57 protein-coding genes and 2 riboswitches (2 of these 59 running past the window's edge) are annotated in these 57671 nt (G+C 49.1%); of the genes, 17 read left to right on the forward strand and 40 right to left on the reverse strand.

The features are described 5' to 3' along the window. Positions 1 to 508, forward strand: the 3' portion of a protein-coding gene (locus tag E4K71_RS14390; RefSeq protein WP_135080768.1) for a hypothetical protein. Its footprint begins 503 nt before the window's first position; the window shows 508 of its 1011 coding nt (coding positions 504-1011); its start codon lies off the left edge, out of view; it ends in the stop codon at positions 506 to 508. A gap of 411 nt (positions 509 to 919) precedes the next feature. On the opposite strand, the gene ccmI is transcribed toward E4K71_RS14390, so the two are convergent. The 23 genes from ccmI to tsaE all read right to left on the reverse strand — a co-directional run bounded on the left by ccmI (position 920) and on the right by tsaE (position 23617). Beyond that, the gene (gene ccmI / locus E4K71_RS14395) at positions 920 to 2104 is read right to left on the reverse strand and encodes a c-type cytochrome biogenesis protein CcmI (protein ID WP_135080770.1); all 1185 of its coding nucleotides are present in this window, start codon (positions 2102 to 2104) and stop codon (positions 920 to 922) included. Beyond that, entirely contained in the window at positions 2101 to 2583 is a 483-nt protein-coding gene (locus E4K71_RS14400; RefSeq protein ID WP_135080773.1) for a cytochrome c-type biogenesis protein, read from the reverse strand. The genes ccmI and E4K71_RS14400 overlap by 4 nt, the downstream gene beginning before the upstream one ends. After that, positions 2580 to 3122: a DsbE family thiol:disulfide interchange protein gene (locus tag E4K71_RS14405; protein ID WP_135080775.1), complete on the reverse strand. Its 543-nt coding sequence runs from the start codon at positions 3120 to 3122 to the stop codon at positions 2580 to 2582. Before E4K71_RS14405 ends, E4K71_RS14400 begins: the two co-directional genes overlap by 4 nt. Further along, entirely contained in the window at positions 3119 to 5107 is a 1989-nt protein-coding gene (locus E4K71_RS14410) for a heme lyase CcmF/NrfE family subunit (RefSeq protein WP_135080777.1), read from the reverse strand. Before E4K71_RS14410 ends, E4K71_RS14405 begins: the two co-directional genes overlap by 4 nt. A 3-nt stretch (positions 5108 to 5110) precedes the next feature. Then, a complete protein-coding gene (gene ccmE, locus E4K71_RS14415; protein ID WP_135080779.1) occupies positions 5111 to 5605 on the reverse strand; it encodes a cytochrome c maturation protein CcmE in 495 nt (164 codons plus the stop codon). 3 nt (positions 5606 to 5608) lie between these two features. Next, entirely contained in the window at positions 5609 to 5770 is a 162-nt protein-coding gene (gene ccmD, locus E4K71_RS14420) for a heme exporter protein CcmD (protein ID WP_135080781.1), read from the reverse strand. 12 nt (positions 5771 to 5782) lie between these two features. Continuing rightward, entirely contained in the window at positions 5783 to 6514 is a 732-nt protein-coding gene (locus tag E4K71_RS14425; protein WP_135080783.1) for a heme ABC transporter permease, read from the reverse strand. 237 nt (positions 6515 to 6751) lie between these two features. After that, positions 6752 to 8962, reverse strand: a complete 2211-nt coding sequence (gene pnp / locus E4K71_RS14430; protein ID WP_135080785.1) for a polyribonucleotide nucleotidyltransferase — start codon at positions 8960 to 8962, stop codon at positions 6752 to 6754. A gap of 188 nt (positions 8963 to 9150) precedes the next feature. Further along, positions 9151 to 9420: a 30S ribosomal protein S15 gene (rpsO, locus tag E4K71_RS14435; protein WP_135080787.1), complete on the reverse strand. Its 270-nt coding sequence runs from the start codon at positions 9418 to 9420 to the stop codon at positions 9151 to 9153. A 21-nt stretch (positions 9421 to 9441) separates the two neighbouring features. Continuing rightward, entirely contained in the window at positions 9442 to 10338 is an 897-nt protein-coding gene (gene truB / locus E4K71_RS14440; protein WP_135080789.1) for a tRNA pseudouridine(55) synthase TruB, read from the reverse strand. A 79-nt stretch (positions 10339 to 10417) separates the two neighbouring features. Next, on the reverse strand, positions 10418 to 10819 hold the full coding sequence (rbfA, locus tag E4K71_RS14445; protein ID WP_135080791.1) for a 30S ribosome-binding factor RbfA: 402 nt from the start codon (positions 10817 to 10819) through the stop codon (positions 10418 to 10420). A 95-nt stretch (positions 10820 to 10914) separates the two neighbouring features. Continuing rightward, a complete protein-coding gene (infB, locus tag E4K71_RS14450; RefSeq protein ID WP_135080793.1) occupies positions 10915 to 13461 on the reverse strand; it encodes a translation initiation factor IF-2 in 2547 nt (848 codons plus the stop codon). A gap of 55 nt (positions 13462 to 13516) precedes the next feature. Further along, complete coding sequence (locus E4K71_RS14455; protein ID WP_135080795.1) at positions 13517 to 14113, reverse strand: RNA-binding protein; 597 nt, start codon at positions 14111 to 14113, stop codon at positions 13517 to 13519. Further along, positions 14100 to 15614, reverse strand: a complete 1515-nt coding sequence (gene nusA / locus E4K71_RS14460) for a transcription termination factor NusA (RefSeq protein WP_135080797.1) — start codon at positions 15612 to 15614, stop codon at positions 14100 to 14102. The genes E4K71_RS14455 and nusA overlap by 14 nt, the downstream gene beginning before the upstream one ends. 6 nt (positions 15615 to 15620) lie before the next feature. After that, entirely contained in the window at positions 15621 to 16115 is a 495-nt protein-coding gene (rimP, locus tag E4K71_RS14465) for a ribosome maturation factor RimP (RefSeq protein ID WP_240796820.1), read from the reverse strand. A 154-nt stretch (positions 16116 to 16269) separates the two neighbouring features. Next, the gene (locus E4K71_RS14470) at positions 16270 to 17061 is read right to left on the reverse strand and encodes a hypothetical protein (protein WP_135080799.1); all 792 of its coding nucleotides are present in this window, start codon (positions 17059 to 17061) and stop codon (positions 16270 to 16272) included. A 66-nt stretch (positions 17062 to 17127) separates the two neighbouring features. After that, positions 17128 to 17832, reverse strand: a complete 705-nt coding sequence (locus E4K71_RS14475; protein WP_135080801.1) for a tRNA (guanine(46)-N(7))-methyltransferase TrmB — start codon at positions 17830 to 17832, stop codon at positions 17128 to 17130. A 91-nt stretch (positions 17833 to 17923) separates the two neighbouring features. Further along, positions 17924 to 19096, reverse strand: a complete 1173-nt coding sequence (metK, locus tag E4K71_RS14480; RefSeq protein ID WP_135080803.1) for a methionine adenosyltransferase — start codon at positions 19094 to 19096, stop codon at positions 17924 to 17926. A 190-nt stretch (positions 19097 to 19286) separates the two neighbouring features. Next, positions 19287 to 19748, reverse strand: coding sequence for a helix-turn-helix transcriptional regulator (locus E4K71_RS14485; RefSeq protein ID WP_135080805.1), 462 nt, complete (start codon positions 19746 to 19748; stop codon positions 19287 to 19289). 132 nt (positions 19749 to 19880) lie between these two features. After that, complete coding sequence (lnt, locus tag E4K71_RS14490) at positions 19881 to 21443, reverse strand: apolipoprotein N-acyltransferase (protein WP_240796920.1); 1563 nt, start codon at positions 21441 to 21443, stop codon at positions 19881 to 19883. Beyond that, entirely contained in the window at positions 21436 to 22149 is a 714-nt protein-coding gene (locus tag E4K71_RS14495) for a nucleotidyltransferase family protein (RefSeq protein ID WP_135080809.1), read from the reverse strand. The genes lnt and E4K71_RS14495 overlap by 8 nt, the downstream gene beginning before the upstream one ends. Next, positions 22134 to 23162 carry a phosphotransferase gene (locus E4K71_RS14500; protein WP_135080811.1) on the reverse strand — a complete coding sequence of 343 codons (1029 nt, stop codon included), beginning with the start codon at positions 23160 to 23162 and terminating at the stop codon, positions 22134 to 22136. Before E4K71_RS14500 ends, E4K71_RS14495 begins: the two co-directional genes overlap by 16 nt. After that, on the reverse strand, positions 23159 to 23617 hold the full coding sequence (tsaE, locus tag E4K71_RS14505) for a tRNA (adenosine(37)-N6)-threonylcarbamoyltransferase complex ATPase subunit type 1 TsaE (RefSeq protein WP_135080813.1): 459 nt from the start codon (positions 23615 to 23617) through the stop codon (positions 23159 to 23161). Before tsaE ends, E4K71_RS14500 begins: the two co-directional genes overlap by 4 nt. Positions 23618 to 23699: 82 nt before the next feature. Here tsaE and E4K71_RS14510 point away from each other — a divergent pair, with 82 nt between their 5' ends. Beyond that, entirely contained in the window at positions 23700 to 24716 is a 1017-nt protein-coding gene (locus tag E4K71_RS14510; protein ID WP_135080815.1) for an NAD(P)/FAD-dependent oxidoreductase, read from the forward strand. A gap of 129 nt (positions 24717 to 24845) precedes the next feature. On the opposite strand, the gene cobW is transcribed toward E4K71_RS14510, so the two are convergent. The 3 genes from cobW to pdxY form a co-directional block, all read right to left on the reverse strand. Next, entirely contained in the window at positions 24846 to 25919 is a 1074-nt protein-coding gene (gene cobW / locus E4K71_RS14515) for a cobalamin biosynthesis protein CobW (protein ID WP_135080817.1), read from the reverse strand. A gap of 3 nt (positions 25920 to 25922) precedes the next feature. After that, positions 25923 to 26423, reverse strand: a complete 501-nt coding sequence (gene cobU / locus E4K71_RS14520) for a bifunctional adenosylcobinamide kinase/adenosylcobinamide-phosphate guanylyltransferase (protein ID WP_206201914.1) — start codon at positions 26421 to 26423, stop codon at positions 25923 to 25925. Between the two features lie 87 nt (positions 26424 to 26510). Beyond that, on the reverse strand, positions 26511 to 27362 hold the full coding sequence (gene pdxY, locus E4K71_RS14525) for a pyridoxal kinase PdxY (RefSeq protein ID WP_135080821.1): 852 nt from the start codon (positions 27360 to 27362) through the stop codon (positions 26511 to 26513). A gap of 131 nt (positions 27363 to 27493) precedes the next feature. Here pdxY and E4K71_RS14530 point away from each other — a divergent pair, with 131 nt between their 5' ends. Beyond that, the gene (locus E4K71_RS14530) at positions 27494 to 28375 is read left to right on the forward strand and encodes a CoA ester lyase (RefSeq protein WP_135080823.1); all 882 of its coding nucleotides are present in this window, start codon (positions 27494 to 27496) and stop codon (positions 28373 to 28375) included. A gap of 94 nt (positions 28376 to 28469) precedes the next feature. Further along, entirely contained in the window at positions 28470 to 30026 is a 1557-nt protein-coding gene (locus E4K71_RS14535; RefSeq protein WP_135080825.1) for a tetratricopeptide repeat-containing glycosyltransferase family protein, read from the forward strand. A gap of 8 nt (positions 30027 to 30034) precedes the next feature. Here E4K71_RS14535 and E4K71_RS14540 read toward each other — a convergent pair whose 3' ends face one another. Both E4K71_RS14540 and E4K71_RS14545 read right to left on the reverse strand, forming a co-directional pair. After that, positions 30035 to 31636 carry a CHAD domain-containing protein gene (locus E4K71_RS14540; protein ID WP_135080827.1) on the reverse strand — a complete coding sequence of 534 codons (1602 nt, stop codon included), beginning with the start codon at positions 31634 to 31636 and terminating at the stop codon, positions 30035 to 30037. A gap of 92 nt (positions 31637 to 31728) precedes the next feature. Further along, positions 31729 to 33564 carry an extracellular solute-binding protein gene (locus E4K71_RS14545; RefSeq protein WP_167730598.1) on the reverse strand — a complete coding sequence of 612 codons (1836 nt, stop codon included), beginning with the start codon at positions 33562 to 33564 and terminating at the stop codon, positions 31729 to 31731. Positions 33565 to 33707: 143 nt separating this feature from the next. On the opposite strand from E4K71_RS14545, the gene E4K71_RS14550 reads away from it, so the two are divergent. Continuing rightward, the gene (locus tag E4K71_RS14550) at positions 33708 to 34319 is read left to right on the forward strand and encodes a tetratricopeptide repeat protein (RefSeq protein WP_167730600.1); all 612 of its coding nucleotides are present in this window, start codon (positions 33708 to 33710) and stop codon (positions 34317 to 34319) included. Between the two features lies 1 nt (position 34320). On the opposite strand, the gene E4K71_RS14555 is transcribed toward E4K71_RS14550, so the two are convergent. Further along, positions 34321 to 34896, reverse strand: a complete 576-nt coding sequence (locus E4K71_RS14555; protein ID WP_135080837.1) for a YqgE/AlgH family protein — start codon at positions 34894 to 34896, stop codon at positions 34321 to 34323. A gap of 94 nt (positions 34897 to 34990) precedes the next feature. Between E4K71_RS14555 and E4K71_RS14560 the strand changes: the two genes are divergently transcribed. After that, a complete protein-coding gene (locus tag E4K71_RS14560; protein WP_135080839.1) occupies positions 34991 to 37105 on the forward strand; it encodes a protein-disulfide reductase DsbD domain-containing protein in 2115 nt (704 codons plus the stop codon). Between the two features lie 149 nt (positions 37106 to 37254). Here E4K71_RS14560 and rnhA read toward each other — a convergent pair whose 3' ends face one another. The 3 genes from rnhA to ispH are packed head-to-tail and all read right to left on the reverse strand — an operon-like array spanning position 37255 to position 39632. Beyond that, entirely contained in the window at positions 37255 to 37710 is a 456-nt protein-coding gene (rnhA, locus tag E4K71_RS14565; protein WP_135080841.1) for a ribonuclease HI, read from the reverse strand. Continuing rightward, on the reverse strand, positions 37710 to 38672 hold the full coding sequence (locus tag E4K71_RS14570) for a homoserine kinase (protein ID WP_135080843.1): 963 nt from the start codon (positions 38670 to 38672) through the stop codon (positions 37710 to 37712). The genes rnhA and E4K71_RS14570 overlap by 1 nt, the downstream gene beginning before the upstream one ends. 18 nt (positions 38673 to 38690) lie before the next feature. Next, positions 38691 to 39632, reverse strand: a complete 942-nt coding sequence (gene ispH, locus E4K71_RS14575; protein ID WP_135080845.1) for a 4-hydroxy-3-methylbut-2-enyl diphosphate reductase — start codon at positions 39630 to 39632, stop codon at positions 38691 to 38693. 67 nt (positions 39633 to 39699) lie between these two features. Here ispH and E4K71_RS14580 point away from each other — a divergent pair, with 67 nt between their 5' ends. Together E4K71_RS14580 and E4K71_RS14585 are read left to right on the forward strand one after the other, a co-directional pair. Next, complete coding sequence (locus E4K71_RS14580; RefSeq protein WP_135080846.1) at positions 39700 to 41382, forward strand: peptidoglycan-binding protein; 1683 nt, start codon at positions 39700 to 39702, stop codon at positions 41380 to 41382. 164 nt (positions 41383 to 41546) lie between these two features. Next, positions 41547 to 42113 carry a hypothetical protein gene (locus E4K71_RS14585; protein ID WP_135080849.1) on the forward strand — a complete coding sequence of 189 codons (567 nt, stop codon included), beginning with the start codon at positions 41547 to 41549 and terminating at the stop codon, positions 42111 to 42113. An 8-nt stretch (positions 42114 to 42121) separates the two neighbouring features. Here E4K71_RS14585 and E4K71_RS14590 read toward each other — a convergent pair whose 3' ends face one another. Continuing rightward, on the reverse strand, positions 42122 to 44110 hold the full coding sequence (locus E4K71_RS14590) for a methyl-accepting chemotaxis protein (protein WP_135080851.1): 1989 nt from the start codon (positions 44108 to 44110) through the stop codon (positions 42122 to 42124). A gap of 332 nt (positions 44111 to 44442) precedes the next feature. Continuing rightward, a riboswitch (glycine riboswitch) is annotated at positions 44443 to 44538 on the forward strand. Between the two features lie 3 nt (positions 44539 to 44541). Then, a riboswitch (glycine riboswitch) is annotated at positions 44542 to 44645 on the forward strand. 66 nt (positions 44646 to 44711) lie between these two features. On the opposite strand from E4K71_RS14590, the gene gcvT reads away from it, so the two are divergent. The 4 genes from gcvT to gcvPB are packed head-to-tail and all read left to right on the forward strand — an operon-like array spanning position 44712 to position 49039. After that, positions 44712 to 45812 (forward strand): glycine cleavage system aminomethyltransferase GcvT, encoded by a 1101-nt coding sequence (gcvT, locus tag E4K71_RS14595; RefSeq protein WP_135080853.1) that lies wholly within the window; start codon positions 44712 to 44714, stop codon positions 45810 to 45812. A gap of 4 nt (positions 45813 to 45816) precedes the next feature. Continuing rightward, on the forward strand, positions 45817 to 46191 hold the full coding sequence (gene gcvH / locus E4K71_RS14600; protein WP_135080855.1) for a glycine cleavage system protein GcvH: 375 nt from the start codon (positions 45817 to 45819) through the stop codon (positions 46189 to 46191). Further along, positions 46191 to 47540: an aminomethyl-transferring glycine dehydrogenase subunit GcvPA gene (gene gcvPA, locus E4K71_RS14605; protein ID WP_135080857.1), complete on the forward strand. Its 1350-nt coding sequence runs from the start codon at positions 46191 to 46193 to the stop codon at positions 47538 to 47540. The genes gcvH and gcvPA overlap by 1 nt, the downstream gene beginning before the upstream one ends. Further along, on the forward strand, positions 47537 to 49039 hold the full coding sequence (gcvPB, locus tag E4K71_RS14610; protein WP_135080859.1) for an aminomethyl-transferring glycine dehydrogenase subunit GcvPB: 1503 nt from the start codon (positions 47537 to 47539) through the stop codon (positions 49037 to 49039). The genes gcvPA and gcvPB overlap by 4 nt, the downstream gene beginning before the upstream one ends. Before the next feature lie 131 nt (positions 49040 to 49170). On the opposite strand, the gene E4K71_RS14615 is transcribed toward gcvPB, so the two are convergent. Then, entirely contained in the window at positions 49171 to 49674 is a 504-nt protein-coding gene (locus tag E4K71_RS14615) for a YbjN domain-containing protein (protein ID WP_135080861.1), read from the reverse strand. A gap of 174 nt (positions 49675 to 49848) precedes the next feature. Then, a complete protein-coding gene (locus tag E4K71_RS14620) occupies positions 49849 to 50106 on the reverse strand; it encodes an accessory factor UbiK family protein (protein ID WP_135080863.1) in 258 nt (85 codons plus the stop codon). A 139-nt stretch (positions 50107 to 50245) separates the two neighbouring features. Here E4K71_RS14620 and rfaD point away from each other — a divergent pair, with 139 nt between their 5' ends. The 4 genes from rfaD to pgeF are packed head-to-tail and all read left to right on the forward strand — an operon-like array spanning position 50246 to position 53915. Then, a complete protein-coding gene (rfaD, locus tag E4K71_RS14625; protein WP_135080865.1) occupies positions 50246 to 51235 on the forward strand; it encodes an ADP-glyceromanno-heptose 6-epimerase in 990 nt (329 codons plus the stop codon). Positions 51236 to 51252: 17 nt separating this feature from the next. Continuing rightward, positions 51253 to 52062 carry a prolipoprotein diacylglyceryl transferase gene (gene lgt, locus E4K71_RS14630; protein ID WP_135080867.1) on the forward strand — a complete coding sequence of 270 codons (810 nt, stop codon included), beginning with the start codon at positions 51253 to 51255 and terminating at the stop codon, positions 52060 to 52062. Continuing rightward, complete coding sequence (locus E4K71_RS14635) at positions 52059 to 53138, forward strand: SAM-dependent methyltransferase (RefSeq protein WP_135080869.1); 1080 nt, start codon at positions 52059 to 52061, stop codon at positions 53136 to 53138. Before lgt ends, E4K71_RS14635 begins: the two co-directional genes overlap by 4 nt. Before the next feature lie 9 nt (positions 53139 to 53147). Continuing rightward, on the forward strand, positions 53148 to 53915 hold the full coding sequence (gene pgeF, locus E4K71_RS14640) for a peptidoglycan editing factor PgeF (protein ID WP_135080871.1): 768 nt from the start codon (positions 53148 to 53150) through the stop codon (positions 53913 to 53915). Here the strand turns inward: pgeF and E4K71_RS14645 are convergent. Both E4K71_RS14645 and E4K71_RS14650 read right to left on the reverse strand, forming a co-directional pair. Further along, complete coding sequence (locus E4K71_RS14645) at positions 53902 to 54528, reverse strand: trimeric intracellular cation channel family protein (protein WP_167730603.1); 627 nt, start codon at positions 54526 to 54528, stop codon at positions 53902 to 53904. The two genes, pgeF and E4K71_RS14645, sit on opposite strands and share 14 nt — an antisense overlap. Continuing rightward, the gene (locus tag E4K71_RS14650) at positions 54521 to 55381 is read right to left on the reverse strand and encodes an SDR family oxidoreductase (RefSeq protein ID WP_135080875.1); all 861 of its coding nucleotides are present in this window, start codon (positions 55379 to 55381) and stop codon (positions 54521 to 54523) included. The genes E4K71_RS14645 and E4K71_RS14650 overlap by 8 nt, the downstream gene beginning before the upstream one ends. Positions 55382 to 55437: 56 nt before the next feature. Between E4K71_RS14650 and E4K71_RS14655 the strand changes: the two genes are divergently transcribed. After that, positions 55438 to 56193 (forward strand): tetratricopeptide repeat protein, encoded by a 756-nt coding sequence (locus E4K71_RS14655; protein WP_135080877.1) that lies wholly within the window; start codon positions 55438 to 55440, stop codon positions 56191 to 56193. A gap of 2 nt (positions 56194 to 56195) precedes the next feature. On the opposite strand, the gene E4K71_RS14660 is transcribed toward E4K71_RS14655, so the two are convergent. The 3 genes from E4K71_RS14660 to E4K71_RS14670 all read right to left on the reverse strand — a co-directional run. Then, positions 56196 to 57005 carry a transporter substrate-binding domain-containing protein gene (locus E4K71_RS14660; protein ID WP_135080879.1) on the reverse strand — a complete coding sequence of 270 codons (810 nt, stop codon included), beginning with the start codon at positions 57003 to 57005 and terminating at the stop codon, positions 56196 to 56198. A 92-nt stretch (positions 57006 to 57097) separates the two neighbouring features. Further along, positions 57098 to 57517 carry an iron response transcriptional regulator IrrA gene (irrA, locus tag E4K71_RS14665; RefSeq protein ID WP_135080881.1) on the reverse strand — a complete coding sequence of 140 codons (420 nt, stop codon included), beginning with the start codon at positions 57515 to 57517 and terminating at the stop codon, positions 57098 to 57100. A 149-nt stretch (positions 57518 to 57666) separates the two neighbouring features. Then, a protein-coding gene (locus E4K71_RS14670) for a nitronate monooxygenase (protein ID WP_135080883.1) crosses the window boundary here: on the reverse strand, positions 57667 to 57671 show its final stretch. 1402 nt of this gene lie beyond the right edge of the window; 5 of the gene's 1407 nt are visible here — the last part of the coding sequence; the start codon falls outside the window, past its right edge; the stop codon is at positions 57667 to 57669.

The following is a 57671-nucleotide window of genomic DNA, read 5'->3' on the forward strand; positions in this document are numbered from 1 at the left end:
AGAACTCGATAAACTGCGCACAGCCACTTCGCCCCAACAACAATTTGAAATGGCGTCCAGTGTTTTGAACATTCCAACAGCAGAAGTGATGAACCGAATGTTCAAATATGCGGTCGCGATCCACAATATAGATCGGATCAAGGCCAAGGCCATTCAGATTAAAAAAGCTCAGGAAAAGTTTGAACTGCTCTTGCGCAAGCTAGCCAACAGTGACAGCGGGCCATCGGCCACAACGCGGGTCAAAGAAATTTTCCTCGGCTTTAAAAAAGAACTGGCTCTGATGGATAAACAAGTTGCCTACCTTGGTGGACAGTGCCTGCAACCGATCATCACCAAGATGCATCGCGACAGTTTTGATGAACAGTTCCTTGAACTGCACCGCCATGGGGCACGTCTGGATGCCATGGCATCTCGTTGGGTTATTATTTTTAACGAAGCCAACAATCAAGACAATATCCGCAATACCGTTGAGCGAATCAAAGGCATGCATAAAGTCTTCACAAACTGATAATACCTTCAACCTGCGTTATACATTTATCAGGGCCTTTTATCCTTTCATCCGCTCACCAGATGGTTGTGTTATCTATGGCGATAAGAAAAAAGCATAACCCCCTAAGGAATGATACGTAACATTTTTTTATAGAAAAATCAGTGGGTTCGGTTATTATACTAGACATCTATTCCGCCGATCTCATCGGTTCTAAAATTGAAATCTTAGATTGAAATTTTGAGCCGATACCTTTTTCGGGCTTTGCCCGAATCAGAGCGCCTAGAAGCTAGAGATAGCTTCTAACTAACTTTCAAGCCGATCCTTGTGATCGGCTTCTTTTTTGCCTATTTCCAAAAAACAAAGGCCCCTCCCAATAATATAAGAGGAGCCTTCTTGCTCAGAACAGTTAAAGGGGAATCAGCCCTTCATTTATTGGCCTTCCAGCTTTTTCACCATATTGCGTGCTTCAATGGCTTTGTCTTTCTCGCCCAGCACCATATAGACCTGTGCCAGACGCTTCCACCCAGCCAAATCATCTGGATTATCCTTTAAACGATTGGCAAGACGTTCCACCATAGAGCGGATCATGGCTGTACGTTCTTCCTGTGTCATCTCCTGTGCGGCATCAACCTGTTCCTGGGTTGGCCCTGTGGCTTGGCTTGGCTGTGCTGAGGCAGGCTTTTCCGCTTCCCATTCCAGGGCAAACTGTTTCGCCATCACACGGGCTTGCGCACTGGGTTTGAAATCTGCTGCATTTAAACCACTGGCGTCTGCGGCCATGGAAATTTGCTGACGGACTTGCCCCAACCATTCGGCTTGCGGCGGAGCCATAGCCATCAAGTCTGTCCAGGTCTGGATCGCTTCTTTAAAGGCTTCTTGCTTGGCCTGTGTATAACCAAGATAAAAACGCGCCTTAAGCTGCATCGGGTCTGACTGAATGGCCTCTTTCAAAACCTTGAGCGTTTCCTCATCCACACCCCCTTGATTGGCATAAATGCGGGCTTCGGCATAATCTGCCAGCACACTGGGGTGACGTTCAGACTCTTTTACCGCCCCTTTAAAGGCGTCAACAGATTCCCCCATACGGCCCACGGTACGCAGGCTATGGGCCAAGAGCATCCAGGCATCAATATCTTTAGGGTCAGCCGCAATGCGTTTTTTCAAGTTGGCGATTTCAGCACTCATGTCTTTGCCGCCATTGCTCGCCATTTGCTGTTCGCGTTCAATATCACGCGCAGCATAAGGCACATCCTGATAGCCAGGCATCCCCAGCTGTAAATACAGCCCAAGCGACCCTGCAAACACAGCCAGACCGATGAAGGAACTCAAAACCAACGTGCGCTTACTCAGCCCTGTTGCTTTCTGTGTCCCTTTCGTGCGTTGTTCATCCGCAGCCAAAAGACGGCGTTGGATTTCAATGCGTGCCGTTTCAGCTTCGTCTTCACTGATCAAGCCGCGCTCAAGATCTTTGTCCAATTCCTTGAGCTGATCTTTAAAGACACTCAAATCATACTCGGCGCGTTCTGCTCCCTCTTCAGATTTACGCCAAACCGGTGCGGCCAAAAGAAAAAGGGTAATGGCGCTCAGAACAACAACCGCAATCCAAAAAATCATGAGTTTGTTCCTTCTTCTTTTAACAAAGCCTCAAGACGGGCTTTTTCTTTTGCACTTAAGGGTGCAGCCCCGGTTGTAGAGGCTGTTTGTTTGGCACGACGGCGATAATAAAACATAATCCCGATCAAGCCGATCGCCACCATAATGGCCGGCCCAAACCACAAAACCATGGTCTTGGCTTTGACAGGGGGTTTGAGCAACACAAAATCACCATAACGCGAAACCAGGTAATCCTTAACTTCCTGATTGCTGTCCCCCTTGGCAATTCGGTCACGTACCAAAACACGCATCTTTTTGGCAATGCCAGAGTTAGAGTCATCAATGGACTGGTTCTGACAAACAACGCAGCGCAAATCTTTGGATACTTCACGCGCACGCGCTTCCAAGGCCGGGTCTTTCATAATTTCGTCAGGTTCAACCGCATCAGCAACAAAGGGCAGAACCATAAGTGCTGCTAAAATAACCAGAAGCTTTTTCATTGTTTGCGCAGCTCCTGAATCAAGGGCCAGAGGATATTATCCCACGAACGTTGGCTAATCGGCCCCAAGTGCTTATAACGGATGATCCCTTGTTTATCGACCACAAAGGTTTCCGGTGCACCCGTAATGCCCCAATCAATGATGGTCTCGCCCGTGGTATCCACCCCGATCTTGGTATAAGGGTCGCCATGACGTGCCAACCAGCGCACCACGTCTTGCGGGTTCTTTTCATCCCAATCCACGCCATAAACCGGGATCACATTATTGGCGCGCAGTTTCAGCAAAAAGGGATGCTCCTGCAAACAGGCCACACACCAGGACCCAAAGAAATTCACCAGCGAGACTTGGCCTTTGACATCATCAATGCTCAAACCTTCGCTACGCCCAGCCACCGGGATGAGGTTGAAGTTCCCCATGGGTTGATTGGTCAACACATCGGTATCAAGCTTGGAGGGGTCTTTGGTCAGGCCAATGGCAAAATAGATCGCCAGCACCACAAAAACCGCCAGTGGAATCATAAAGAAGAGACGTGAATTCATGCTTGGGCTCCCACGGCTTGGGCTGAAGGTTTGGCTTTGGAACGTTTCGGTGCGCCAACACGGTGACGACGATCAGACAGGCTAACCAACCCGCCAAGGGTGAGCAAGGCACTGCCGCCCCACAACCATGCCACCAATGGGTTCCAATACAGACGTGTGACATAGCCATCGCCGGACTTATCCCCAACCACAGCATAAAGATCGCCGAGGAACATGGTGTAAATCGCAGCTTCCGTTGTCGGCATCCCGCCTGTGTCATATTCACGTTTTTCTGCACGCAAGGTGGTGATAAATTCATCGCCTTGATGGACGGAGAATGTACCTTCCAGCGCATCATAGTTCGGCCCGCGCACATCACTGACACCTTCAAACGTATAGGTATATCCGGCCACATCCAGCTTATCGCCGAAATTCATCACTTGAATTTTTTCAACTTTCCAGTTTCCAGCCCCCGTCATACCCGCAATGGTCACGGCCAGACCAAAGTGCGCAATGGTCATGCCCCATGTGGAACGCGGCTGACGTTTCAGGCGTTTCATACTGTCGGCAAACGGTATTTTACCCAGCTTGATGCGGTCTGCCACATCCCACAGCACACCCGTTGCCAGCCATGTGGCTAAGCCCATCCCCAGGTATCCGCCCCAGCCTTCTTCCCCTTTCAGGATAAAGGTCAGCACCACGGCCACCAAGGTTGCGCCATAAACGATATAAAGGCGTGATAAGATACCTGTGGCATCCGCACGCTTCCATGACATCAACGGCCCCAAGGCCATGAGAATGACCAGCGGCGTCATAATCGGAATAAAGACCCGGTTATAAAACGGTGCCCCAACAGAGACTTTGCCCGCCCCGATCACATCAATGAACAGCGGATAAAGAGTCCCCAACAGCACAACACCTGTCGCTGTGGTCAAAATCCAGTTATTAAACAGTAAGGAGCCTTCACGCGACACAGGTTTAAACAGCCCACCGCCCACAAGGCTTGGACCACGTAAAGCGTAGAGGAAGAACGACCCGCCAATCGCAATACAGAGCAAAATGAGGATAAACACCCCGCGTTCCGGATCAGTGGCAAAAGCATGAACCGAGGTCAGAACGCCTGAACGCACGAGGAATGTCCCCAGCAAAGACAGACCAAAGGCAATGATCGCCAAGAAGATCGTCCAGCTTTTCAACGCATCGCGTTTTTCCACCACAATGGCAGAATGGAGCAAGGCTGTTCCAGCCAACCACGGCATAAAAGACGCATTTTCCACCGGGTCCCAGAACCACCAGCCGCCCCAGCCGAGTTCGTAATACGCCCACCATGACCCAAGGGCGATTCCGATGGTCAAAAAGACCCAAGCCGCCAAAGTCCAGGGGCGCACCCAGCGTGCCCAGCTGGCATCAACCCGCCCCTCAATCAGGGCGGCGATGGCAAAACTATAGGCAATGGAGAACCCTACATAACCGAGATACAAGAACGGCGGGTGGAAGGCCAAGCCCGGATCTTGTAACAGCGGGTTCAGGCTTTGCCCGTTCAGCGGCACATTGATCAGGCGCTCAAACGGGTTGGAGGTAAAGAGGATAAACAGCAAAAAGCCGACTGTGATCAAGGACTGAACCGCAAGCGTACGGTTTTTCAGCCCTGCAGGCAGATTACGCCCAAAAACCTCAACAGCACAGCCAAAGGTCGCCAAAATCAGAACCCATAACAACATGGACCCTTCATGGTTCCCCCATACCCCGGAGACTTTATAAAGCATCGGCTTATCGGTATGAGAGTTTTTCGCCACATTCAACACAGAAAAGTCAGATGTGACAAAGGCATGGGTCAACGCAGCAAAAGCCACAGCGATCAAAATAAACTGGGCAATAGAAGCTGGCCCCGCAATCCCCATCCAGCGTTTTTGGCTGGGACCGGAAGCGGCCAGCGGCACGACACCCTGAACCACCGCAACAAACAGCGCCATAATCAGGGCAAAATGACCGATTTCTGCATACATGTCTTATTTGCCTTTCTGCTCGTCCGGAACATGACCTTGTTTCAGTGCCTCACTGATGGGCTGGCCTTCTTCCCATTTACCGGATTTTTTCAGCGCATCTGCGACTTCCGGCGGCATGTAATTTTCATCGTGTTTGGCAAGGACCTCATCAGCGATCAAGACTTTACCCTTGAAATACCCTTCCGTCACAACGCCTTGACCTTCACGAAACAGATCAGGCAAGATGCCTTTATATTCAACACGAATGGTGTTCGCCATGTCCGTCACATGAAAGATATTCGTCACCCCGTCAGATGCTTTGGTAACAGACCCTGCCTCAACCAGACCACCGATGCGGATGCGTTGATCGGCACGGATTTTATCTTTTTCCATAATCTCGGTTGGGCTAAAGAAAAAGACGATATCGTCTTCCAGTGCCGCGAGAACAAGGGCGGCAACAGCCCCTAATGCACATAGCCCCACAAGGGCAAGATATAAGCGACGTGTTTTCTTTTTCATAGGTTATTCCGCCTCTTTCAACTGTTCCATAATGGACAGGTCTTTTTTGCTTTTAGATAAGGATTTCAGACTGGTTAGCAACAGGGACACCAACAAGACAAAGGCAAGGCCATAACAAGGCCAGATATAGATGCCGTGACCGCCCATATCAAAAAATTCATTCATCTTCTTTTTCCCTTAACCATGAACCTGACGCAGGCGTAATGCGCGTACTTTGGATGCAATAATCTCTCCGCGCATGCGGATAAACAGCACCAATGTGAAATAACCAGTGAAGGCTAGAAACATCAGCCCCAGCGGCAAGAGCATATCCGGATGAATGGCTGGACCACCTGATTTCACGATGGAGGCTGGCTGATGAAGCGTATTCCACCAATCCACAGAAAATTTAATAATGGGAATATTAATGACGCCCACAAGGCACAGGATACCTGCCGATTTCGTGCCACGTGCAGGATCATCAAAGGCATTCATCAAGGCCATATGACCAAGATAAAGGAACAGCAACAAGAGTTCTGATGTCAGACGTGCATCCCACACCCACCAGGTGCCCCACATGGGCTTGCCCCAGAACGATCCGGTAAAAAGTGCCAAAAAGGTAAAAGCCGCGCCAATCGGGGACATGCATTTTGCCGCCAGATCAGACAGTGGATGTTTCCAGATCAACCCCATGGCCGATGCGATCGCCATAGAGACATAAATAATCATGGACATGCTGGCCGCTGGCACATGGACGTACATAATGCGCACTGTTTCGCCCTGTTGATAATCTGTTGGCGAATCAAAAAGGGCAAAATAAAGCCCCGCCAATGTGGAGATCACCGTAATGGCAATGACCCATGGCATCAAAAGGCCACTGAGCCACATAAAGCGCTTGGGGTTTGCAAATGCATTAATGTTAAAAGCCATCGTTCCTCTAGCCTATATCCACGTCTTTCTCGCATTGCACGCTTTATGAAAGGTAAGTTAGGCACCAATAAGGCAAAGGTGGGGGAGGAGGAGATTGTGAGACAAATTCTTCAGATCAAATCGGAGGATGACAAAGGTCAGAATGTCATTCCCAACTTGATAGGAGGATCCAACAGGCAACAAAAAACCCCTTGGCACAACCATTACCAAGGGGTTTTTATTTAGTCAGAAAAAACCTTAGTCTTCGCGACGACGCGGTTTGCGTGGCCCGCGTGGTTTGCGCGGGCGGTCTTCGCCATCGTCATCAGAACGCGGGCGCTTATCGCCAACTTCTTCCGTGATGTCTTCGCCAGACTCCTGATCAACAACGCGCATGGAAAGTTTAACCTTACCACGATCATCAATACCAATCAGTTTCGCCCAAACTTCGTCACCTTCGTTCACAACGTCAGAAACTTGTGCAACACGCTCGTTTTTCAGTTCAGAAATGTGAACCAGACCGTCACGTGTGCCCATGTAGTTCACGAATGCACCGAAGTCCATTACCTTCACGACTTTACCGCGATAGATTTTGCCAACTTCCGGCTCAGCCACAATGCCCTGGATCCAGTCAATGGCTTTCTGGCCTGATTCACCGTCAACCGCAGCAACACGGATGGTACCGTCGTCTTCGATGTCGATCTTTGCACCCGTTTCTTCGGTAATTTGACGGATCACTTTACCGCCAGTACCAATCACATCACGGATCTTGTCCTTGTTGATCTGGAAAGCAGTGATCTTCGGTGCGTTGTTGGACACTTCTTCACGACCGGATGTGATGGCATTTGCCATTTCACCCAGGATGTGAACACGACCGTCTTTAGCTTGGCCCAGTGCAATTTCCATGATTTCCGGTGTGATGGATGTGATTTTGATATCCATCTGCAAAGACGTGATACCTTCTTCTGTACCCGCCACTTTAAAGTCCATGTCGCCCAGGTGATCTTCATCACCAAGGATGTCAGACAGAACAGCAAAGCCATCGTCTTCCTTGATCAGGCCCATGGCAATACCCGCAACCGGGCGTGCCAGTGGAACACCTGCGTCCATCAAAGAAAGGGACGTACCACAAACTGTCGCCATAGAAGAAGAACCGTTAGATTCTGTCACTTCAGAAACAACACGAACTGTGTAAGGGAAATCTTCCTTGGACGGCATCAGTGGGCGAATGGCACGCCATGCCAGTTTACCATGGCCGATTTCACGACGACCCGGTGATTTCAGGAAGGAGGCTTCACCCACAGAATAGGGGGGGAAGTTATAGTGCAGCATAAAGTTTTCACGATATTCGCCTTCAAGCTGATCTACAATTTGTTCGTCCTGACCTGTACCCAATGTACAAACAGCCATGGCCTGTGTTTCACCACGTGTGAACAGGGCAGAACCATGTGCACGCGGCAGCAAGCCAACTTGTGCATCAATGCCACGAACTGTTTTTGTGTCACGACCATCGATACGAGACTGTGTCGCAATGATGTCACGACGAACGATGTCTTTTTCAAGATTCTTGAGAACACCGCCAACAACAACGCCGGAAACTTCACCAGATTCAATGGCATCTGCGTAGAATTCAGTAACTTTTGTTTTGGCTTCAGAAACCGCCGCCACGCGCTCTTGCTTATCAACGATTTTGTAAGCGGCGCGCAGGTCAGCTTCAGCCAGTTCAGCAGCCTTTGCTTCAACGTCACCAAGATACTCAACCGGTTGCGGCAGATCCCAAGGTTCTTTAGCACACGCTTCTGCCAAATCAATGATGGCTTCGATCACAGCCTGGAATTCTTTGTGACCATAAGCCACGGCACCCAGCATGATTTCTTCAGACAGTTCTTGCGCTTCTGATTCAACCATCAAAACGCCTTCTGTCGTTCCGGCAACAGCCAGATCAAGAACGGAGTCTTTCAGTTCTTCCAGTGTCGGGTTGAGCACATATTCACCATCGATATAACCCACACGCGCCGCACCAATCGGGCCCATGAACGGCATGCCAGACAGTGTCAGCGCCGCAGAGGCACCAACCATGGCAACGATATCCGGATCGTTTTCCAGATCGTGGGCAACAACCGTACAAATAACTTGTGTTTCGTTTTTATAACCCGGTGCAAATAACGGGCGGATCGGACGGTCGATCAGGCGAGACGTCAATGTCTCTTTCTCAGAAGGGCGACCTTCACGTTTGAAGAAGCCACCGGGGATTTTACCCGCAGCAAAAGCTTTTTCCTGATAGTTAACCGTCAGCGGAAAGAAATCGATATCAGCACGGGCCTGTTTTTGACCAACAGCGGTACAAAGAACCTTTGTCTCGCCATATGTCACCATCACAGCACCGTCAGCTTGACGTGCAATTTTACCAGTTTCGAATACAAGCGGACGGCCGCCCCATTCGATTTCTTTACGGAATTCTTTAAACATATATCTTCCTTACATACGTACAATGACCGCTTAAGGGACCTTCCCTTAAATATTCACCTACGGTCGCTCGCCAATCTACACCACCTCGACCAACAATGGTTTGACGAATATGTGACACTGTCACACAGGTCGAAAATGAAAAAAGGCGCAGCCCTGTGTAGAGTGCGCCCTCTTTCGAAATCTTTGTCTTAGCGACGCAGACCCAAGCGTTCGATGATGCTCTGGTAACGAGCAACGTCTTTTTTCTTGGTGTAGTCCAAGAGGCGACGACGTTGACCAACCATTTGCAACAGACCGCGACGAGAGTGGAAGTCTTTTTTATGAGTCTTCAAGTGCTCTGTCAGGTTTGCAATACGCTTTGAAAGAATGGCAACCTGTACTTCCGGTGAACCCGTGTCACCTTCTTTTGTTGCAAATTCTTTGATAACTTCAGCTTTTTCAGCAGCAGTAATCGACATCGGTATACTCCATCTTAGGGGTTAATAATTGAAGACCCTGAACGGTTTGATCAAACCATTTTCGACCTGAGCCAAAGCCACAAGCTTTCCCTCAGACATCAACCGGATGGTTTCTGTATCGGCCATATCCTTTTTCAAAGACATGCCCTGTCGAATTTTCCGGGTCTCTTCTTCACCCAAGGCCAGCGCCGAGATGTCGTCCAGCACGGTCTCAATGGCAAGAAGGCTTTCAAAAAGCGCGTCACTATGCACAATCTCTTCTACAGAATCCAGTGAAATCGCGCTTTTCTCATCAAATGGGCCGACTTTTGTGCGCCGCAAGATGGAAATATATCCAACGGTGCCCAGTTTCAGCGCAATATCGCGCCCAAGGCTACGCACATAGGTGCCTTTACCACAATCGACTTCAAACACCGCCCGATTCGCATCAGGGCATTCAATCAGTTCAAGTCGATTAATCTGTACTGTGCGGGGCTTAATTTCCACATCCTGATCTTCACGCGCCAGCTTGTAAGCGCGTTGTCCATTAATCTTGATGGCAGAGTATTTCGGCGGTACCTGTTCAATGGCGCCAACAAAGTTAGAAAGAACAGCCCTGATGTCTTCTTCTGTGGGGCGCACGTCCGATGTGGCGCTCACTTCACCTTCAGCGTCATCCGTGGTGCGGCTTTCGCCCCAGGTGACTTCAAAACGATAAGTCTTGGTGCCATCCATGACATAAGAGACCGTCTTGGTCGCTTCACCAAAGGCCAAGGGCAAGATGCCAGAGGCTAACGGGTCAAGGGTTCCGCCATGGCCGACTTTCTGTGCCTTGGTCAACCAACGCACTTTACCCACCACATTATTTGATGAAATCTCCAGCGGCTTATCAATAATCAGCCAGCCGTGAATGGGAATGCCTTTTTTCTTTCTGCCCATTACTTGTCATCCTCGCGAAGCGGGGATCTCCATCCGCCTGAAAAGGTCCCCACAGACGCGAGGACGACGTTCTTTCTATTTATTCGTCTTCATCTTCGTGATGCAAGTCCGCCTGAACTTTTGGGTCTTGAAGAAGCTTGTTGATCTTCAATGCCTCATCCAAAGCATCATCACGTTTGAATTTAAACTTTGGAATATATTTTGTCGTGGATACACGGGAATATTCACGACGGATATGACCGCTGGCCCGATTAAGACCAGCCACAACCGCATCCGTATTGCCGCCACCAAGATCAGAAACAAACACTGTTGCGTTGCGTAAATCAGGGCTAACACGGACTTCTGAAACAGAAATAGAAGCATCAATCAAATCGGGATCACGAAAATCAGCCCGTGCGATAATTTCTGCCAAGGCATGACGAATTTCTTCACCCACGCGCAACTGACGCTGGGTTGGTGCTTTACCGGAACGTCTGGTCATTTTTGAATCCTTATCGTCATCCTCGCAAAACGCAGGGATCTCCATCAAAAAAGGAAAGAGGTCCCCGCCTTGCGCGAGGACGACACCTAAGTTATTTAAATCTCTTGTTCGATTTGTTCCATCTCAAAGCATTCGATCATATCGCCCACTTTGAGATCATTGTAGTTTTCAAAAGACATACCGCATTCAAAACCGGATTTAACTTCTTTAACGTCATCTTTGAAACGCTTAAGCTGACCGAGCTGACCGTCATGGACAACAACGTTGTCACGCAGCAAGCGAACCTTGGCACCACGTTTCACGACACCTTCTGTTACCATACAACCTGCAATCGTACCGATTTTGGAGATGTTAAAGGTTTCACGAATTTCAGCGTAACCAATGAACTTCTCTTGATAAACCGGATCAAGCAGACCGGACATCATGCGTTTCACGTCATCAGCCGCATCATAGATGATGGAATAATAACGAATATCCACGCCGTCACGTTTGGCCAGTTCACGCGCTTGTGGGTTGGCACGAACGTTAAAGCCGATGATCAGTGCATTAGAGGCACGCGCCAATGTGATATCAGATTCGTTAATAGCACCGACCGCCCCGTGCAGGACTTTCACCTTCACATCGTCACGGCCCAGTTTGTCGAATGTGCCTTGCAGGGCTTCGATCGACCCTTGTACGTCACCTTTAATCAGAACGGGAAGCTCTTTCACTTCACCAGCGGCGATTTGGCTGAACAATTCTTCCAACGTACCGCGACCAGAGGCAGCAGCTTTCGCAGCCTTATCCTTGTTGGTACGATATTCAGAAACTTCACGGGCCTTGGCTTCAGATTCAACCACGATCAGCTGATCACCCGCAGCCGGTGTGCCTTGCAGACCAAGAACCTCAACCGGAGTTGCCGGACCAGAAGATTTCACGTGATGACCGTGATCGTTCACCAAGGCACGAACACGACCCCATTCAGAACCGACAACGAAGATATCACCGATATTCAATGTCCCGCGCTGTACCATCACGGTTGCGATGTTACCACGGCCACGTTCTTGCTTGGCTTCCACAACCACGCCTTCAGCAGCGCGATTCGGGTTGGCTTTCAGTTCAAGAACTTCGGCTTGCAGCAAGATCGTTTCTTCAAGGTTTTCAAGGTTGAGACGCTGTTTCGCAGAAACTTCTACGTCCATCACGTCACCGCCCATGCTTTCAACCTGAATTTCATGTTGCAGCAATTCTGTACGCACACGCGTTGGGTCTGCACCCGGCTTATCAATTTTGTTGATCGCCACAATAATCGGCACTTCCGCAGCCTTGGCGTGACGGATCGCTTCAATGGTTTGCGGCATCACACCGTCATCGGCAGCCACCACCAGAATAACAATATCTGTCAGTTCCGCACCACGCGCACGCATGGCGGTAAAGGCTTCGTGACCCGGTGTATCCACAAACGAAATCTTCGCACCAGAGGCCATGGTTACCTGATAGGCACCGATATGCTGGGTGATACCACCGGCTTCTTTATCCACCACGTCTGTTTCACGAAGCGCATCAAGCAGGGATGTTTTACCATGGTCAACGTGACCCATAACCGTTACGATCGGTGCACGCGGGATCATGTCTGCATCATCATCATCCGGACCAGTCAGATCCACCTCGACATCCGCATCAGACACACGTTTCACCACGTGGCCCAGTTCTTCCACAACAATTTGCGCTGTATCGGCATCAATGGTTTGGTTGATGGTTACCATGGTGCCCATCTGCATCAGGGTTTTAACAACCACAGCAGCTTTTTCTGACATACGGTTGGCCAGTTCCTGAACCGTAATGTGATCTGGCAATGTGACTTCACGTTTTTGTTTGTTCTGGTCTGACTGACCACCGCCTTCCTGGCGTTTCTGTTTTTGACGCGCACGTTTTACAGAAGCCAATGAACGTTGGCGCTGTTCTTCACCGAAATTCGCAACAGACAACTTACCCTTGCCGCGACGACGATCGTCACGCTTGTTGTTATCCTGTTTCTTGACCTCTTTCTTCTTCGGCTTGGGTGCAGGCTTGGCTTCAGGCTTTTTCGCAGCCGGTGCAGAAGAAGATTTCTCAGCACGTTGCGCAGCCATCTGAGCTTTCTCAGCCTGACGACGTGCATCTTCTTGAACTTTTTTCTTTTCAGCGGCTTCTTTTTCAGCCTTGGCTTTTGCTTCTGCCTTGGCACGACGCTCTTCGTCAGCCTTTTCCTTGGCACGGCGTTCCGCATCCGCCTTTTCGCGTTTGGCACGCGCTTCGGCATCTTTCTGGGCTTCGCGTGCCGCTTCTTCTTCCGCCTTCTTGGCGTTTTGCAGAACTTGCGCACGCTTTGCCATCTCATCGTTGGTCAGATGCTGATCACCGGCTTCCACCTGAGGGGCAGCTTCTTGTTGCACAGGGGCCTGTTCAGCCGCAGCTTTTTCACCACCGCGCACTTCTGACATGCGACCACTTTGGCCTTGAACGAATGTTCGTTTCTTGCGCACCTCGACAGCCACAGACTTGCTGCGCCCATGGGAGAAGCTTTGCTTGACTTGACCTGCGTCCACTGTCTTTTTCAGTTCAAGTTTGCCAGGTTTATTGAGGCTGAGCTTTTTGCCGTCGTCGCCTTTTTTATCTGTCATATCGAGCTGTGCCTGTCTTTCTTAACAATCGCATCCTCTTTTACAAGAAGATGCCTCATTCCATTACATTCGTCTTCTCGCGAAATCCTTGCAAACGCAAAGCTTCCACTTGGAAGCGCTTGGCCATCTGACCCGGCGCAAATCCCATATGGACCAAATGGTCCCGCCCCACTGCGCCGCCCAGTTCCTCTGAATCGAACAGTTCGATCAAAGGCAGGTCGCCACTCAGGGCCTTAATCTTTGCCCGCCCATCGTCAGCACCATCACGTGCTGCCAACACAACGATACATTTACCGTCTTTGAGCCAGCCTCGGGTTTTTTCAAACCCGTAAATCACCCCACCGCTGCGTTTCATCATGCCAATCAGAGAAAGGCAACGTTGCACCAGCAAGGCTTCAATTCGATCCGCCAAACCGTCCATCGGTTTGACCTTTTGGCGCGCAGCACGCGAAAATGCGTTTTTTGCGCACGCTGTGTTTACCACATCCCGCGCCGCAGACAACCATAAACCGCGTCCCGGCAGCTTTCCATCCACATCCGGAACGACCAGACCGTCTGGAGAAACCACACACCGGATCAATTTTTCCTTCGGTAAAACCGATCCGGTTACAATGCAGCGGCGTTCAGGACAGTCCTGTTTACGCGTTTTCATCTTCGAACCAATGTGCACGTGCCGCCATGATAATATCATTAGCAGCCGTTTCACCCAGGTTCCGTTCACCAACGAATTCACGCAGCTCGTCACCAGCCAGGTCAGCCAGATCGTCCAGTGTCTTCACACCATTTTCACCCAAGGCCACAACCATGGCTGCGCTTAGACCTTCAACAGCGGATAATTCGTCACTTACACCCAGTTCTTTACGCTTTTCGTCCAGAACCTTGTCTTGTTCTTCAAGATAGTTCAATGCACGGGCACGCAGCTCTTCGGCCACATCCATATCAAAGCCTTCGATCTCAGCCAGCTCCGCACGCGGAACATAAGCGACTTCTTCGATGGTAGAGAAGCCTTCTGTTACCAACAGGTGCGCAATCACATCATCCACATCCAATGCTTCGATGAACTGGTTGGAACGGGCCTTGAACTCTTCCTGGCGACGCTCAGACTCTTCTGCTTCGGTCAGGATATCAATATCCCAGCTTGTCAGTTGAGAGGCCAAACGCACATTCTGACCACGACGACCAATTGCCAAAGACAGCTGATCATCAGGAACCACAACTTCGATACGGTTTGTTTCTTCATCCAGAACGACTTTTGCCACTTCAGCCGGGGCTAACGCGTTTACGATGAAAGTTGCCGGATCAGCAGACCATTGAATAATGTCGATTTTCTCGCCTTGCAGTTCAGAGACAACGGCCTGAACGCGTGAACCACGCATACCAACACATGCCCCAACCGGATCAATAGACCCGTCAGAAGACTGAACCGCAATTTTTGCACGAGAACCGGCATCACGGGCTGTGGATTTAATTTCAATAATACCGTCGTAAATTTCCGGTACTTCCTGTGTGAACAATTTCGCCATAAATTGCGGGTGAGAACGCGACAAGAAGATTTGCGGCCCCCGGTTTTCACGACGCACATCAAAGATGTAAGCACGGATACGATCACCGTTTTTCACATGTTCGCGCGGAATACATTCGTCACGGCGCAACAGGGCTTCGGTACGGCCCAGATCGACAACTACATTGCCGAATTCTACACGTTTGACCAAACCGTTGACGACTTCGCCCACGCGATCTTTATATTCGTCATACTGGCGATCACGTTCAGCATCGCGGACTTTTTGAACGATAACCTGTTTTGCCGTTTGTGCAGCAATACGACCAAAATCAATCGGCGGAAGCGGATCAACCAGAAACTCACCCAGCACGGCATCAGCTTTGCGACCACGGGCCTGATCAACAGTCATCTGCATATGTTCGTCTTCGATCTCTTCGACGACTTCGATATAACGTGCCAGTTTGATCTCGCCTGTTTTGCGGTCAATATGGGCACGAATATCGTGTTCCTGACCATATTTGGAACGACCTGCCTTTTGAATGGCTTGTTCCATGGCTTCAAAAACCTGATCGCGTTCAATCCCTTTATCACGTGCGACCGCATCGGCTACGGCCAGCAATTCCGGGCGAGGCATTCCGCTAGATTGTTCCATCTTTCCTTACAATCCTTGTTCTTTCGACGCTGCTGCAAGCAGGTCATCGGTGAGGACCAATTTGGCTTTGACAATATCTTCAAACGGAAGATCTTGAGCCACACCGTCCACGAGAATTTGCACATTTCCATCCACAAGCCCCACAAGGCGACCTGTGAAACGTTTACGTCCGTCCATGAGATAGGCCATTTCAACCTTAGCCTCAAACCCGGCAAAACGTTCAAAATCTTCTGCCCGCACCAGCGGACGATCTACACCTGGAGAACTCACTTCCAAAGAGTAGGCTTCCTCAATCGGGTCATCCACATCCAAAAGCGGCGAAATAGCCCGGCTGATTGCAGCACAATCTTCCACATCCATCACCTTGCGGTCCAGACGTTCAGCCATGATCTGCAATGTCGGATGGCGATCGCCCTGCATCTGCAGGCGCACAACCGCATACCCCAAATCCGTCAGGGTCGGCGTAATAATTTCTTCGATACGTTTCATCGCAGAAGACATAACAGCGTTCCCTTTCCTTTAACTTTCGAATCCCTTGGACCCATGAACAAAAAAAGCGGACCAAAGGGCCCACTTCAATCAAATCCACTAAAGTGGCTATGTATTGAGTGGCCCCTTTATACGCTGATTTGCTACAAATGCAAGTAAAAAGAAGTCAAAAGGCCCACTGCCTTAGAATACCGTATTTTTCAAGCAAGGCCCTGAATTCATCCTGATGCTTAATACGGCCCAACAACTCTTCAAAACGCCCAATTGTAATCGGCCCATTGTTGCGAGCCAAAGCCTTAAGACGATAAATCTGGGCAAACTTCTGCGATACCAGATAAGGGGAGATTTCTTCGGGGTAACGATTAAAAAAACCTTTTAAAAAAGAAAGCGTCACGACCCCAACCTCAACTTTGGAATATCTAACCCATTCCAAAATCGTGCGATGCCTGCTGGCAAAACTGATTTTAAAATGCTTTTCCAGCCAAGCCTTATCGGAAATGTAATTGGCAAAGGCATAATGGTAGCCATCATAGACACCAAGGTGCCTGTCTTTCACATGGTCAAAATAGGATTGTCCACGCCCTTCACGGCGCTTGGCAATATAAACTTCCCCACCCTTCATCAAGAGCTTTGAGAATGTCACATATTCTTGTTTGTCCTGCCACTCCCATTGCGGCATTTCAAACAGGATCAGATCCTGACGGCCAAACATAATATTATGGTAACGCGCCTGCGGGGCAACCGGATGAATTTCAAAATGGAACTCAACCTGCGCAGCATTCAACAGGCTGACAATTTCGGGAGTAATCCCGCTTTTCAGGTCTTCATTGAAAAAAGGGGGGAACGGATATGCCAGAACACGTACTTTCACAGGCTCTGCAGACTGGGCACTCTGGAAGCCTGCGCTACAGACCCCAAAGAAAATCAGAAGGATAACCACTCCATAAAACCGACGCATTCTCGTGCTTTCTATGTTTTTACTTTGGAACAGTATAACAGAAAACACACGTAATATGACGAGTTTTTACTTCCTTCTAAAGCGAAGGTAAACGCATGCCTTGCCCTGCTTCAACGCCTTTTGTTCATAGCGTGTTGGTGGCCAGTCATCCGGGCGCACCCGCCAGTCTTGCGCCCCTTCACACACCCATTCAAAATCCAGATGACGCGTCATATGCTCCAATGTCCAGTCGATATAAGGCATATGATCACTGCCGACCCTGAATTCCGCACCGCTTTTCAACACACGCGAAACCAGTTCTAAATTTTCGTCCCCAATAAAACGGCGCTTGGCATGGCGTTTTTTGCGCCATGGGTCCGGGAAAAGAAGAAACAAACGATCCAGACTGTTATCGGGCATAACATCAAGCAAGGAACGCGCATCATCATCCAAAACCCGGATTCTGTCCGTCAGACCACGTTGTTCCACATGGGACAGCAAGCTTGCCACCCCATTGATAAAGGGCTCACAGGCAATCATGCCGATATCCGGATTATTTTCCACCTGGGCAGCGGCATGTTCCCCACCACCAAAACCGACTTCAAACCAGACCTGCTTGACCTCTTTTTTAAACAGCGTACCGACATCAATCATCGCCCCATTTTCCGGGGGGCACAAGCGTAACTGAGGCAAAAGATTATCGACCAAAGCCTGATGGCTGGCGCGCAACGTATGACCGTGACGACGCCCAAACGTCTTTAAACGGGTGGTATAAAGTTCCGGTTTTGACATAATCATTTTACCCAAAAAAGTAAGCCCCTGCGACAATCCGCAGGGGCTCATGGATACCTGTGTTTACAGGTAATCTCAACTTTTTTTCTACTTAGAACTGGCGTTTCAGTTCGTCAACAAGGTCTGTTTTCTCCCAAGAGAAATGACCTTGTTCCGTCGGTGTACGACCGAAGTGACCATAAGCAGATGTTTCTTTGTAGATCGGACGATTGAGCTGCAGATGCTCACGAATACCGCGCGGTGACAGATCCATGATTTCAGAAGCAATCTTGGCAATTTTTTCTTCATCCACATGGTTTGTGCCTGCTGTATCCACATAAACAGACAGCGGCTTGGAGATACCGATGGCATAAGACAGCTGGATCGTACATTTGTCAGACAGGCCAGCAGCCACGATATTTTTCGCCAGATAACGCGCTGCATAAGCCGCAGAACGGTCCACCTTGGTCGGGTCTTTACCAGAGAATGCACCACCACCGTGTGGGGCTGCACCACCGTATGTATCCACGATGATCTTACGACCTGTCAGGCCCGCATCACCATCAGGACCACCGATAACAAAACGCCCTGTCGGGTTGACGTAGATTTCATCGTCAGAGGGCAACCAGCCTTCCGGCAGAACTTCTTCAAAATACGGTAAAACCAGCTCACGCACTTCCCCCAAAGACAAGCTTTCATCATGCTGTGTGGAAACAACCAGAGAAGTCGCACGTACCGGCTTGCCACCTTCGTATGCTAGTGTAACCTGAGACTTGCTGTCCGGGCCAAAGCCTTTCACTTTACCGGAATGGCGGTCTTCGGCCATACGGCGTAGGATTTGGTGGGAATACATGATCGGAGCTGGCATCAGTTCCGGTGTTTCATTGGTCGCATAACCAAACATAATCCCCTGATCACCAGCACCCTCTTCGGTGTCTGTTCCTGTGCCTTCATCTACACCTTGGGCAATGTCTGCCGATTGGGAGTGGATTTGAGAGGTGATTTCACAATCTTTCCAGTGAAAACCACGTTGCTCATACCCGATATCCTTGATGGCTTCGCGAGCAATTTCCTTGAAGCGATCATGGTTCATTTCATCAGGACCGCGAACTTCACCAGCTAAGGCAACAAAGTTTGTTGTCACCATCGTTTCAACCGCAACGCGTGAAACCGGATCAAGTTCAAGGAATGCATCAATGATAGAATCGGAAATACGGTCAGCAACCTTATCCGGGTGACCTTCTGAGACAGATTCAGACGTAAAGAGATATTTGTCGAGAGCCATTTACAGCGCCTTTCGATCAAAGAGTTAAACCAATGGACCAAGGGCACTATGTATAAAGCCCACTTAGCGACATTTTTTCCCATGGGTGCGCAAGCGATCCAAATCCCCCCATGTTTCGTACGGTTATCCGCAGAAAATAAGCTTTCTTCTATCAGAAAAATAACAACGGTCAAGCCCCAAAAAGGCAGGCTTAGCCTTCCGGGCTTTCATCAGCCAGTACTTTTGCCAGTTCAAACAGACGGCGGCGCACCACCGGGTTTGTCACCTTGTAGTAATTACGCACCAGTTCCAGTGTTTCACGACGGGTTAAATCATCGACCTCAAAGGCGCTGACATCGCTTGAAAGTTGTTCATTTACACTTTTGTATCGGTTTTCGCTAATATCCAGTGGCATATCTTCGAAAAAATAAGCAATTGATACATCCAAAACGCGACTTAAATCATATAAACGACTCGCACCGATTCTATTGGCACCGCGTTCATATTTTTGAATTTGTTGGAAAGTGAGTCCAACCGTGTCACCGAGCTTTCCCTGACTCATACCAAGTAAGGTCCGACGCTGGCGCAACCGTGAACCAACGTGAATATCTATAGGGTTTGCTTCACCCGGCTTCTTTTTTGGCAAACCTTGGAGCTTTGCAATATTATCCATTTTTCTATTCCCTTCCGAGCATTTGCCTGATCTCATATTGGGCAAAATCACGCGCGGGACTATAGCAAATTTCAATACTGAAACACAACTAAAGGACCAAGAAAAACTTAAAAAATAACTCGCAGTAGAACATTATCTTTTCCGATAAGAAAACAAGATCGCATGTCCAAGCAAAAGGGATAATATTGATATAAGGCCAAACAATATATCCTGTCGCCCTGCTGCAAATGGAGGAACACTCAATGCTTTGGGTAGCGCAACATCAATGAAACCCTCAATTCCATAGGCCAATTGATCACGAATGCGTCCATAACCATCAGTCACAACCGATATGCCTGTATTGGCGCTGCGCACCAAAGGAATCCCTTCTTCCAGCGCTCTCATCCGTGCACTTATTAAGTGTTGATAGGGGCCTGGACTATTTCCATACCACCCGTCATTTGTCACATTCAACAACCACTCAGGATAGATTTCTTTACCAGCAACTTCACCTGGAAAGATTACTTCATAACAAATCAAGGGACTGAATGGGGGCAATCCAGGCACTTTTATAGTCTGTACTGCTGGCCCTGCTGAAAAATCAACACTGCCCGCTGTGATCTTCTGTATGGGGAGAAAATTTCGAAACGGGACATATTCCCCAAAAGGCACCAGATGAAACTTGTCATAGCTGGCCATAATCTGCCCGACCTCATTCACCGCCATTAATGAATTCCACACCTGAAATGGTTTTTGGCCCCGTGGGCTCATACGCGGCGCACCGGTAATCACACTCCCCCCAGTTGGGGCAACGGACCCGACAGCACGCCTCACATTCACATCTCGATTTAACGGAAAAGTCACCGCTGTTTCCGGCCAAATAATATGACTGGGGCGAATCCCTGTTGTAGATGGGGCCACACTGAGGTCCAGATGTTTTTGGAAATTACGAACCTTTAGATCTTTTTGCCATTTTTCTGCCTGAGAAATATTAGGCTGGACCAGACGTAACAAAACGCCATCATGGGTTTTCACCTCTGCATCTGCCAAACGTTGATACCCAACACTCCACATACAAGCGGGGATCACCAGCACAGCACAAAAGGCAAAAATCCTTTTTTCCCGAGCTATATAAAAAATAGCTGCGGGCAAAACACAGGCCAAGACAGTCACAAAACTCAAACCATAGGCCCCAAGGTAAGCCGCAGGCTGGATCAGTTCATCACTAAATCCCCAAATGGTTCCCATCAGGTTCCATGGAAAGCCTGTAAAAATCCAGCCACGCACCCATTCCAGAATCGCCCAGGCCAATGCAAACAGGATCAAACGACCATAAACCTGGGAGGAATTCCCCTGCCCCCGCCATAACATTTTCGCCAGTAACGCTGTCAACCCGATGAACAAGCCGACCCCGGCTGCTAAGGCTGGAACGGCCACAGGGACCAGCCAGCCATGTTTATCGGCATGAACAAAAAAGGCATTGGTTAACCAATAAAGCCCGCCGCCAAAAAAACCGATTCCAAAGAACCATCCGGTTAGAAAAGTTTGCTTGGGGTTCAAGTCCTGATCCAGAAACAAGAAAAGGCCGGACAGCCCAACAAAAGCCAAAGGCCAGATGTGAAAGGGCGGCAATGCCCCTACAACACAAAGCCCCAACAGGACCAAATAACCAAACCGCCTGCGCTGATGTGCACAAGCAGCAATATGATCAATCACATTCTGCAAAATAACGTTCCGCTACCTCAAGACCTTCCGGTGTGCCCACATGCAGCCAGTCCCCATCATGGACAATCGCTTGGGCACGTCCCTGCACAATGGCGTCCTGATAGACTTCACGCAAAGACCATTTCCCTGTCTTGCGCCCATCAAACACCCGGCGCGATAAAATCTGTGTACCGCTAAAGACATAAGGGGCGGATGGAGCTTCCCCGCGAAAGGCTGGTACCTTTTCTTCATTCAATGTGAAATCGCCATAGCCTTCATAACCTGTGGCTTTTTCAATAGGGAGCAGCAACAACAAAACATCCAAATCTGCACCCCACTGATCTGCCAATCGTTGCAAGGTCGGTTGCTCGCCATTCACCAACACCGCATCCCCATTCATGACAAAAAAAGCATCCCCACTCAACATGGGCAGGGCTTTATGCACGCCCCCACCTGTTTCCAGCGGCTCGTCTTCTTTGGAAAGCTGGATATCCAAATCTGTGCGCGTGGCAAAATGCGCTTCAATCTGTTCACCAAGATAGCTGATATTGAGCACAGCTTGCGTTACCCCGGCTTCTTTTAAACGATCCAAGGCCCGGTCCGCCATGGTGCGCCCGGCCACCGGGATCAGGGGTTTCGGGGTTGTCAGGGTCAAAGGGCGCATACGTGTGCCCAGACCTGCGGCTAGGACCATGCCGGAAGTTATGACATCAGACATGGTGGAATTCCTCTTTTCTCTTTCGCAATATGAGTTTCAACCCAATCTTTAACCTCTGACAACATAGGGTGCTGCAAGGATCGTTCAAACAAACGCCAGACCCGCGGGATATGTTTAAGATAAATCGGCTTGCCATCGCGCATACACAAACGGGCAAAAATACCGATGACCTTGGCATGGCGTTGTGCGCCCAAAATGGCAAAGACCGCATCAAATTCTTCCCGGCTCATGTCAGGAAAAGCCGAGAGATAGCGCTGTTTCATCTCTTCAATCAAGGCCTCATCAATATCACGGCGGGCATCTTCCAACAGGCTCATCACATCATAAAGGGCAGACCCGGCCACCGCGTCCTGGAAATCTAATAAGCCACAGGCTTTCCAATCCTCGCGCCCGTCCAAAACCAGCAGGTTGTCTACATGGTAATCGCGCAAGACTAAGACATTTGCTTGTTTTTGCACATAATCAAAAGCAGCTTTCCAAGCCGCCAGATAGCTTTGGGTCATCTCTTCTGTAACATACGTATCATCAAAGGCCGCTTTCATCCACCATTCCGGCAGAAGCAAACATTCCCGATTAAGCAATGCTTCATCATAAGCAGGCAAGTTATCAGGCAGATCGGTCGCTGTCTTATGCAGATCGGTCGCTGTCTTATGCAGCTCGATCAACACATCAGTCGCCAGCTCATAAAGGGCTTTTTCATCACTGCCTTGATGCAGCAAGCGGGTATAAGTGTCATCGCCCAAATCCTCAATCAGCAAGAAACCGTTTTCCACATCTTGAGCATAGATTTGCGGTGCACTAAAGCCGTGGCTCAACAGAAATTCTGCAATCTGGATAAAGGGGCGGACATCTTCTTGCGGCGGTGGCGCATCCATCGAGACCACGCGCTTGTCCCCCCGGATCAGACGGTAATATTTGCGAAATGATGCATCCCCAGCCAACAGCGGATAATCCACCCCGCCCCAGCCATGGGCTTTCAGGAATTCTTCTCGTAACGTTAAACGATCACTCACAGGGACAGCTCCTTCACCCGATCTTCCCAACGCCCGGCCGATAAAATTTGAAAGGCGCGGGCATTTTCATTACCCTCAATGTGGCTCAATTCAATATTCAGACAATCCCAAGGCAGATAATTGCCAATCTTATCCGGCCATTCCACCAAGGACACCCCGTCCATAAAGGCTTCTTCCACCCCCAGTTCCAGACAATCATCCGGGCTATCAAGGCGATACATATCAAAATGATAGAGTTCTGCCACCTCAGCCTCATAAATTTGTACAAGGGTAAAGGTCGGGCTGGGTACTTCTTCATCAACAGAAGTCAAGGCGCGGATGAAGGCGCGGGCAAAAACGGATTTCCCCACCCCCAGATTCCCGTGTAAGGCAATCACATCACCGGGCATAGCCATGTATGCGAGCTTATGAGCAAGGGCTTCGGTCTGGGACTGGTCTTGGATTTCTATAATCATGGTAACTTAATACTAGACTTGGACAGCTTTTTCATCGCATTTTATGCACAATGGTTTACCGAATGCTTAAAGGTTAAAGAGAATGAGTGAAACACAAAAAACCGACGTTGCCGTTATTGGCGCAGGCCCAACCGGACTTTTTTCCGTTTTTGAATGCGGCATGTTGAAAATGAAATGCCACGTCATTGATGCACTCGATATGATTGGCGGGCAATGTACGGCTCTTTATCCTGAAAAACCGATTTATGATATTCCGGCCCATCCGTCCATCACGGGTGGCGATTTGATTGCCAAGCTGGAAGAACAAGCTGCCCCGTTTGAACCTGTCTATCACCTGTCCCAACAAGTGACCAAACTGGAAAAACAGGACGATGGGTCCTTTGGTCTGGAAACCAACAAGGGCACCAAGATCAATGCCAAGGCCGTGATCATTGCTGCAGGTGTCGGTGCCTTTGGCCCGAACCGCCCACCACTGGAAGGCTTGATGCAATATGAAGGCACGTCTGTTTTCTACATGGTGCGCAAACGTGAAGATTTCCGCGACAAGCGTGTTGTCATCGCCGGTGGCGGCGATAGTGCGGTGGATTGGGCACTGTCCTTGTCAGATGTGGCAAAATCCGTTCAGGTGGTTCACCGCCGTGCCAAGTTCCGCGCGGCCCCTGAATCAGTCTCCCAGATGCAACAGCTGGATAAAGACGGCAAAATCGAACTGGTCGTTCCTTATCAGTTGGAAGGGCTCAAGGGTGAAGGTGATCAGATCAGCGCCGTTGTAGTGAAAGATTTTGACGGCAACACCCGCGATCTGGAAGCCGATATCCTGCTGCCATTCTACGGCCTGTCCCAAAACCTCGGCCCCATTGCGGAATGGGGACTGGAGCTTGAGAAAAAACACCTCAGCGTCAACCCGACCACCATGCAAACCTCAGAAGAAGGTATCTTCGGTGTTGGTGACATCATCACTTATGAGAACAAGCTCAAGCTGATCCTGTGTGGATTCTCCGAAGCGGCCATGGCCGCGCGTGCAGCCCACGCTTATGCCCACCCGGATGAGCAACTGCACTTTGAATATTCCACATCCATGGGTGTACCGGGCGAGTAAGGAACACATAAGTCATCCCCGACTTGATCGGGGATCTTTATCCGCCTGAAAAAGCCCCCCGCATTCGCGAGGGTGACAATGAATAAAAAAAGAGCCTTTCCAGACTATATTGGAAAGGCTCTTTTGTTTTTAAGCCGCCAGCGCTTTCTCAATGGCTGCACGGTCCAAACCGTGTTTGCCAATAATTACCAACTGGCTGGAACGTTCCTCTTCTGAGGCCCAAGGGCGATCAAAATAGCGTTGGAAACGCGGGCCGACCCCTTGCACCACATGGCGCATGGGTTTACCCGGAATATTGACAAAGCCTTTGATGCGCAAAATATCGTGGGCATCCACCACTTCCAGAAGCTTGTTCTCCAGTGCCGCCGGGTCTGCAATGGGTCCCAAGGTGAGGGAGAAGCTTTCAAATTCATCATGACTATGGTCATGATGATGGTCATCTTCGTGATCATGGTCATGATCATCATGGTGATGTTCATGATGGGATTTACGACCAGCCAGATCATCTTCAGCCGCCGCATCAAGGCCCAATAGGATTGCCGGATCAACCTGACCATGATCAGTCTTGATAAATTTCACATGATCACGCACACGTGCGGCCAAATCGGCCTGAATTTCTGCCAGTTTTTCTTCTGCCACCAAATCTGATTTATTCATCAAAACCATGTCTGCGCAATGGAGCTGATCTTCAAACAATTCTTCCAGCGGGTTGTCGTGATCAAGGTTTTCATCACTTTCGCGTACCTTTTGGATGGTCGCTTCATCATCGGCAAAACGGCCCAGTTCCACCGCATGGGTATCAATCACCGTGACCACACCATCCACTGTTACCCGTGTTTTGATTTCCGGCCAGTTAAAGGCTTTCACCAAAGGTTTGGGCAGGGCAAGACCAGATGTTTCAATGACAATGTGATCCGGCGGTGTATCGCGTTCCAACAAAGCTTCCATGGTCGGCAAGAATTCATCAGCCACCGTGCAGCAAATACAACCATTTGCCAGTTCAATGACATTATCTTCGCCATTTTCGCCTTCGCACGCTTCAATCCCGCAGCCTTTGACCATTTCACGATCAACACCCAGATCACCGAATTCATTAATCACCAAGGCAATGCGTTTGCCCCCGGCATTTTCCAACATGTGGCGGATCAGGGTGGTTTTGCCGGCCCCTAAGAAGCCGGTAATGACAGTTGCAGGAATTTTCATGATCTATTCTTTCAAGGTTAGGGGGAGACCTGCGGCGATAAATAGCACACGATCAGCCACTTGCGCTACTGCTTGATTAAGCCGCCCGGCGTGATCGCGAAATTTTCGCGCCAAGGCATTATCAGGCACAATGCCCAACCCCACCTCGTTCGACACCACAACCACATCACATTTTGCTGCACTTAATGCTGCGCACAATTTTTGTGTTTCCAAGGTGATATCGGCCTCTTCATCCATGATATTGGTCAGCCATAAAGTCAAGCAATCCACCAACATGGGTTTATCTGTTTTTTCAACCAAATCATGGATGTGAACCGGTTCTTCAATGGTGGTCCACAGCTCATTTCGGCGAGCCTGATGGGTTTGCACCCGTTCCGCCATTTCCGCATCCCACACGCGCGAGGTCGCGAGATAAAGCCCACCGCCTTGTTCTTCAATCAGTTTTTCTGCATAGGCTGATTTACCAGAACGTGCACCGCCAAGGACCAGAGTTACTTTCCCCATTCTATTCGTCATCCTCGCGAAGGCGGGGATCTCCCTCTTATCGTTATTAAGGTCCCCGCGTTCGCGAGGACGACATCATACTATAGTTTATCCCACCCGCACGGCGTCAAAATGGAAGCTGGGATTGAGATATTCGGCTTGGGCCTCAATCAGGCGCAACTCGTCACTGTCATGGCGCACCGTATCATCGATTAAGCCAAACAAGGTGGAGGTAGACAATTCCAAAGCCGTATGGGGCTGTTCACCACGCAAGCGATGGGCCAAGAAAAGGGCCGCAAACACATCCCCTGTTCCTTTGGCACGCAAGGCCAATTGCGGCACGGTTACCCGCCATGCCCCTTGATCAGTCACCAACACATTGGACAAGGTTGCCTGATGGCCTTTGCGCCCCTTAACCGAAGTTACCAAAATAATCTTCGGTCCCCGCGCGCGCAACATGTCGGCAGCCAGTAAGGTATCTTCCAATGTTTCTTGTTTACGCCCGGTGAGATATTCCAGCTCGAAATTATTGGGCACCAAAATATCGGCCAAAGGCACCAGTTCATCACGCACAAATGCGGCGGCCTCATTGGGGACATACAGTTGACGCGCCACATCACCCACCACCGGATCACAGAAATAAAGGCTGTTGGGGTTATTTTCTTTCACCCGTTTGATGGTTTCCACCACGAACTGACCGCTTTCCACACTGCCCAAATAGCCAGACAGCACCGCATCACAATGGACAAAATGGTCAAGTTCATCAATGCCATCGACCATGGCACGCATGGTTTCAATGGGGACAGGTGCGCCTTGATGAGAATCGTAGCCGGGATGGTTGGATAAAAGGACGCTGGGGACCTGCCAAACCTGAAAACCCAAACGCTGCATAGGAAAAACAGCGGCGGAATTTCCCACATGACCAACGGCCACAGATGATTGAATTGACAGAATACTCATGGGCTTACACTCACAAACATGTGGAAGAGCACTTATACCCCATCATGCGGGCTTGCCAATGAGAAACTTTTGTTTATATTTCTTCGCAATCGCGAAATAAGTGAAAACATTATTTAAAAGGAAATTGTCCCATGGCTGCCACAGCACGTCCTCGTCGTAGTGTCCTTTATATGCCGGGTTCCAACGCCCGCGCACTGGAAAAGGGCCGCACCCTTCCCGCTGACGGTTTGATCCTCGATCTTGAAGATGCCGTTGCCCCGGATGCCAAAGAAGTTGCCCGCGAACAAATCGTAAGCGCGGTGAAAGAAGGCGGCTATGGCATGCGTGAAATCCTGATCCGTACAAACGGCTTGAATACGCCTTGGGGCTATGACGATATTGTGGCTGCATCTACATCCGGTGCCGATGCGATTCTGCTGCCGAAAGTGGAAAGCGCAGATACGGTTCGCCAGGTTGAAGCCATCATGGATGCATCCGGTGCGCCAGCTGACATGAAAATCTGGTGTATGATGGAAACACCGCGCGGCATGTTGCACGCAGAAGAAATTGCTGACTCCACAGACCGTATGGGCGGTTTTGTCATGGGTACATCTGATTTGGCGAAAGAACTGCGTTGCGCCCACACCATGATGCGCCTGCCGTTCATGATGTCCTTAAACGTTTGTATTCTGGCCGCACGTGCCGCCAATATCGCTATTCTTGATGGTGTTTATCTGGACCTGTCTGATGACGAAGGTTTTGCAGAACATTGTCAGCAGGGCTTTGAACTTGGTTTTGACGGCAAGACCCTGATCCACCCCAAAACAGTGGGTAAAGCCAATGAAATCTTTGGCCCATCCGAGAAAGAAGTGGAATGGTCCAAGAAAATCATCGCAGCGCACGCAGAAGCGGAAAGCGAAGGCAAAGGCGTTGTGGTTGTCGATGGCAAGCTGATTGAAAACCTGCATGTGGTCACTGCCAAACAAGTTGTTGCCCAAGCTGAAGCCATTGCAAAAATGGAAGCCGACGGCTAAAAACAACCAATAGGTTGATTTACAGTCATCTTTTTTAAAAGAGTCCCTGTCAATGCAGGGGCTCTTTTTGTTATGATGGTGTCAAAGATATCACATGGTGGAACAGAAGACTGTGATAAAAAAAACACTGACACAGGGCGAAGCTCTGGAATATGCGCTTTCATGCATGCGCCATCACAAATGGGATGATGCAGCAAAACTGCTTACGATTATGCCAGAAGACGAAAGCGATATTTTGCTCGCAAAAGCCCGCCTTGCCTATGGTCAAAAGGACAATCAAACGGCCTTTGACATCGCAGCCGACCTTCTCAAAGACCATCCGGCCAATGATTTTGCCATTGCCTTTCTCTGCATGCTTTGGGCTTCAAGCGGAGATATTGGCAAAACCAAGCCCCACCTGATCCGCTTACAGGGCGTGGATAATGACGATCCGGGATTTTGGTCTGATCTCTGTATGGTATTTTATCGGGGCAGAAATTATATTTCCGCCCTAAAGGCGTGCAACAAAGCCCTGTTCCTTGTTCAAAACTGGCTGGACCTTTGGGTGATGAAAGGGCGCATTGAACGCGATATGGGCCGACCGGATCAAGCCGTTCAATCTTTTTTGCGTGCCTTGTCCCTCAGTCCCAATAACGCACAGATTTACCTCTATTTGCATGTATGTTTTTATGAGCTGTCTGACTATGATAAAGCCATCCATTTCCTGAAAATTGCCAAAAGCTGTGGCCTCACCATTCCATCGGTTGATCTGGGTGAAGCCCATTGCCTGCTCAAACAAGGCAATCTTGCCAAAGGGTTTCGCAAATATCGCGCCCGATATACAGAAAATAAAATTTCCGCAACCAAACCAGAGGCCAACATCCCTTTCTGGAAAGGCCAAAACCTGTCAGGTAAAAAGCTTCTGGTTTTTTGTGAACAGGGCTACGGCGATGTCATTCAATTCTCCCGCTTTTTGATCGACATTCAAAACAAAGGAGCCGAAATCACCTTTGTCTGTCGCAAGGCCCTTGTGGAATTGATGCAACACAGCTACCCCAACATCACTATCTGTAGCAAAATCACGGACACATCCGGCTTTGATTTTCAGTCCTATCTGATTGATTTGGCAATCTATCTGGATTTAAGCTCACACAATATCCCTCATCGTCGTGGGTATATCCCGGTACCTCACCATTCCCCTTATCATTTCCCCCATGATGGCAAACCTAAAATCGGTCTGGTTTGGGAAGGTTCCAACCAACATCTGCGCGACCATATTCGCTCGCTGAACACAAGTGATCTCACCTCTTTGTTGGAAGAGAAAAAATTTGACTGGATTTCCCTGCAACTGGCTCCCAAAACCCCTTTGCCGGAACAAGACAATATTTTTGATTACACAGGGGGCCTTGCCTGTTTTGCCGATACAGCCAAACTGATTGATCAGCTTGACCTGATTATCACTATTGATACAGCCGTGGCCCATCTGGCTGCCGCTATGGGCAAACCCGTCTGGATCATGCTGGATAAAAGTGCTGACTGGCGGTGGATGGATGAGCGCACAGACTCATATTGGTACGACACCGTACGCCTGTTTCGCCAACATAAATTTGGCGAATGGCGCGCTGTCATCAGGCAAATTGAAAAAGCCCTCAAACAACATTTCCCGGCTTAGGGCCTGAATCACTGATTTCCGCTTTGCGCCACGACAAGAGAGATTTTCTTTTTCTTCTCATATCCAACCAATTTACGAAATTCCTTTTCAATCAGCGGGGATGAAAAATCAGCGAACCGTTCATAAAATTCTTCACGCACCACCCCTTTGCGCTTCATAAAGCCTTCAACCAGCACCCCCATAGCCATATAAACCTGCGGGCGGTTTTCACCGGTTTTCATCATCTGGGAAGAATATTCATACAAGGTTTCAGCTTGTACATCCAAATCCTGAAAATCCCCAAGGTTTTGCTGCAGCCCTTTTAATTCCTTCACCAAAGAGCCGATCTCTTGAGGGGGATAGAGCGACGCAAAAAATTCCAACAGATAACGCAGTTTCTTACAGGTTTTACGCAAATCATGCAGCGCTTCTGCCGGGGAAGAAACCGTAATCGCCTTGCCCTCAGTAATGACACGACGATATGTTTTCCAAATCCGTTTATCAGCCACAGCGCCGACATCCAACCCGGCAATTGGGGCTGTTGGGCGTTGGGCCAAGGGTTTTTCCAGATAGGTACGCCAGCGGCTTAGGAAGTCGGTGAACCGTTTACTCTGTAAATCTGTGATCAATTGCACACGGGCAACCTTATGCTGGGCACATAAAAAATCATAAAGGGGCTGAAGGTTAACCTGTTGTTCCGCAGAAAGTTGCGCCCGATATGTGGGAAAATCCATCATATAGACATCCAGATCGCGCACAGGTGTTGTGATGGAACCAATCCATTGTAATTCACGGGCAAAACGCTCCTGCACCGTTATCGGCAACACTCCCTTCATCCGGCTTAAGGCACTGCGTGAACGACGCACCGCAACACGAAGATCATGCAGAAATTCCGTATCAATATCCTTGATCGTCCCCTCAATATTGACTTCGATTTTATCCAGCTGGTTCAGCAAAATGGTTTTTAAAGCCTCATCACTACGCATCTCACGAGTAAGCATAATGTCAAGCTTACTGGAATAATCCTTCGGCGTCTTTCCCACATGTGTCATCAAGGTGGTAAAATAGTCACCTTGTGAGGTTGCCTTCAACCCGGCGAAACGGGGCAGCGTCTTGGCAAAATCTTTTTCATAACCAGCTAAACATTCAATGCGCAAACGACAGCCCAGTTCAATCATTTTACGACGCGGGGCAGGGCGTTGGAAATTGACCTCAACAATCAAACGGACCCGTTCACGCCCCTTTTTATCTTCCACCGCAACAATGATCTGTTCAGATTTTACCTGCGTCAGCTCTATGAAACTGCGCAAGCCGACAAGCTTTGCCAGCTTCTTTCCCAATTTGCTTTCCGGCAGATCAGCAGGCCAGACAGGGGTGTTGTCAACGGGCAAGGTATCAGGGAACTTCCCCCTTTTACCATCCTGCATCACCCGAATGATCCCCTCTTCTGCCTTTTCAGCAACAAGGGTCATGCCACTTCGACAAATGGCCCAATCAAACGTATCCAGATAGGTCTGTTCAACCACACGCTCCCCGATTTTGCGACCTTGGGCAAGGGTGGCGACAATGCTGCCCCACTCCTGCGCACTATGTTCATCCCCTAAGTGATAATATCTGGTTTCCACGACCATAAACGTTTGCCTTTTTCAATCCCCTGTCACAAGACTGTAACAGTTTATGCGGTTTTTGGGCAAAGTCATGTGACAATTCTGGGTCAATATCCCTATTGTGATCGTTTTTGCTGTAAATTTTGATCTTTTTCAGCATCAAGCCACCAATAACTCCATGCCGTATAGCCTGGACTATATTTCGGATAGGTTTCCGGCATACCGAATCGGTCCCAGGCAACAATACGAGCCACCTTTAAATGCCAGTTCGGAATCACATAATGGTTCCACAGCAAAACCCGGTCTAGCGCACGCGTACGCACCACCAATTCATCACGGCTCGGCGCATTGACCACCATCTGGGTCAACTCATCAACCACATCATTACTGATACCGATGGAATTGCGACTGCCTTGGCGATCCGCAGAAGTTGAACTCCAGTAATTCAGCTGCTCATTACCCGGTGATTGGCTTTGTCCAAACACATCAACAATCATGTCATAATCAAAGGTGTCGGTACGCTGCTTATATTGGGAACTGTCAATAATGCGCACACTAACATCAACGCCGAGACGTGACAGGTTTTTCTTAAAAGGTAAAACAATGCGTTCCCATACAGGTGACGCATTAATGATGATTTCAAAATCCAGATTTTGCCCGGTTTTGGCATGCACCATCTTTTTATTTTTAATCACATAACCCGCTTGTTTCAGCAGCATGACGGCTTGTTTTAAATTGCCACGAATTTTACCGGACCCATCTGTCTTGGGTGCCTGATAGGTCTGGGTAAAGGCTTCATCAGGAATACGGCCACGGAATTTTTCCAGAATTTCCAGCTCCCGCCCCTCAGGCAAACCCGTTGAGGCCAGTTCGGAATTGGAAAAATAGCTGTTGGTGCGGGTATATTCATTATGAAACAGGTTTTTATTGGCCCAATCAAAATCAAAGGCATAAGCCAATGCCTGACGGACCAAGGGGTCTTTAAACTTGTCACGACGAATATTAAACACAAACCCCTGCATGCCGGTCCCCACCTGATGGTCAATGCGGTGTTTGTTAATCAAACCATTTTTAACTTCGGGAATATCGTAAGCCGTCGCCCAGTTTTTTGCGACATTTTCATAGCGATAATCAAAGGCCCCGCCTTTAAATGCTTCGACCGCCACAGTGGCATCACGGTAATAATCAAAACGGATTTCATCAAAATTATTCTGCCCGGCATTCACCGCCAGGGCGTTGCCCCAATAGTCTTTGACCCGTTCATAAACCACATTGCGCCCGGACTCATAAGATTTCACCCGATAAGGGCCACTGCCCAGCGGCGCCTCTAATGTGGTCTTGGTGAAATCCTTATCCTGCCAATAATGTTTTGGTAAAATCGGCAACTGCCCCATGATCAGGGCAAGCTCACGGTTTTCATCATTTTTAAAAGTAAATTTGACTGACCGTGCACTCAAAGCTTCCACCTTGGCAACATCACCGTAATAAAAGCGATAGCGCGGATGACCTTTTTCCATCAGGGTGTTAAAGCTAAACACCACATCGTCCGCCACAACAGGTTTGCCATCCTGCCATTTAGCCTCCTTGCGCAAATGGAAAGCGACCCAGGAACGATCATCGGGCATTTCAATTGTTTCAGCCAACAGGCCATAGGCGGTAAAAGGCTCATCCTGAGACTGGACGGTCAATGTCTCATACGCCAAGCCCGCCCCGGTTGCCGATATCCCTTTCAGGGTAAAAGGATTAAACGTATCAAAGGTGGAACCAAGGGCTGCCAAACGGATCGTCCCCCCCTTCGGGGCCTCAGGATTGGTGTAATCAAAATGGGTAAATCCGGCAGGATATTTGATATCTTCATGCATGGAGACTGCATGTTTCTTTTCTGCCGCTGTTGCATTAAAGGCCAAACATACGGCAAACGCACTTGTCAAAACTGCTTTTTTAAAGCCCATTTTCATTCCTATAATCCTGTCGTCATTCCCAACTTGATTGGGAATCCAGCTGGACCCTCGTGTCACGCACGAGGATGACGGTTGATATTTTACTTTCAAATAATATTGGCGGGGATGTATGGTTTGTGCAAGAGGTTCAGTCTATGCATTTGATTTTTTTCTTATTCCTCATCTGTTTATCCACCCCTGCCCAGGCAACGATGGAAGAGGCCATTCGCGCTGTGCAGGCCGGAAATTACCAAGCTGCCTTGGCCGAATTTCACCAATATGCCCGCCACGGCAATCCCGTTGCCGATTACTGGATCGCCACCATGTATATGAAGGGGCTAGGCGTTGAAAAAAATATGGATACGGCCCTGACCTATTTCCACAAGTCTGCGCGTCAAGACCACACCCCGGCCATGGTGGTCTTGGGCAATATTCATCTGGAAGGCAAAACCGGAAAGAAAAACATCAATCTTGCACGCGGCTGGTTCAACAAGGCCGCCAAGGCCGGTGATCAATATGCCATGTTACGTATGGGGGAAATGTATATTGAAGGGATCGGCGTGGCAGCAAACCCGACCATTGGCATTCGCTATATCAAACAAGCGGCCAAAACCGGCTATCCAAAAGCGCGCTATATCCTTGGCCTTGCCTATCTTCAGGGAATTGGGGTCGAAGCCGATGAACAAAGGGCTTTATTCTGGCTGAAAAGCGCAGCAGAAAGCGGCTTTCCCGATGCGATTAAACTGCTAAAACAAGTACAAAACTGATTTACGCATGCCCGGCTTCATCTAACAACAAGCGTGGGTCAATGCCCAGCTGGCCCAAGGCGCGTTCCCATTTGGTATCAAGAATATCATCAAAAACGATACTTTCTTCTGCCGGAACAGTGAGCCAGCCATTGTCCAAAATTTCCTGATCAAGCTGCCCCGGTCCCCATCCAGCATACCCCAGCGCCAGCATGGTTTTATCGGGGCCAATCCCAACCGCCATATCGCGCAAAATATCCACAGTTGCGGTTAAGGCATAACGCGCCCCGACCACAACAGTCGAATCCTTGATATAATCAGGGCTATGCAAGACAAAGCCGCGTTCTTCATCCACCGGGCCACCAAGATGCACACGGATTTGGCCTTCCATACCGTGGCTATCAATATCCAGCTGATTTAACAAATCAGGAAAAGTCAAAGACTGCACAAGGCGGTTCAAAACCAGCCCCATGGCCCCTTCCTCACTGTGAGAACAAACGTAAATCACAGTTTTCTCAAAGCGCGGGTCCGGCATACCGGGCATTGCCACCAAGAGCTGGCCAGTAAAATCGGTCGATATGTTTTTGTTTTCATTCATCTCTATCACATATGACTGATCATGAATTTATGCAAGCTTTGTCCCTAATTCTGACATATTTTTCACCGATACCAAAGATCGAAAGGTCTAAGATATGCCACAGATTGCCAGATATATTATCACATTCATATTCTTTCTTCTGCTGACTTGTGCCCAAAATGCTGGCGCACAAACCAGCCCATGGGCCGGCATTGACAAGACTCAAGTCCGCCTAATCTCCAGCGTTAGCGCCCTTGGAGATCAAAAAACCATCACATTGGGCCTGCATTTTAAAATGCAAAAAAACTGGAAAGTCTATTGGCGCAGCCCCGGTGATGCGGGTTATCCGCCGGAAATTGACTGGAAAGACAATCCCAATATCGCCCATGCCGATATCCGCTGGCCCTTACCAGAACGCTTTGTTGTTTTGGGGCTGGAAACCGTGGGCTATAAGGATGAAGTGGTTTATCCCCTGCACCTTACGCTGAAATCCTCACAAAACCCGCTTGATATCAACACCCATGTCCGTTTTTTGACCTGTGCAGATATCTGTATCCCCGTTGAAGTTGACCTTGCCTTAAGCGTCCCCACAGGCCCTGCACAAGCCAGCGAGCATGCCCGGCTGATCAATAAGTTTGAAAGTCAGGTCCCCACAAAGAACAGCACATTTGGGGTTAATCTTTCATCTGCTGTTCTGTACACCCATGAAAATGGAAAAGAAGGCACCCTGCGCCTGAAACTGTCCAGCCCGACATCTTTTAAGGCACCGGACCTTTTGGTCGAAGGCCCTGTAGAACTGGCTTTTTTCAAACCGATAATCAAACTGTCCGAAGATCACCAACAGGCCCTGATAGATGTTCCCCTTGATGGGCTGCAATTCCTTGAAAAGCCCATTACGGATCAGAATTTCACCCTGACCTTCAGCGATCAGCAAACTGCCTTTGAACTGATCAGCAAAGTAAAAACCACCCAAACATCTGTGCCTGTTGAAACCGGCTTTTTCTCTGCTGCTCAAGAAACAATCGCAGCTCTGCCCTTGTTCGTGGTTCTCGCCATGGCTGTTCTCGGCGGCTTGATCCTTAATTTAATGCCCTGTGTTTTGCCCGTTCTTTCCTTAAAGGTTTTGGGGCTTGTCAGTCATGGCGGAGGCAATCCCATGACCGTACGCCTTAGCTTTTTAGCCTCCAGTGCGGGCATTATTTTTTCCTTTTGGGTTTTGGCCGGTGCCCTGATCGCCTTGAAAATCAGCGGTGCTTCCATTGGCTGGGGCATTCAATTTCAACAACCGCTCTTTTTAATTACGCTCAGCCTGATTGTGATCTTGTTTGCCTGTAACATGTGGGGCCTGTTTGAAATCCACCTGCCAAGTTGGCTCTCTGATGTGGGGGAACGCTCTTCACATGTTCATGGCTTAGGTGGACATTTCCTGACCGGGGCTTTTGCCACCTTACTGGCAACCCCTTGTTCCGCCCCTTTTCTGGGGACAGCTGTCGGTTTTGCCCTGTCCCAAGGCCCACTGGAAATCCTGTTGGTCTTTAGTGCATTAGGTATTGGTCTGGCTCTTCCTTACCTGTTGATTGCCACCTTTCCCCGCCTGGCAACCATGTTGCCAAAGTCAGGCCAATGGATGATCACCTTGCGCAAAACCCTTGGCCTTGCCTTACTGCTCACCTCTATGTGGTTATTAAGTGTCTTATGGGCACAGGTCGGACTAAATGCGGTTCTGGTCCTTGCCACCCTGATGAGTGGTATCATTTGTGTCCTGGCCTTTAAAACACGGCTCAAGTCACTCACCGCCCCCTTGATGCTTGCCCTTTTTGTTGCCGCACTGGCCGTCCCCAGCTTTGCCCAGAAAGAAGATATTGATCAGACACAGGCAGAAAAGCTTTGGGTTCCTTTTGATCTGCCGACGATTACTAAACAGGTTGAAAAAGGTAATGTCGTTTTTGTGGATGTTACCGCAGAATGGTGCATCACCTGTCAAGTCAATAAAAACCTTGTGCTTTATCAGGGTGATGCCTTCAAGACCCTTTCCCAACCCGGTGTCATTGCTATGAAGGCCGACTGGACCAACCCGGATGAAACCATCGCCAGCTATCTTGCCAGTTTCAAACGCTACGCCATTCCCTTTAATGCCGTCTATGGCCCCGCTGCCCCCAATGGTATTGTCTTACCGGAATTGCTCAGCGAAGAGGATGTTTTGGAAGCAATTTCAAAAGCAAGGGGTTGAAAACCAATCGCAACAGCCCTATCTCTATAGAAATAAAGCCATAGGTGATAAAAATATTGCCCGTGAGAAAATAAAAGAGTCCTCAAAAGGGGACTTTTTTTATTTTAGAAGAAAAATGTCATTCTGGACCTGATCCAGCACCTAAACAATCACATAATCAAACTGTTCTTGATTTTCTCAACCCCTTCACGGGCCAAGGCATCGGCGCGTTCGTTTTCTTCGTGACCATCATGGCCTTTGACCCAGTGCCATTCCACCTCGTGAGGTTTAAGCGCAGCTTCCAGTTCCTGCCACAGGTCCGCATTTTTGACAGGCTTCTTCGCAGCTGTTTTCCAGCCGTTTTTCTTCCAGTTAAAAATCCATTTGGTAATGCCGTCTTTCACATAGGTGCTGTCCGTATAAAGGGCGACTTGCACCGGGCGTTTCAGATTTTGCAGCCCGTTGATCGCAGCCAGAAGCTCCATACGGTTATTGGTGGTGTTTTCTTCGCCCCCGCAGAATTCTTTTTCCACCCCTTTATAGCGCATCAACACACCCCATCCCCCCGGACCGGGGTTCCCGCTGCACGCGCCATCGGTATAGATTTCGACGATATCGTTACTCATTATTGCAATCCATATTCACTGCTAAACCGAACCGATTGATGGAACTTCAAAATTTTGAAATATTCCATTGGATCTTTTGGTTTGACCATCGCATCTTTCGGTGTATTCACCCAGTCATAAAGGCGGGTCAGCAAGAAGCGCATGGCCGCACCACGGGCAATCAAAGGCAGGGCATTGACCTCTTCTGTACTGAAATCACGTACCTTGCGATAATTTGAAAGCAGCATACGCGCCTTGGTCACATTGAAATCACCATCTTTTTCAAAACACCAAGCATTCATGCAAATTGCCAGATCATAGGCAAAGATATCATGACAGGCGAAATAGAAATCAATCAGCCCACTGCAACTTTCATCCCTGAAAAAGACATTATCGGGAAAAGCATCCGCATGAATGATCCCTTTAGGCAAGTCCACAGGCCAGCGCGGTTCCAAGTGGTCCAGTTCCGCCAGTAATATATCACCTAGCCCCGGTGTCACATCATCGGCATGTTCCAGACACTGGTTCAACAAGCCACGCCAATCTCCAACGCCAAGGTCATTGGACCGCTTCATGGCAAAATCCTGCCCGGCCACATGCATCTGTGCCAAGGCTTTTCCCAGTTCCGCACAATGGACAGGCTTGATTTTACGCGGCCACATACCCGCCAAAAAAGTAAAGATCGCAGCCGGGCGGCCAGCCAAAATCCCTAATGCCTGTCCTTCTGAATCTTTCAAGGGGACCGGACACGTAATCCCTTTATCACTGAGATGTTCCAGCAAATTCAGGAAAAACGGCAAATCATCCACATTTACCCGTTTTTCATACAGCGTCAGAATGAAAGGGCCTTGTTCAGTCTGGATCATATAGTTGGAATTTTCCACCCCTTCGGCAATCCCCTTAAAGGAAAGGAGCGCCCCAATGGAAAAACGATCCACAAAGGCGGAAAGTTCGTCGTCACTGACTTCGGTATAAACAGCCATGGTCTTTATTTTTCGCTTTTAAGACAACAAGCTGGCAGGCAGCTTGAAGGTTACATTTTCTTCGGTAAAGGTCTCAAACGTCACACGGACATCAAAATGGCCCTTACAGGCCATGACCACTTCTTCCACCAACACTTCCGGGGCAGAAGCCCCAGCGGTAATACCCAACGTGTTCACACCATCAAACTGACTGAAATCAATTTCACTGGCGCGTTGGACCAACATGGACTTTTCACAGCCGTTCAGTTTTGCGACTTCCACCAACCGCTTGGAATTGGATGATTTTGGCGACCCAATCACCATAATCATATCCGATTTTTGCGCGATCATCTTCACCGCAGACTGACGATTGGTCGTGGCATAACAGATATCTTCTTTTTTCGGCTTTTCCAGATTGGGATAACGGTCCTTTAAAACATCAATCACTTCTTTGGTGTCATCCACAGACAGGGTGGTTTGTGTCACAAGCCCCAAAGACACATCTGTAGGCAGATCAATCGTCTGAGCCTGTTCAACATTTTCCACCAAAATCACCGCCCCTTCGGGCAGTTGCCCCATGGTGCCGATGACTTCGGGGTGCCCTTTGTGACCGATCAGGATCACAGGGTGTTCCTTACTATGATGAAATTCTGCTGCACGATGGACCCGGCTGACCAGCGGACAGGTCGCATCCACATAAGTCATATCGCGACGTTCAGCCTCGGCCGGAACAGATTTTGCCACCCCATGGGCAGAAAAAACCACCGGCACATCGTCAGGAACGTCGTCCAGTTCTTCGACAAAGACCGCGCCTTTATCGCGCAAGCTATCCACAACAAATTTATTATGAACAATTTCATGGCGGACATAGACAGGCTTGCCGAATTTTTCCAGCGCGCGTTCTACAATATTGATTGCCCGATCCACCCCGGCACAAAAACCGCGTGGACCCGCAAGTAATATGGTCAAAGAAGGTTTCATGCCCCCAATATAGAAAGCGAAAACAAAGAGTAAAGCCAATCCTGAAATTTCATGTTAGAATTTTTCCATGACACGACTATTTGCCATATTTATCTGCATGTTACTGACCTCGCCTGTTTTTGCCGCCAAGCCCAGTGGATTAAGCAAACCACAAGCCCAGCCGGAACTGTACAGGCTGAAGAATCCTGTACAACAAGTACAGGAACTGCTCAAGTCCCAAGGATTTTACCAAGGTAAAACTGATGGGTTGATGGGGGCTGACCTGAAACAGGCCATCCGGCTTTATCAAAAAAAGCACGGGCTGAAACAAACCGGTAAAATCAGTGATGATCTGATTAAACATATGGCCAATATCGGTCGGGTTCAGGCGTTGATCAAAAAACTGGACCCCATTCGCACCAATCGTCAGCAGCAAGCCCGCCAGGCCCTCCTTTCTGACCCGCGCACACGCCAATTGCTGGATCAAAAAGAAAAAGAAACGGCAGACCCAACCCGAGATGCCAGCACCTGCTTTCAGGCCCCCACGGCACGTTGCCTGATACACGAAGCCGTTGAAAGTTCCCGCGCTGTCTTTGAAGATGATATGCGCGACTGGGCCTTGGGTGAAATTTTGGCGGCACAAGTGCGGGTCGGTCTGGAAAATGACGCCATGAAAACAGCAGCGCGTATTAAAGATAGCCGACTGGTCATTGCCGCACTGACAACAATTGCCAAGACCCATGTGCGCGAAGGTCAATTGGAAGAAGCCCGTTCCGCCCTAAGCTTAATCCCCGTCATGGAACGCCGCCTGTCTGTTTTACTGGACATTGCCTCTTATTACCAAAGCCGGAACCAGACAAAGCTGTTGCGTCATACCGTCACTAAAATTTTAGCCGGGGCACAATCTCTTGACCATATTGAAAACAGTCTGACTATCCAGATTCAAGCGATTGAACTGTTGGCCCTGATTGATAAAAAACGCGCCCTTGAAATGCTTGATAAGATGACACTTCAGGCCGAGGCTTCCGCAAAAAATGGATCAAAATTCACCTTAATCCGACAAATCGCCAATGCCATGGCCCATATCGGTTATCCAGAATGGGCGTTAAAAACAATTGGAAAAATGCCCGATGACGAAACCCGCATTCCCATATTGATGGCAGCTGCCCGTGCCTTTTTAAAAGCAAAACGGTTCAAGGCAGCCCATAACACGATTGAACGTATTTCTTCAAAACGTTATCGCAGCGTTATCCTGTCTGATATGGCGCAAGCACTTTGGCAACACCAACAAAACGGCAAAGCCTTTGACATACTGGATGAAGCCCTGATTATCGCCAAGGCGACCCCCTTACCTTTTGCCCGCAACTTTGCCCTATCCCATGTGGCCCAAAGCTATATGATCATTGCCAAAGAAACACAAAAGCAAGCCCACGGGGATCTGGCCTATCATACCTTATCCCTGATCAGTGATGAACGGATCAAGGCCCGTGGTCTATGGAATTTGGCCTATGCAGCCTCACATCAGCAGCTCAAGCTCAGCACCCAAAACCTTGATAAAAATGCCCATCAAACTCTTAATAACATTAAAAGCAAGTTCTCACGGGCTTGGTTGATCGGTGATCTGGTGGCGTTACACCAAAATTCAGGAGATCACAAACAAGCCAGAAAAGCTTTTGAAATCGGTATGGCAACAATCAAAACACTGACCAATCCGTGGGCACGCTCACGGGTACTGGCAAAATTTGGCGCCCTGGCCCATCGCCTGGATTGATTACGCCTGCAATTATCGCTATGGTGCCCGTCAAGATATAGCAAATCCCGAGTAATTTTGATTAAAAATTACAACGACGTATTTGCGTAAAATCAAAGAGCTATAGCTAAACTAATGGATCAATGTTAAGTCATTTAGCTATAGCTGATCTCGTGGAGTCGACAATGAAACTTGTAAAATTTACCCTGGCGGCCACAGTCTTAAGCCTTGGCCTAAGTGCATGTAGTAGCGTTGATTCCCTGAAAGTCTGGCGTGCGAAAAAGCCGGAACCCTGTCCACGGGTCACGGTTTTGAAAAATGCCTCAGAACTCACGAAGTTTAAGCAGGGTCCGGGGCGCGACCTGATCGACGTGCTGTTTGAAGCCAAAGTCAGTAACGTTTTGAGTGCTTGTAAATATAATGTCGATTATGAGACCCGCGCCGGCATAATCTCTGCCCAAATCGCCCCGGTCATTAATGCCAAACGCGGTCCGGCAAACCAAACCCGTTCTGCTGAGGTTGAGTACTTTATCGCTGTGATCGGACAGGATCGTAAAATCCTGCAAAAAAATACCTTCCCGCTGAAACTGGCCTTTCCCGGCAACTTAACCCAAAACGAAGTCCGCGATGAACCGGTTGATCTTTCCATTGTCACAGATGGATCAACCGATGGCACAGATTATGAAATCTACGTCGGCTTCCAGCTTAGCCGGGAAGAAATGGCCTATAATGAACGGATGTTAAGACGCTAGAGCGTGCCTTAAACATCCCCGGTACGCACACGACTGACAAAAGCACTGACCCGTTCACGCAGGAATTCAGCCTGTTGTGACAGATCATCAGAAGAAGTTTCAATCTGCCCAGCCGCAGCCCCTGTTTCCTCGGTCGCCTGTTCAACCACGCTGATATTGTCATTCACACGCCCTGTCCCATGGGAAGCATGTTCAACATTTCGCGCGATCTCCCCTGTGGCAGCGGATTGTTCCTGCACCGCAGCCGCCACACTGGCAGATATATCATTCATTTCCTGAATCACATTTGAAATGGAGCCAATGGCCTCTACCGCCTTTGTCGTGCCATTTTGAACAAATGCAATTTGACGCGAAATTTCCTCAGTTGCACGACTGGTTTGATTTGCCAGATTTTTAACCTCGCTGGCAACAACCGCAAACCCTTTACCAGCCTCCCCGGCACGCGCAGATTCAATCGTTGCGTTAAGGGCCAACATGTTGGTTTGTTCGGCGATATCGTTAATAAGTTTCACAACTTTGCCAATTTCACCCACATTATTGGATAATTCTTCAATAGTATGGGTTGTATCTTCGGCCACATGAACCGCACGTTCAGAAACCGCTGTAGAGGCTTCCACCTGTGTACTAATTTCATTGATGGACCCTGAGAGTTCTTCTGTCGCACTGGCTACAGTTTGCACATTTGTTGATGCATCTTCAGCAGCAACGGCGACTTCACGCGCTTTCTGATTGGTATTTTGTGCCGTGCTTGCCATCTGACTGGAAGCAGCCTGAAGCTCGGTTGCCGCAGAAGAAACACTTTGAACAACACCACCCACGTCACTTTCAAATGTATCAGCCAGATCGTTCAAAGCAGCACGTTGACGTTCATCGGCCAGTTTTTTGGCATTTTCCTGTTCAAGGCGCAAACGTTGTGTTTCTTGCATATTATCTCGGAAAACTTCCAATGCACGGGCAAGATCACCAATTTCATTTTTCAGCCCCTTGTCACTGACATCAATATCTGTCTGGCCTTCTTCCAGACGTTTCAGGTTGCCAATATTCTTGGCCAGCCCACTGATAATCTGACGGGCAATGAATAACCCAAGCAATACTGTCGCAATAACGGCAATTAAGGCCCCAATCATCAGGTTTGCATTCATGGCACGGCGTGCAGCTTCTGCTTTTTCCAGTGCCTTTTCTGCTTCCAGATCAGCTTTTTCTGTAAAATCAGCCAGTTCTTTCACTGCCTTTTCAACCGTTACCAAAAAACTGTCACGAATACCGGTTAACTGGTCCTTGGTATCAGCATAGGTCTTCAGCTCTTTGACATAAGCTGTCAGATAGCGATCCAGTTCATTTTTGGCATTATCCAGAAAAGATGCTGTTTTTAAAATCTCGCGAAATTCAACAGCGCGTTTATCCACACGACCCAAATATTTATTACGGTTGCCACGAATGATATAATCCTTTTCATGACGGCGCATCATCAACATTTTAATGGTCAAGGCATCAGCGGCAATTTCCGCACTGCCAATGGAAATGGCCTTAATCTCTTTTAATTTGGTCTCAATCGTATGAACGGATTTGCGCAACTTGCCGCGCTGGCCTTCTTTTTCAGAATAGCCCATCACCTGCAAGGCACCGACCAGCTCCTGAAAACTCTTATTAATTTGTGCCAACTGGCCTTGCAAACTGCGCACCACGCTCGAACCGGTAGACATTTTCTCCAACCGGGCCAGCTCTTTATCAAGTTGAGCACTGAACCCGACAAACTGGGCTGATAGCTCATCACTGGGTTTATTCGTAAAGTCTTTTTGCACAGGGACCATTTTCAACAAGATGATATCAGCCTTGGCGGCAGAAGAATTCATCTTTTGAACCGATGCCATATGGGCCTCGATATTCGATAAATTATTGCTCTGAATAGAATAATAAATTGCGAGACCTAAAAATGAGACCATCGAAATTGCGATGATGATCAAAATTTGGCTACGAATTCCCAGATTACGAATCATTGGTACACCTTGAATTTCATTCAAATAAGACCTACGATATTAATGTCTTATGACTATAACTTGTAGTTTCCTAAAATGACCCTATTCCCTCACTTTCAGGCTCGCAATAGTACTTTTGTTACAGTTTTATGACAATAAGGTTACCCATTTATAGTCATTTTATTTATCTTCCTATCATGGTGAAACTGCAGTCTCTTTTTTCATTTCTTATGAGAGAGGATAGGGCACTGAGATAAGAATGATCAGCATTCTTAATATCCACCTTTTCTTTTTCACGTAAATTCCCTGATTGACCCTCCCCCACCCCGTCTGTACAATAACGCCACATCATATGACCCCATGCGGGAGAGTGGTCGCACGATATTGCGACCCGCCGAAGGAGCAAGCGCCCCTGCTAAACTCTCAGGCTTTTGGACCGCTGGGTGATGAGACTCTGGAAAGTAGGTAGCTCATAGGCTAGCTCACCGACGATGAAACCTCACAGGCATGGAAGCCTATGCAATAGTGGGGGAATCTTTCAGGTTCCATGACAGAGAGGGGCCAAGTTGCTGGATAGTTATCCAGTATGGTTTGGTCTCGACTCTGAAAAAGGAATCTCTTCATGAGCGATGATTTAAAAACAACTCCCTTGCATGCCCTTCACATTGAACTGGGCGGCAAGATGGTGCCTTTTGCCGGCTATGACATGCCCGTGCAATATCCCTTAGGCGTCAAAAAAGAACATCTCCACACCCGTGAAGCCTGCGGTTTATTTGACGTTTCCCACATGGGGCAAGCCTTACTTAAAGGCGATGATGTTCAAGATGCGATTGAAACTCTCACCCCCAGTGATATCAAGGGTCTTGCGCAAAATGGCATTCGCTATTCATTACTGATGAATGATGAAGGTGGCATCCGCGATGATTTCATGGTGACAAATCGGGGGGATCATCTTTATCTGGTGGTCAATGCAGCCTGTAAAGAAGCCGATTACGCCCATATCGCAGCGAACTTGCCCAACCACACACTGGAAATCTTGGAAGACCGTGCATTACTTGCCCTGCAAGGCCCAAAAGCTGCCGAAGTCCTCAACCGTTTTGCCCCCGGCGTCGATCAGCTGATCTTCATGCAAATGGGGGAATATGATATCGCTGGCATTCCTTGTCTGGTTTCGCGTTCCGGCTATACGGGCGAAGACGGTTATGAAATTTCCGTTCCCAACGACAAGGCCGAAGACCTGGCGCGCAAGCTGTTGGGCGAAGCAGAAGTCGAAGCCATTGGCTTGGGTGCACGCGACAGCCTGCGCCTTGAAGTGGGCCTGTGCCTTTATGGGTCTGACCTTGACACCACCACCTCGCCCATTGAAGGTTCTTTGAACTGGGCAGTGGGCAAACGCCGCCGTATCGATGGGGGCTTTCCCGGTCATGATGTGGTGATGAAACATCTGGCAGAAGGTGTCAGCCGTAAACGTGTCGGCATCAAACCACTGGGGCGCGCCCCTGCACGTGCCCATACGGAAGTGGCCGATAAAGACGGCAACATCATTGGTGAAATTACCTCTGGCGGATTTGGGCCAAGTTTCGAAGGCCCGGTTGCCATGGGCTATGTCAAAACCGAATTTGCCAAAATCGGCACAGAAATTGACTTAATCATTCGCGGCAAGGCTGTTGCAGCTGAAATCGCAAAACTTCCTTTTGTTCCACAACGCTATTACAAGGGCTAAAATCATGGCTATCAAATATACTGAAGATCACGAATGGGTACTGGTTGAAGGTAACATCGCAACTGTCGGCATTACCGATTACGCCCAAAACGCCCTTGGCGATATTGTCTTTGTTGAAACACCCGACGTTGGCCATAGCGTTGACAAAGGCGAAGATTGCGCCGTTGTTGAATCTGTAAAAACAGCCTCTGACGTTTTTGCTCCGCTCACAGGTGAAATCACCGAAGGCAACGCCGCCCTTGAAGATGAACCGGAACTGGTCAACAGCTCGCCGGAAGGCGACGGCTGGTTCTTCAAAATGTCCATCGGTGATGAAGCTGAGCTGGAAAACCTGCTGGATGAAGCGGCATATAAAGAGTTCTGCGAGGGTCTCGATTAATGCGCTATCTCCCTTTATCTGAGGAAGATCGCAAAGACATGCTGGAAGCCATTGGGGTTTCCAGCATTGATGAACTTTATTGTGATGTTCCCGATTCTGTCCTGCTGGACAAAGCGGTTGAAACCCTGCCCACCGTTCGCGGTGAAATGGAAGTTGATCGTGCCATTTCTGCCATGGCAGCGAAAAACACAGGGGCCAATGCGGTGCCGAGTTTCCTTGGCGCAGGGCTTTATCACCACCATGTGCCGGCCACTGTGGATTATATGATCCAGCGCGGCGAATTCCTGACCTCTTATACGCCCTATCAGCCGGAAGTCTCCCAAGGTACCCTGCAATATCTGTTTGAATTCCAAACCCAAGTCGCCATGCTGACCGGGATGGATATTGCCAATGCCTCCATGTATGACGGGGCGACGGCGTGTGCCGAGGCTGTCTTGATGGCCAATCGCGTAACCAAACGCAACAAGGCCATCCTGTCCGGTGGCCTGCATCCGCATTATCGTGATGTGACACGCACCCATGCACATTTTAACGAATTCGACGTGATCTCTGCTGAACCGGATGTGGATAATGTGGAAGACCTGATCGACCTCATTGATGATGAAACATCCTGCGTCGTCGTTCAAACCCCAAGCTTCTTTGGTCATCTTAATGATTACACCAAACTAGGTGAAGCCTGTCATGCCAAGAAAGCCTTGCTGGTTGTTGTCTTTACCGAGGTTCTGTCCCTTGGGGCCTTGAAAACACCGGGTGAGATGGGGGCTGACATTGTGGTTGGTGAAGGCCAATCTGTGGGGAATGCACTGAATTTTGGGGGGCCGACAGTTGGTTTGTTTGCCGTTCGCAAAAAATACCTGCGTCAAATGCCCGGTCGTGTCTGCGGGGAAACCGTGGATGCCGATGGCCGTCGTGGTTATGTGCTGACCCTATCCACGCGGGAACAACATATCCGCCGGGAAAAAGCCACCTCAAACATCTGTACCAACTCCGGCCTGTGTGCGTTGGCCTTTAACATTCACATGACATTGCTGGGTGAAGAAGGTTTGACCAAACTATCGGCCCTCAACCATGCCCGTGCATGTCAGGTTGCCGATAAACTGGCTGAGATTGACGGTGTTGATGTTTTGAACGAGACATTCTTCAACGAATTTACCGTGCGCCTGAATAAGTCTGCCTCAGCTGTGATTGATAGATTGGCTGAGAAAAATGTTCTGGCGGGTGTGCCCGTGCGCCGTCTCTATCAAGATCGCCCGGAGCTGGATGATCTGATGCTGGTCGCGGTCACAGAAACCGCCACAGATGAAGATATTGATGCATTGGTCGCCGCCTTGAAGGAGGAACTGTCATGAGTGATATGCACACCATTACAGGCAATCAGGGCCTTCAGATTGAAGAGCCACTGATCTTTGAACAGGACACACCGGGCAAATGCGGTGTGGACCTGCCCGATGTGCCGAACGTGAAAACCCGTCTGGGCGGTTTGGAACGTGTGGGCAAAATCGGCCTGCCGGGCATGACAGAACCAGATACCGTGCGCCATTACATGCGCTTGAGCCAAAAGAACTATGCCATTGATACAGGGTTTTACCCGCTGGGTTCCTGTACCATGAAACATAACCCGCGCCTGAATGAAAAAATGGCCCGCCTGCCCGGTCTGGCAGACTTGCATCCCTTGCAGCCGCACAGCACGGTACAAGGGGCGTTAGAACTGATTGACCAATGTGCCCATTGGCTCAAGGAACTGACAGGCATGCCTGCGGTCGCCATGAGCCCGGCTGCGGGTGCCCACGGCGAACTTTGCGGTTTGATGGCTGCACGCGCTGCCCATGAAGCCAAGGGCGACCCACGCAAGGTGGTTTTGTGCCCGGAAAGTGCCCATGGTACCAACCCGGCAACCGCTGCGGCCTGTGGTTATAAGGTGGAAAGCATCCCCGCCAATGATCAGGGTCGTGTGGATCTGGACGCCCTGAAAGCTGCCTTGAATGAAGATGTGGCCGCAATCATGCTGACCAACCCCAATACCTGTGGTCTGTTTGAAAGCGACATTGTGGAAATTGCTGAGGCGGTTCACGCTGTTGGCGCTTATTTCTATTGTGACGGGGCGAACCTGAACGCCATTATGGGCCGTGTGCGCCCTGGTGATCTGGGCATCGACTGTATGCATATCAACCTGCACAAAACATTCTCCACCCCCCATGGCGGTGGCGGTCCGGGTTCTGGCCCGACCGTATTGTCTGCAGCCCTTGCACCTTTTGCTCCGGTTCCTTACGTGGTCGATACAGGTGATGGTTTCAAACTGGTGGAACATAAGGCCGATAGCGACCAGCAACCACTGGGCCGTATCAAAGGCTTCCACGGTCAAGTTGGCATGTTCATCCGATCCCTGGCTTATATGATGAGCCACGGCACAGACGGCCTGCGTCAGGCGTCCGGTGATGCAGTGCTGAATGCCAATTACCTGAAAGCCAAACTGGGTGATCTACTCACCGTTTCTTATCCAGACAGCCCGTGTATGCATGAAGTGCTGTTTGATGATCGTTTCTTGAAAGATACCGGGGTCACGACCCTTGATTTCGCCAAGATGATGATCGACGAAGGCGTCCATCCCATGACCATGTACTTCCCACTGGTGGTTCATGGTGCCTTGTTGATGGAACCGACAGAAACCGAAAGCAAAGCCACGCTGGATAACTTCATCCATATGATCCGCGAAATGACGAAAAAGGCTAAGGAAGGCGCTGTGGAAGAGTTCCAAAACGCCCCAATGCTGACACCACGTCGCCGCTTGGATGAAACCCAGGCAGCAAGAAAACCTGTGTTGAAATGGGTACCTGAAGCAGCTGAGTAACATATATCGTCCTCGCACACGCGGGGACCTCTATGTTGCAAGAAGACCCTCAATCAAGTTGAGGATGACCATTAAAAAAGGTCCGGACGATAAAACATCCGGACCTTTTTTATATCATATACGTATTTATTTTAAGCCTGACCGACACATTCCATCAAGGCACAATCCATGGCCTGTTGGCCCGGCATGTTATTAAAGGCGGCAAACTGGAAAGCAGCGTAAAAACGCTCACATTCGCCCAGGCCAATTTCAACGATTTCCTCAATCTCAGTTGCTTTTTCAAAACCACCATTGCCCATCATGATGGTGTGGCGGAAAGCCGGTTTTTTCATCCCTGCCATAACGGCAAAATGGCCGATCCACAGTTTGGCATTGATCGCAGCCAGCAGATCGTTCACATGTGCAGCAGAATGTTGTGGCAAGCGCATATCCATCGAACAGGTCACATGCAGGCACTGATATTGATCGCTCCAGGTAAACTGGATCACGTACGTGCAGTGTTCACCCACACTTTCCATGACATAATCACCATTGCTGATCACTTCCAGAATCCAGCCGCGTTGTTCAGCCAATTGTTCCAGAACGTCGAGACCATGGTTCGGCGTATTTGTCTGTGCCTGTTGAATGAAGTTCATTTTAAAACTGTTCTTTTGTCGTTTGCGTTTGTTCTGGGGGCAACCTGACAATAAAAAAGGTCCTGCGCAAGGGGCTCGTGGAGTCGCCAAAAAGATTCCTGTGGATAAAAATGTGGAACAGTGCGGTATGAAAGTCAGCGACTCGCCAGCCCCCTTTATCCATAGCTAACTTATTTATTTTTTTGCTTTTTTAAGGGCCTCTTCCAGCGCTTCAATTCGCTTGATCAATGCCTCTTGTTCAGAGCGTGCTTTCACCGCCATCGCCTTTACCGCATCAAACTCATCACGGCTGACCACATCCATTTGGGCCATAACCCGTTCAATTTGTTGAGAAATCAGACCGTCAATCTCTTCACGAACCCCGGTTAGTGTGCTCACAGCACCGCTGGCAACTTTAGCCACATCGTCGAAAATACGGTTTTTGCTTTGCATGGATTTCTTCCTTTAACTGGTCCGAATCGGTTGGCCGCATTATGGCATGGCTTTTGTAATGCGCAAGTCTTGCTTGAAGCGCCCCCCCGTTCAGCCCTATAACAGGAGCAGAATTTCAATCCTGATGGGGTGTTAAGAGATGTTTGTGATCACCGGGGGCGCCGGGTTTATCGGCTCCAATATCGTTGCAGAACTGGAAAAACGCTATCCAGATGAAAAACTGGTTGTGGTGGACCGTCTGCGTGATGGTGAAAAGTGGCGCAATATTGCCAAACGCGACCTCTATGACATTGTGCATCCAGACGACCTTTATGACTTTCTGGTGGAATATGTCAAAGACGTGAAGGCAATCTTCCATATGGGGGCGATTTCAGCCACCACAGAGACAGATGCCGACAAGATCATTGATAACAACTTCCGCCTGACCAGTGCCCTATGGGACTGGTGTAGCGATAACAAGGTGCGTTTCATCTATGCCTCCAGTGCCGCCACCTATGGCGATGGCGAAGCGGGTTTCGTGGATGATCAGGACCGCAATAGCCTGTCTAACTTCCTGCCGCTGAATGCCTATGGCTGGTCCAAACATCTGTTTGACCGCACAGTCGCACGCGGGGAAGAAAAACAGGCCCCGACACCGCCGCAATGGGCGGGCCTGAAATTTTTTAATGTCTATGGCCCCAATGAATATCACAAAGGCGGACAAAAAAGTGTGGTTGCCCATGTTTTCCCCGATGCCAAACAAAACCTCATGTGCCGCCTGTTTAAATCCCACCACCCCGATTATGAAGACGGTGGCCAGCTGCGTGATTTTGTATGGGTCGGTGATGTGGTTGACGTCATGATGTGGCTTTATGAAAATCCAACCGTCAGCGGCCTCTTTAATGTGGGCACGGGCAAGGCACGTTCGTTTAAAGACTTGGCGGAATCTGTCTATCAGGCCATGGGGATTGAACCGAAAATTCACTATATCGAAACACCGGAAAATATCCGCGATAAGTACCAATATTACACACAGGCCAATATGGATAAGCTGCGCGCAGCTGGCTATGACAAGCCCTTTACCGAGCTGGAAGACGGTGTGCGTCAATATGTGCAGGATTTCCTGAATCAGGACGATCCGTTTAAATAAACGACGAGTTAAAAAACATGACCCTTGCCATCGCCTTCCCCATGATTGACCCTGTGGCCGTTCAACTTGGTCCCATCGCCATTCGTTGGTACGCCCTTGCCTATATCGCCGGGCTTGTGGGCGGCTGGCAATATATCAAATATCTCACCCAAAAATTCCCCGGCAACATTACCCATGAACAAGTCGATGACTTCCTGTTTTGGGCGACCATTGCTGTGGTGATCGGTGGGCGATTGGGGTATGTGCTATTTTATAATCTGGATTATTTCGCCGCCAACCCCAGTGCCATCTTGCAAGTCTGGAAAGGCGGTATGTCGTTTCACGGTGGCTTCCTTGGGGTGGTTGTTGCGGCCATTCTGTATTGTAAAAAACACAATCTCCCCATGATGACCTTTGGCGATCTGGTCGCCTGTGGCGCGCCCATTGGGTTGTTTTTTGGCCGTATCGCCAATTTCGCCAATTCCGAACTTTATGGCCGCGAAACCGATGTGGCCTGGGGCGTGATCTTCCCCAACGGCGGGCCAAATCCACGCCATCCCAGCCAGCTTTATGAAGCGGCCATGGAAGGGCTGATCCTGTTTATCATCATGTTTGCCATCTCACGTCGTGAATCCTTGCGCCATGCACCGGGCCTGTTTGTCGGGATTTTCATCGCAGGCTACGGTATTGCACGATCCATTGTGGAACTGGTCCGTCAACCCGATGCTCATATCGGTTTCCTCAGTGGCGGCTCCACCATGGGGCAATGGCTGTCAGTACCCATGATCCTCTTTGGGCTGTTCCTGATTGTTCGCGCCTTGAAAAGCCAAAAGACTGAGCGTGCATGAACCAACTGCAACAGCACATTCGCAAGCAGATTGAAACCACAGGCCCCATTTCTGTGGCCGATTATATGATGCAATGCCTGTGTCACCCCAAATATGGCTATTACATGGGGCGCGACCCTTTCGGGCGAGAAGGTGACTTTATCACCGCACCTGAAATCTCCCAGACCTTTGGGGAACTTCTCGGCCTGTGGGCTGCCATCACCTGGCAACAAATGGGAAGCCCCAGCCCCTTTCATCTTGTGGAACTCGGACCGGGACGTGGCACCTTAATGAAAGATGCCCTGCGGGCCACCAAGGCTGTTCCCGGTTTTCAGGATGCTGCCCACATCCATCTGGTAGAAATCAGCCCGGTTTTAAAAGACGTACAGCAAGAAGCCCTGAAAAGTGAACAGATCCACTGGCATGACAGCTTCACCAATGTGCCTGATGGTCCGGCCATTTTCATTGCTAACGAATTTTTTGATGCCCTGCCCATCCGCCAGTTTGAAAAAGGGGAAAAAGGCTGGGCGGAACGTTTTATTGACCTTGATCCTGATACAGATGGTTTGCGCTTTGTGCTGAGGAAAGATGAAGCGGCACGTGCCCTTATGCCTGAAGGTTTAAAAGACAAGCCCGAAGGCGGCTTGTTTGAAGTCTCCCCCATGGGGCAGGCGATCGCCCATGGACTTGGTGCACGGATTACACAGCAAGGCGGGGCCGTCCTTGCCCTTGATTATGGCTATACAGAACCTGGTTTTGGTGAAACCTTACAAGCCCTGAAAAACCATGCCTATGCCCCGGTTCTGAAAAATTGTGGCGAGGCTGACCTGACAGCTCATGTGGATTTCACCACCTTGGCCCGCAGTTTTATAGAAGCGGGGGCTAAAACATGGGGACCGATGAACCAAGGGGACTTTCTAGAACGACTTGGCATCACCCAACGTTTTCAGGCCCTTCTCCCCCATGCAAATGACGAACAACGCCCCGACCTGATTGCTGCACACAAAAGGCTCTGTTCCCCCGATGAAATGGGGACATTGTTTAAAGTGATTTGCGCAACCCATCCTGACCACCCTGCCCCAGCGGCTTTTGAATAGGAAAGAGATATGAGCCAAGACCCACAGTTTCTAACCAGTGGCAACATCACTGCTTGTCATGGTTTTTTCACCCGCCTTGGTGGGGTCAGTCAGGAAATTTACAGCTCGCTTAACTGTGCCTGGGGATCAAAAGACAGCCTGAAAGATGTCATGACCAACCGCGCCCTTGTGGTTCAAGCCTTGGGCAATACCGCGTCTGATTTGCTGTCAGCCTCCCAAATTCATTCCAACAAGGTTCAAATCGTTGATAAGGTCTGGACACGTGAGCGCAGCCCCGAAGTGGACGGGCTTGTCACCAATATGCCCGACGTTGCCTTGGGTATCTTAACTGCGGACTGTGCCCCGGTTCTGTTTCATGACCCCCAAAACCACATCATCGGGGCCGCCCATGCCGGATGGAAAGGGGCCTTTACAGATGTGCTGGAAAATACAGTAACAGCCATGGAAAGCATTGGTGCAGATCGCAACACAATAACAGCTGCTGTTGGCCCTTGTATTCATCAGGCGTCTTACGAAGTGGACGGGAACTTCCGCCAAACCTTCCTTGACGAAAATCCAGAGTATGGGGGCTATTTTACTGACAGTGTGAACGAAGGCCACTTTCAATTTAACCTGCCTGCTTTTGTGAAAATGAAGCTAGAAACATTAAATCTCGCGTCTGTCGAAGGGTCCCCGGTTGATACCTATGTGGATGAAGACCGTTTCTTTAGCTATCGACGCACGACCCATCGCAGCGAACCTGATTATGGTCGCCAAATCTCAGTTATTTGCCTGTAGTACCTTTATAAGACGGTAAGCTCCAGCCAAACAGGATGGCAAGACCACGCACACTGAAAGTGGCTGTGACACTCACCACCATGGCCCCTTGCTGCGGAATACCCAAATCAATCAGGATGATATAAGCACAACTGCCCACAATCGCAGCCAAGGCATAAATCTCTTTTTGCAACAACAAGGGCACTTCGTTACAGACAATATCACGGATCATGCCGCCAAAAGTGCCCGTAATCATCCCCATAATAACCACCATCACCGGATGGATATCATAGGTCATCGCCACCTGTGTGCCCATAATGGTAAAAAGGGCCAAACCAAAAGCATCTGCCCACATCAACAAAGCAAAGCGTTTGCCATCAAGGCGGTGAACCTGAAAAAAGGCAATGATTGCAACCACGGCCACCACATAGACGTAATTCAAGTCCTTCACCCAAAACACACTATCGGCATCTAACAACAGGTCACGCACTGTCCCCCCACCAACCGCCGGAGCGAGGGCTACGATGATAAAGCCGAAAATATCCAATCCTTTACGCGCTGCTGCCAAGGCACCGGATAAGGCAAAAACAGCCGTTCCTACCATGGCCAGAAAATATACTGGATCATCAAACATGGTCTTTTTCCTTCTGCCAGATGGCTTGTAAACCTTCACGATAACTTGGGTGGTGTAACTGAAAGCCCAGATCATTTTTGATCTTCGTATTATCGACCCGCTTGTTATCACGCCAAAAGGTCAAGGCCATCGGGGACATGGCCTGTGACGCCTCTTCAAACGATTGTTGCTTGGGTCTTTCTCTGCCCATTAACTCACAAGCATAATTCAATACGCGGATTGGCTCACAGGCGGCATCATCACAGAGATTATAGGCAACCGGCCCATTCGGTTTGGCAATAGATGCCCACAAGGCCGCAGCAATATCATCAATATGAATGCGGGAAAAGACATGGCCCGGCTTGTCAATGGCACGCAGCCGCCCTGCCCTGATTTGATCAAAAATGCTGCGCCCCGGTCCATAAATACCAGCCAGCCGAAAGATATGAATTGGCAAACCAGATGCCAACCACTGGTCTTCGGCTTTTTTGCGCGCATGTGACCTTGCACTGCTGGGATTACGCGGACTGTCTTCATTCACCAGTGCCCCATCGGCATTGCCATAAACCCCGGTGGTGGAAAGATAGCCTATCCATTGCAGATTAGACAGTTCCTGTAAGTCCTGAGCATGCAGATGAAACACACAGTCTCCTGTCTCTTTATGAGGGGGAATGGAATGTAGAATATGGGTTACATCTGCAAAATGCTGCGCAGCATTTTCTAATGGTTTTTCCCCATCAAAAGGATAAATCTCAACCCCATCCATCCTGATCGCTTCTCGTGACGTTGCAATCACCCGCCAGCCTTTTTCCACGGCTTGTCTGGCAAAATGACTGGCGCAATATCCAAGACCAAAGATAAAGAGTGTTTTCATCTGCTGCATTCATCCATATAACAAAGGAAGATCATTTTAATGTAAGGGGATTTGTGGTGAAACGTCAGGCTTTTCTTATGGCATGTGGCATTTTGTTTTCAAGCATAAACACGGCCCAAAGCGAAACCATTGATCACGCCCATCAGTATCACGCCTGTATGGAGCTGGTGCGCAACGCCCCGGAAGAAGCTTTTGACAGCGCCCTGACCTGGAAAAGTCTGGGTGGCGGTGAAGCTGCTGAACATTGTATCGGAACCGCCCTGATCAATATGAAACGTTATAAAACCGGAGCTGAACGTTTGGAAGAGCTGGCCGATTATTCACGCAGGCCCAAAGAATTCAAAGCACAAATTCTGGCCCAAGCTGCACAAGGATGGTTTCTGGCCGATGAACTGGACCGGGCACGTGCCGTGCTAACCACAGCGATTACTCTGGATCAACATAATGCAAATCTTTATGTAGATCGCGCCCATATTCGCAGCACACAACACCATTATAAAGACGCACTGGATGACCTCAACAAGGCGATTACCCTTCACAAAGCACATGTTGATGCCTTTGTTTTTCGAGGCACAATCTATCGACTGACAGAAGAATTTGAAAAGGCTTTAAACGATATTAACCACGCGCTCACGCTTGATCCATCCCATAGCGAAGCCTACCTTGAACGCGGCATGCTCCATCGTATTGATCACAAAAATGATTTAGCACGCAAAGATTGGCTGGCTGCGATTGAGCTGGCCCCCAACAGCGATACAGCTGAAACCGCCCGCCTTAACCTTGAAAAAATGGATCTGGCCGTTACAGAATAATCTTAATCATGGGCAATATGTTTATGGATGCCATCCAATACATATTTTTCCTTTAACGCATGAAAAGCAGGGGTTTTCAGGAAATCATCCAGGTAGCGTTGGTAACGTGCTATTTCACTATCACTGATGTCTTGGCTAAAAGCAAAATAAAGCTGAATTTTGCGCAAACGAAAAACCTCTTCATAATCGCTTGCATCAATATTGTTTTGCCGCATTAAATAAGAGGCTCCCTCCAAAGGATAGGCCATAAAATCAGCACGACCACTGGTCAGTTTCTGTAAAGCTTTTAAAGGATAAAGGCCCGGCTGCAATACACCTTCCGGCACGCCCATTTTTTTAAGGGCCTGTTCTGGAGCGGTTTTTTCAACCGTTGCGATTGTCTTTCCTTGAAAATCCTGCACGGTTTCCGGATGAAAGTGATTGTCTTTTTTGGCAATGACCCCCAGATGAACCGAGGTATAAGGCCCCACCCATTTAAACAGTTTTTCGCGTTTTTCGTTACGCCCAATGGTAATGCCAACCCGACGCTTCGCCCGTTGTAAATCCACATAAAGCCGATTAAATGTCACCGGAATGATATAATGATTTTTACCAATGCCATCAAAATCAGCAAATGCAGCACGAAATAGTTCAGCCGAAAAACCGACCACACCGCCTTGATCATCATGCATGCTAAAGGGCGGAATACGATGGCCCATGACACGCAAGTCAGAAGCAAGTGCCTGAGAGGCCCACACCCCTGCAATCAAAAAACAAAATATCGCTTGTGACAGTTTCTTCATCAACCCAACCAGAAATTTGATTACATACATTAATATACATAATTTCAGATTTGGCACCAAAAGAAAAGCCGGGTCCCCCCCAGAACCCGGCTTTACATTCGAAAGAGACAGCTCTCTTCGAATTATGACGCAGCGCGGATACGCACGACGACATCAACGCTTTCAACCTGCGAACCGTCAGGTGGTGTCGGTACACCTGTGACCTGAAGCTGCCCCTCTGGCACATCAGACAAAACGCCTGTGCTTTCATCAAAGAAATGGTGATGGCATGAGGTGTTGGTGTCAAAATAAGAACGCCCGGCATCGACCACGATTTCGCGCAGCAAGCCTGCCTCTGTAAATTGGTGCAAGGTATTATAAACCGTTGCCAAAGAAACACGGATATTGCCCGCCAAAGCCTCAGAATGAAGCTGTTCAGCCGTAATATGACGATCACATTCATCAAAGAGCAATTTTGCCAAAGCCAGACGCTGACGCGTCGGGCGCAAACCCGCATCACGAAGACGATCTAATGCATGACTGAAAGGACGTACTTTTTCCATTGAATCCACCTATGTTTCTCTTGTTTGCTGCTGAACATTCTGTACGTAAATGTACGTATTTTTTAATTAGAATGCTTAAACTTTGCAGCGAATATGTCAGAAACCATTAGCGGTTCACTTGACGCAGGTCAAATTATATAGATTTTTCTTTAGT

Source organism: Terasakiella sp. SH-1, assembly GCF_004564135.1.
In the GTDB taxonomy this organism is placed as follows: Bacteria; Pseudomonadota; Alphaproteobacteria; order Rhodospirillales; family Terasakiellaceae; genus Terasakiella.

Coding starts and splice junctions, on each gene's coding strand:
- ispH (WP_135080845.1), bottom strand. CDS start 39,632: ATGAAACCTTCTTTGACCATATTACTTGCGGGTCCACGCGGTTTTTGT.
- pdxY (WP_135080821.1), bottom strand. CDS start 27,362: ATGAGTATTCTGTCAATTCAATCATCTGTGGCCGTTGGTCATGTGGGA.
- E4K71_RS14660 (WP_135080879.1), bottom strand. CDS start 57,005: ATGTATGTAATCAAATTTCTGGTTGGGTTGATGAAGAAACTGTCACAA.
- tsaE (WP_135080813.1), bottom strand. CDS start 23,617: ATGATTATAGAAATCCAAGACCAGTCCCAGACCGAAGCCCTTGCTCAT.
- gcvH (WP_135080855.1), top strand. CDS start 45,817: ATGGCTATCAAATATACTGAAGATCACGAATGGGTACTGGTTGAAGGT.
- rfaD (WP_135080865.1), top strand. CDS start 50,246: ATGTTTGTGATCACCGGGGGCGCCGGGTTTATCGGCTCCAATATCGTT.
- E4K71_RS14570 (WP_135080843.1), bottom strand. CDS start 38,672: ATGGCTGTTTATACCGAAGTCAGTGACGACGAACTTTCCGCCTTTGTG.
- cobW (WP_135080817.1), bottom strand. CDS start 25,919: ATGAAAATTCCTGCAACTGTCATTACCGGCTTCTTAGGGGCCGGCAAA.
- gcvPB (WP_135080859.1), top strand. CDS start 47,537: ATGAGTGATATGCACACCATTACAGGCAATCAGGGCCTTCAGATTGAA.
- E4K71_RS14555 (WP_135080837.1), bottom strand. CDS start 34,896: ATGAATGAAAACAAAAACATATCGACCGATTTTACTGGCCAGCTCTTG.
- rpsO (WP_135080787.1), bottom strand. CDS start 9,420: ATGTCGATTACTGCTGCTGAAAAAGCTGAAGTTATCAAAGAATTTGCA.
- gcvPA (WP_135080857.1), top strand. CDS start 46,191: ATGCGCTATCTCCCTTTATCTGAGGAAGATCGCAAAGACATGCTGGAA.
- pnp (WP_135080785.1), bottom strand. CDS start 8,962: ATGTTTAAAGAATTCCGTAAAGAAATCGAATGGGGCGGCCGTCCGCTT.
- E4K71_RS14590 (WP_135080851.1), bottom strand. CDS start 44,110: ATGATTCGTAATCTGGGAATTCGTAGCCAAATTTTGATCATCATCGCA.
- lgt (WP_135080867.1), top strand. CDS start 51,253: ATGACCCTTGCCATCGCCTTCCCCATGATTGACCCTGTGGCCGTTCAA.
- truB (WP_135080789.1), bottom strand. CDS start 10,338: ATGGGCAGAAAGAAAAAAGGCATTCCCATTCACGGCTGGCTGATTATT.
- ccmD (WP_135080781.1), bottom strand. CDS start 5,770: ATGAATGAATTTTTTGATATGGGCGGTCACGGCATCTATATCTGGCCT.
- rbfA (WP_135080791.1), bottom strand. CDS start 10,819: ATGACCAGACGTTCCGGTAAAGCACCAACCCAGCGTCAGTTGCGCGTG.
- E4K71_RS14645 (WP_167730603.1), bottom strand. CDS start 54,528: ATGTTTGATGATCCAGTATATTTTCTGGCCATGGTAGGAACGGCTGTT.
- E4K71_RS14550 (WP_167730600.1), top strand. CDS start 33,708: ATGCATTTGATTTTTTTCTTATTCCTCATCTGTTTATCCACCCCTGCC.
- E4K71_RS14400 (WP_135080773.1), bottom strand. CDS start 2,583: ATGAAAAAGCTTCTGGTTATTTTAGCAGCACTTATGGTTCTGCCCTTT.
- E4K71_RS14560 (WP_135080839.1), top strand. CDS start 34,991: ATGCCACAGATTGCCAGATATATTATCACATTCATATTCTTTCTTCTG.
- E4K71_RS14615 (WP_135080861.1), bottom strand. CDS start 49,674: ATGAACTTCATTCAACAGGCACAGACAAATACGCCGAACCATGGTCTC.
- rimP (WP_240796820.1), bottom strand. CDS start 16,115: ATGTCTTCTGCGATGAAACGTATCGAAGAAATTATTACGCCGACCCTG.
- E4K71_RS14580 (WP_135080846.1), top strand. CDS start 39,700: ATGACACGACTATTTGCCATATTTATCTGCATGTTACTGACCTCGCCT.
- irrA (WP_135080881.1), bottom strand. CDS start 57,517: ATGGAAAAAGTACGTCCTTTCAGTCATGCATTAGATCGTCTTCGTGAT.
- E4K71_RS14410 (WP_135080777.1), bottom strand. CDS start 5,107: ATGTATGCAGAAATCGGTCATTTTGCCCTGATTATGGCGCTGTTTGTT.
- E4K71_RS14475 (WP_135080801.1), bottom strand. CDS start 17,832: ATGTCAAAACCGGAACTTTATACCACCCGTTTAAAGACGTTTGGGCGT.
- E4K71_RS14510 (WP_135080815.1), top strand. CDS start 23,700: ATGAGTGAAACACAAAAAACCGACGTTGCCGTTATTGGCGCAGGCCCA.
- E4K71_RS14455 (WP_135080795.1), bottom strand. CDS start 14,113: ATGAAAACGCGTAAACAGGACTGTCCTGAACGCCGCTGCATTGTAACC.
- cobU (WP_206201914.1), bottom strand. CDS start 26,423: ATGGGGAAAGTAACTCTGGTCCTTGGCGGTGCACGTTCTGGTAAATCA.
- rnhA (WP_135080841.1), bottom strand. CDS start 37,710: ATGAGTAACGATATCGTCGAAATCTATACCGATGGCGCGTGCAGCGGG.
- nusA (WP_135080797.1), bottom strand. CDS start 15,614: ATGGAACAATCTAGCGGAATGCCTCGCCCGGAATTGCTGGCCGTAGCC.
- E4K71_RS14635 (WP_135080869.1), top strand. CDS start 52,059: ATGAACCAACTGCAACAGCACATTCGCAAGCAGATTGAAACCACAGGC.
- E4K71_RS14470 (WP_135080799.1), bottom strand. CDS start 17,061: ATGCGTCGGTTTTATGGAGTGGTTATCCTTCTGATTTTCTTTGGGGTC.
- E4K71_RS14540 (WP_135080827.1), bottom strand. CDS start 31,636: ATGGTCGTGGAAACCAGATATTATCACTTAGGGGATGAACATAGTGCG.
- E4K71_RS14545 (WP_167730598.1), bottom strand. CDS start 33,564: ATGGGCTTTAAAAAAGCAGTTTTGACAAGTGCGTTTGCCGTATGTTTG.
- E4K71_RS14405 (WP_135080775.1), bottom strand. CDS start 3,122: ATGAATTCACGTCTCTTCTTTATGATTCCACTGGCGGTTTTTGTGGTG.
- E4K71_RS14495 (WP_135080809.1), bottom strand. CDS start 22,149: ATGTCTGATGTCATAACTTCCGGCATGGTCCTAGCCGCAGGTCTGGGC.
- pgeF (WP_135080871.1), top strand. CDS start 53,148: ATGAGCCAAGACCCACAGTTTCTAACCAGTGGCAACATCACTGCTTGT.
- E4K71_RS14485 (WP_135080805.1), bottom strand. CDS start 19,748: ATGGATAATATTGCAAAGCTCCAAGGTTTGCCAAAAAAGAAGCCGGGT.
- E4K71_RS14535 (WP_135080825.1), top strand. CDS start 28,470: ATGGTGGAACAGAAGACTGTGATAAAAAAAACACTGACACAGGGCGAA.
- E4K71_RS14530 (WP_135080823.1), top strand. CDS start 27,494: ATGGCTGCCACAGCACGTCCTCGTCGTAGTGTCCTTTATATGCCGGGT.
- metK (WP_135080803.1), bottom strand. CDS start 19,096: ATGGCTCTCGACAAATATCTCTTTACGTCTGAATCTGTCTCAGAAGGT.
- ccmI (WP_135080770.1), bottom strand. CDS start 2,104: ATGATTTTTTGGATTGCGGTTGTTGTTCTGAGCGCCATTACCCTTTTT.
- ccmE (WP_135080779.1), bottom strand. CDS start 5,605: ATGAAAAAGAAAACACGTCGCTTATATCTTGCCCTTGTGGGGCTATGT.
- E4K71_RS14425 (WP_135080783.1), bottom strand. CDS start 6,514: ATGGCTTTTAACATTAATGCATTTGCAAACCCCAAGCGCTTTATGTGG.
- gcvT (WP_135080853.1), top strand. CDS start 44,712: ATGAGCGATGATTTAAAAACAACTCCCTTGCATGCCCTTCACATTGAA.
- infB (WP_135080793.1), bottom strand. CDS start 13,461: ATGACAGATAAAAAAGGCGACGACGGCAAAAAGCTCAGCCTCAATAAA.
- E4K71_RS14585 (WP_135080849.1), top strand. CDS start 41,547: ATGAAACTTGTAAAATTTACCCTGGCGGCCACAGTCTTAAGCCTTGGC.
- E4K71_RS14620 (WP_135080863.1), bottom strand. CDS start 50,106: ATGCAAAGCAAAAACCGTATTTTCGACGATGTGGCTAAAGTTGCCAGC.
- E4K71_RS14650 (WP_135080875.1), bottom strand. CDS start 55,381: ATGAAAACACTCTTTATCTTTGGTCTTGGATATTGCGCCAGTCATTTT.